The following is a 55,144-nucleotide window of genomic DNA, read 5'->3' on the forward strand; positions in this document are numbered from 1 at the left end:
CTTCTCGGAGGCCGCCCAGAAAGGCGCGCATTTTGTCGAACTGTGTTCGCAACGCCGTATCCCTTTGGTATTTCTGCAAAATATCACCGGCTTCATGGTGGGTCGCAAATATGAAAACGAAGGTATCGCGCGGCACGGTGCCAAGATGGTAACGGCTGTGGCCTCCACCAATGTGCCCAAGATCACCATGCTGGTGGGCGGCTCTTTCGGGGCGGGCAACTATGGTATGGCCGGACGCGCCTACAGCCCGCGCTTTATGTGGACATGGCCCAACAGTCGCATTTCGGTCATGGGCGGCGCGCAGGCGGCAGGGGTGCTGGCCACGGTCAAACGCGACGCCATTGAGCGGGCGGGCGAAGTATGGTCCGTCGAACAAGAGGCCAGATTCAAAAAGCCCACGATTGACATGTTCGAGCGCCAGAGCCACCCGCTCTACGCCTCCGCGCGGCTTTGGGACGACGGGATTATCGACCCGCGCAAGTCACGCGACGTGCTCTTTTTGTCGCTCTCCGCCGCGCTCAACGCCCCGATCGAGGAGACACGCTTTGGCATCTTCCGCATGTAATAAATTGCGTGTCACATCCCGTGCACAACCTGTGCACAGACCGTACACCGCCGCTCTGTCCAGATGCGGCGGGGAGGCATACGCATGATGACACTGGAAGAGGTCCAACGCCGCTATCCCGAGGCCGTCACTTTCACCTTCGGCGACAACGCGGCGCTCTGTGCCGATCTGCTGGGGCTGGTCAGATCGGGTGCCAAGCGTGCGACCTGCGGCGCGCTGCGCGATTTCGGGACCGGCGGGGAGGCGCTGCCGGTTGCCGGACGCCACGATATTGCGCTCAACTGGGATGGTAGCCCCGCGCTCGTCATCCGAACGGTCGAGGTGACGCAAAGACGATTTTGCGAGGTCGATGAAGATTTCGCGCTGGCAGAAGGTGAGAACGAGACGCTGGCAGGCTGGCAGGCAGGGCACCGCGCATATTTCGAGCGCAACGGCGGGTGGGGTGAGAACATGATGTTGGTCTGCGAGCGGTTTGAATTAGTCGAGGATTTCGGAGGCAACATATGAAGGGCATCAAGGCGCTTGGGGACCGGATGGTCGACACCGTCAGCGGGTTGAAACTGCCGACGCTGGGCAGTGAGGTGGAACTGCCTGTCTATGTGATCCACAATGCGCCCGATGCCGAGGACTATTTCTTTATCTTCGATTTCGAAGAGTTTGTGGAACAGTCCCGACAAGGGTGGTTCGTGCGGCCCAAACTGCGCCTTTGGGCGGGGCGCTCGGATTTCAACCGGCGCGCCTTTGCCCGGGCTTTCCGTGAAAGCTTTGCGCGGGAGTTCGAACTGGCGCGGGTTCAGCTTGCAACGCAAAAGGACGCCAAGCGTGGCTGGTTCGGCGGCTTGCCGGGGTTTCTTCGCGATATTGCCTCCCCCTCTTTGCCCGGGGTTCTGGCCAACCTTGTCCTGCTGGTGGCGCTGTCGGCGGGCGGCAAGATTTTGACGCAGGTCCTGCCTGCGGGCTGGATGCGCCAAAAGAGCGATGCACAAAAACTCGAAGAGGGCATCAACGAGACCAAGACCAAGGTGGATGAGGCGCTGGGCCAAATCGAGATCACGCTGCATATGGACCTTTACCGCCATGCTTACCGGGGTCAGCCACCCGGACGGCTGACGGGGGTTGATTACGACGCATGGCCCTTGCCGGACTACGTGAAACAACATCTGATGGATGGAACATCGGGCTCATGGTGGTGAAATATGTTTGACACAATCCTGATTGCGAACCGGGGCGAGATTGCTGTCCGGGTCATTGAAACCGCCCGCGCGATGGGCGTGCGCTGCGTCGCCGTTTATTCGGACGCCGATGCGGGGGCCAAACATGTGGCACTGGCGGATGCGGCGGTGCATATCGGCGGGGCGGCCCCGGCGGAGAGTTACCTGCGCGGCGATGTGATCATTCAGGCCGCATTGGATACGGGGTGCCGCGCGATCCATCCGGGCTACGGGTTTCTGAGCGAAAACCCCGAATTCGTTGATGCGGTGGAGGCTGCGGGACTGACATTTATCGGGCCCTCCGCCACGGCGATCCGCGCGATGGGGCTGAAGGATGCGGCCAAGGCGCTGATGGTGGAGGCGGGCGTGCCGGTGGTGCCGGGCTATCACGGGGCGGATCAGGATGACGATCTGCTGGCGGCGGAGGCCGAGAAGATCGGCTATCCGGTGCTGATCAAGGCGGTGGCGGGCGGCGGTGGCAAGGGCATGCGTCTGGTGGAGACGGCGGAGGGCTTTGCCACAGCGCTCGCCTCGGCCCGTTCCGAGGCGCAGACGGCCTTTGGTAACCGGGACGTGCTGGTGGAGAAATTCGTCACCCAGCCGCGCCACATCGAAGTGCAGGTCTTTGGCGATGGCCGCCGGGCGGTGCATCTTTTCGAACGGGACTGTTCGTTGCAACGCCGTCATCAGAAGGTGATCGAAGAGGCCCCGGCACCGGGCATGACCGAAGAGATGCGCGCGGCCATGGGGGCGGCGGCGGTGCGCGCGGCGGAGGCCATTGGCTACAGCGGTGCGGGCACGGTGGAATTCATCGTCGACGGCTCTGACGGGCTGAAGGAGGATGGCTTCTTCTTCATGGAGATGAACACGCGGTTGCAGGTGGAACACCCCGTGACCGAGGCCATCACCGGCGTTGATCTGGTCGCCTGGCAGTTGCGTGTGGCCGCAGGCGAGCCCTTGCCCGCCCGGCAGGAAGACCTGTCCATCACCGGCCATGCATTCGAGGCGCGGCTCTATGCGGAGGACGTTCCCGCCGGGTTCCTGCCCGCCACCGGCACCCTCAGCCACCTGAGCTTTCCCGGTGACGTGCGCGCGGACAGTGGCGTGCGGGCGGGCGATACCATCAGCCCCTATTACGACCCGATGATCGCCAAGCTGATCGTGCACGGGGAAAACCGCGCCGTGGCCCTGTCGAAGCTGCGCCGGGGACTGGCCGGCACGCAGGTGGGTGGCACTATGACCAACCTGGCCTTTCTGGGCGCGCTGGCGGGGCATGAAGACTTTGGTCGCGGTGAAGTTGATACCGGGCTGATCGGACGCGAGCTGGACGATCTGATCGCGGCCCCCGCCCCGCTGGCCCGGCACAAGGTGGCCGCAGGCATGGCGGCGCTGGGGCTTTTTGAGCCGCCCGCGCAGGCCGGTTTCAGCCTCTGGCAGCCCATGCGGCGGTCGGTGCAGTTGAACTGGCAGGGTGACGTGGTTGATCTGGCGGTTGAGGTTTTGGATGCGGCGCATCAGCGTTGGCATCTGGATGATGAGGTGGTCGAGGCCCGCAGGCGCGGTGCTGTCTGGCACATCGGCGGGCATCCCGCGCCTCAGGTGGGTCTTGCGGGTGGGGTTGCGACGGTCTTTGACCACTACGGGCTGCCCTTTGAAGTGGTGGACCCGCTGGCGCGCGCCAGCGGCAGCAGCGGGGACGGCAATCTGATCGAAGCGCCGATGCCGGGGCTGGTGAAATCCATCGACGCATCGGTGGGCCAATCGGTGCGCAAGGGCGACCGTCTGGCCGTTCTGGAAGCGATGAAGATGGAGCACGCCCTGCTGGCCGCGCGTGATGGTGTCGTAGCCGAGGTGATGGCGCAAAATGGCGATCAGGTCGAAGCCGGGGCCGCCCTCATCCAGCTTGAACCGGAGGCGGAGGCGTGATCACGCTGCACCATTGCCCGCAGACACGATCCATGCGCAGCCTGTGGGTGCTCAATGAGCTGGACGTGCCGTTTCAGGTCCGCAGCTACCCGTTTGACCGGACGTTGCGCCGTGCCGACTTCCTCAGTCTTTCGCCTGCGGGGCGGGTGCCGGCGCTGGAGATCGACGATGCGCATATGTTCGAGACCGGGGCCATTACCGAATACCTTTGCGAGCGTTTCAGCCCGGAGGGTCTGGGCCGGATGCCCGGCAACCCCGAGCGCATGGACTGGCTGGTCTGGCTGCATTTTGCCGAAACCCTGAGCCAGCACACCGCAGCCCTGACCCAGCAGCATGTGGCGCTTTACGAGGATCACATGCGCAGCCCGATTGTCATGAAGCTCGAAGCGGCGCGGATCAAGAAATGCTATGGGGCTATCGAGGCGCGGCTGAGTGCAGCGCCGCAGACCCGCGAGCATCTGCTGATCACCGGGTTTTCCGCCGCCGATATTTCGGTGGGGCAGGCGGTCTATATGGCGCAGCATTTCGCGACGCTGGAGGAATTTCCCGCGACCGCCGACTGGTATGCGCGGATCACCGCGCGCAAGAGCTTCATCGCGGCTCTGCCGGAGGGTGACGGCATTTATGATCGGGACTTTTACGCGCCCTGGCCGTTAGAGTGATCGCAAAGCACATCAAAGGGGGAGGGTGTTCATGAGTCTGGGACCATGCGAGATATTCGAAGTGGGGCCACGCGACGGGCTACAGAATGAGGCGCGGGACATACCGGTGGCGGAAAAGATCGCGCTGGTCGACAAGCTCAGCCGCGCGGGCTTTGGTCGCATCGAAGTGGCGAGTTTCGTCTCGCCCAAATGGGTGCCGCAGATGGCAGGCTCCTCTGAGGTGCTGGGCGGGATCACCCGCACACCCGGCCTGCGCTATGCGGCCCTGACCCCCAACATGCGCGGGTTTGAGGACGCGCGGGCGGCAGGGGCCGATGAAATCGCGATCTTCGCCTCCGCCTCCGAAGGGTTTTCCAAGGCCAATATCAACGCCTCTATCGCCGAAAGCATCGAACGGTTCGCGCCCATTCTGGAAGAGGCGCGCCATATCGACCTGCCGGTGCGCGGCTATGTGTCCTGCGTGGTGGAATGCCCTTATGACGGGGCGGTGGCACCTGCTGCGGTGGCGGCGGTGGCGGACCGGCTCTTTGCCATGGGGTGCTATGAAATCAGCCTCGGCGACACCATCGGTGCCGGTACGCCCGACAGTATTGCGCGGATGCTGCTGGCGGTGCGTGACGTGGTGCCGGTCGGGCGGCTGGCGGGGCATTATCATGACACCAAAGATCGCGCGATGGAGAACATCGACACCTCGCTCAGCCTCGGCGTGCGGGTGTTCGACGCCGCTGTGGGCGGATTGGGCGGCTGTCCTTATGCCCCTGGGGCCGCAGGCAATGTGGCCACGGAGGCGGTGGCCCGTCATCTGGCCGCATTGGGTTACGAGACCAGCCTCGACATCGACGTGGTCGAAGAGGCCGCAGAGATGGCACGCGCCATGCGCACAGGCTGAAGGGCAGGCCCGCGATGGATTTCTTCAAAAGCACGGAACAGGCGATGGCCATGGATGACCATGTCTGGCTGCGCCACGCCAACCCATGGTCGGGCTGGACGCGGATGCTCACCTGCCTGCCGTTGCTGGTGCTGGCGCTCTGGAGCCGGGTTTGGCTCGGTGTCTGGGCGCTGATCCCGGTGGGTCTTGCGATCTTCTGGATCTGGTGGAACCCGCGCGCCTTCCCACCCCCCCGAACGCTCGACAACTGGATGAGCAAGGGCGTTCTGGGCGAACGTGTGTTCCTGAACCATCGTGGCGAAATTGACGCCCATCACCGCAGGGCTGCCGTCGTGCTGAGTGCCCTGAGCCTGCCCGGCGCGCTGATCATGATCTGGGGGTTGTGGTCCCTGTGGTGGGAGGGCGCGGTTTTTGGCATGATCCTGACGGCCCTGCCCAAAATCTGGTTTGTCGACCGGATGGTCTGGGTGCATGACGACTGGCTTCGAGCAGGGCGCACGATTCCGGGTTTGGAGAAAGCGGATGTTTGAAACGATCACAATCGCCACGGACACGCGCGGTGTCGCGACCCTGACACTGGACCGCCCGGACAAGCACAATGCGATGTCAGCGCAGATGCTGTCGGAACTGACCGAGGCTGCTGCGATGCTGGCATCAGACAGCGCGGTGCGTGTGGTGGTGCTGACCGGGGCGGGCAAGTCCTTTTGCGCAGGTGGCGATCTGGGCTGGATGCGCGCGCAGATGGCGATGGATGCCACCACCAGAAGCGCCGAAGCGCGTAAACTGGCCACCATGCTGGGCGCGCTCAATGCCCTGCCCAAACCGCTGATCGGCAGAGTGCAGGGCAATGCCTTTGGCGGCGGTGTGGGCATGGCCTGCGTCTGCGACGTGACCATCGGGGTCGAGACGGCGAAATTCGGGCTGACCGAGACCCGTCTGGGCCTGATCCCGGCCACTATCGGGCCTTATGTGATAGCGCGCATGGGCGAAGGGCGCGCGCGCCGGGTCTTTATGTCGGCGCGGATTTTCGACGCCACCGAAGCGGTCGATCTGGGCATTCTGTCCAGAGCGGTCCCGGCGGAGGAACTGGACCAGGCGGTTGAGCGCGAAGTTGCCCCCTATCTTGCCTGCGCGCCCGGTGCTGTGGCGGCGGCCAAGCAACTGGCCCGTGATCTTGGCCCGCGCATTGACGCGGGTGTTGTGGATCACACAATCGCCGCCCTCGCCGCGCAATGGGAGAGCGATGAGGCCGCAGAAGGCATCGGCGCGTTTTTTGACAAGCGCAAGCCGGATTGGTCGCAGGGCTGATGGCGCAATCAACGCCGCAGCGGGCGCTCTGTTCAGTCGCTGACGGGGATCCAGATTTCCACCTCTCCGCGACCGGTTTCGACATCGAAACGGCGGCCATAGGCCTCGAAGTCCGGTGCAGGCTCAGGTGAAAGCCCGGCGTCGGGCAATGCCTTGTTCCAGATCGTATAGACGGTCTTGGGCAGGTCCGACACATGGCCACGGTGGGTGAAAACCGCATAGCGTTGGCCCGGTATATCGACGTGATCCATGCCATGTGTCCGCCCGCTGGCTTCCATTCCGGCCAGATAACGAAACTGGCCGTTGTCATCCGCGTCACAACACACACCGTAAGCGGCACCGGGCACAGCATTTTCAACCTCGTCTTCACGGGCGTTGAACGCTTGCCAGAGACCGGGGATTTCGGCGATGTTCTCGAAACTGCATCTCTTGCTCAAGCCGACAACCCGAAATTCCGCGCGGTGGCGCATCTCCGGCTCGGCGATGTCGACGATCATTTCCTTTTTCATTTCAAGGGGCTCCATGAGTGAGAGGGTGGACAGGGACCGCGCCTGCCGGACGACGCTTGGCGCGCAGCCGAAGTAGACCGCAAAGGCGCGGGTGAACGCAGCGTGAGAGGTGTATCCGGCCTCAAGGGCCGCGGCGAGGATATCCATGTCATCCAATGCAATCCGTCTGGCCGCCCGCGACAGACGCCGTGCGCGGATGTAGGACATGATGGAGAGCCCGTTGACCTGCCGGAAGACACGGCACATGTGGTGCTGGCTGACCGTGCAGCGCTCGGACAAGACCGCGAGCGACGGGGTTTCGTCGAGGTGGACCTCGATCTGCCAGACCAGCCTGTCGAGCAATGCCATGTTCCGCTCCTTTCGTTCACATGGTCCATCCTGCACCGATCTCGCACCCCGCGCTTGATCCTGCGTGATGTCTTTGCGCAAGGATCATGAATTGCCGCCCCGGAGCCAGCGCAACAAAAAAGCCCGCCAGATTGCTCTGACGGGCGTAAAGGGCAGCAAGTGCTGCCGTCGGGGTGATTAGGGCAGCAGAACCTTGTCGATCACATGGATGATCCCGTTTGTCGCCAGAATATCTGCGGAGGTGACATTGGCATCGTTGACCTTCACGGCGGGTCCAAGCTTGCTGCCGGTGCCATCGACGCGAACGGTTTTGCCGTTCACGGTTTCAGCGTTGACCACCTGACCCAGAACATCCGATGAGGCGACCGACCCTGGCAGCACATGATATGTCAGGATGCTGACAAGCTGATCCTTGTTCTCAGGCAGCAGCAGACTGTCGACGGTGCCTGCCGGAAGGGCCGCAAAAGCGGCATCTGTCGGGGCGAAGACCGTGAAGGGCCCCGGGCTGCGCAGGGTTTCTTCAAGTCCGGCGGCCTGCACGGCGGCAACGAGCGTGTTGAAATTGCCATTCGAGGCCGCAATATCCACGATATCGCTCCCCTGTTCGGCCGGAGCGCAGGCAGTGAGGGCCGCAAGTGCTGTGGCGGCGATTGTGGCTTTGAGCGCAAAACGTCTATTCATGGTCTGTCCTTTTCCCTGATTTTATGGCCACCGTGGTCGGCAGAAACCTATTCTGGTGGCAGGTACAATCGGTTACGCGGATGCGCAGGAATTGGATCAATCTTGTTTTACCAGCCTTGTGATCCGGCGAAGTTGCGCCGGTTTTGCATGATTTGCGCCCTAAATTTTCCATGCAGTTGACGGGGTTTTCCGGGGCCGCATCTGTTGACCCTGCCAAGCCACACGCGTAAACCCAATGCAGCCCCCTTCGCGGCGGGCCGCGTGAGCTGTTGCACGCCTGAGCAGACAAAAGGAGCCAAGCCTTGGACGAGATGCTGCGGGAATACCTTCCCATCCTCATGTTTCTGGCTGTCGCCATAGGGTTAGGGTTGGTTCTGATCCTTGCCGCCGTGATCCTCGCCGTACGCAATCCGGACCCCGAAAAAGTCTCTGCTTACGAATGTGGTTTCAATGCTTTTGACGATGCGCGCATGAAATTCGACGTGCGTTTCTACCTCGTCTCGATCCTCTTCATCATCTTCGATCTGGAGATCGCCTTTCTCTTCCCCTGGGCCGTGGCCTTTCAGGATGTGAGCATGGTGGGTTTCTGGTCGATGATGGTGTTCCTGGCCGTGCTGACGATCGGGTTTGCCTATGAATGGAAAAAGGGAGCGCTGGAATGGCAGTAGCCACCGGAGCCAACGTCGCGGGCGCTGACCGCGAGGTCGCCACGCAGGAGCTGAACCGGGAGTTGCAGGACAAGGGTTTCCTGCTGACATCGACCGAAGACATCATCAACTGGGCCCGCACGGGCTCGCTGCACTGGATGACATTCGGTCTGGCCTGCTGTGCGGTCGAGATGATGCATGTGGCCATGCCGCGCTATGATGCCGAACGCTTCGGCTTTGCCCCGCGCGCCAGCCCGCGCCAGTCGGATGTGATGATCGTGGCGGGCACCCTGACCAACAAGATGGCCCCCGCCCTGCGCAAGGTCTACGACCAGATGCCGGAGCCGCGCTACGTGATCTCCATGGGGTCCTGCGCCAATGGCGGCGGGTATTATCACTACAGCTATTCGGTGGTGCGGGGTTGCGACCGCATCGTGCCCGTGGACATCTATGTGCCGGGCTGCCCGCCCACGGCCGAAGCACTGCTCTACGGTATCCTGCAACTGCAACGCAGAATTCGCCGTACTGGCACAATCGTCCGATGACCGGGCGTCACCAAAAACCGTCCGATGACCGGGCGTGAGCAAGAAATCGTCCGCTAGGGGAGGCCGATCATGTCCGATGCCTTGAACGAACTGGGATCCTACATCGAAGCCAAACGCACCGATTGCGTGCTGGGGTGGGATGTCACAACTGGGGAGTTGAACCTCGATGTGACGCCCTCGAATATCACCGGGCTGGTTGAGTTTCTGAAAACCGATATGACTTGCCGGTTCTCGACCCTGGTGGACATCACGGCCGTTGATTACGCCGGTCGCGCCAAACGCTACGACGTGGTCTATCATCTGCTGTCGATGTATCAGAACCACCGCATCCGCCTGCGCGTCAGCATCCGCGAAGATCAGATGGTGCCCTCGGTCATCGGGGTACACCCCTGCGCCAATTGGTTCGAGCGCGAGGTGTTCGACATGTTCGGCATCCTGTTTTCGGGCCACCCGGACCTGCGCCGCATCCTCACCGACTACGGCTTTCGCGGCCACCCGCTGCGCAAGGATTTCCCCACCACGGGCTATACCGAAGTGCGTTATGACGAGGCGCAGAAACGCGTCGTCTATGAGCCTGTCAGCCTCGTTCAGGAATATCGCCAGTTTGACTTCATGTCCCCCTGGGAAGGGGCGGAATACATCCTGCCGGGAGACGACAAGGCGGAGGCCAAGTAATGGGTGGCATCTGGTGGCTGATCCTCTCGGCGCTGACGGCCATTCCGATGGTCAAGCTGCTGCCGTTCTTCGGCATCAACAAATACTGGGCGGCGGTCTGCCTCGTGCCGCTGGGCACCATCGCCCTGCTGTGGTGGATGGGGTTGAAGCTGCAAGAGTTGGAGAAGCTGTGATGATCCCGTTGTTGACTGAAGTGCTGGAATTGGTTGGAGCAGGTCTGTTGCTTGCAGGTGTTTCACCTCTTTTTAAAAAAGCCGAAGGGTTCGAGTCTCCAAAACCGCACCGGTTTAGAATTATAAATCAAGAACTTGCATGTGGTGTGCGTAAAGAATCTGCAATAAATTACACACGAAATGGAGGGCTATCCTGATGGACGGCACCAAAGGTTTCGACGACGCCCTCACGGGTGAGCAGAAAATCCGCAATTTCAACATCAACTTCGGGCCACAGCACCCAGCGGCGCATGGTGTGCTGCGGCTGGTGCTGGAGCTTGACGGCGAGATCGTCGAGCGCTGCGACCCGCATATCGGGCTGCTGCACCGTGGCACCGAAAAGCTGATGGAAAGCCGGACCTATCTGCAAAACCTGCCCTATTTCGACCGGCTCGACTATGTGGCGCCGATGAATCAGGAGCACGCCTGGTGTCTGGCCATCGAAAAGCTGACAGGCGTCGAGGTGCCACGCCGCGCCTCGCTGATCCGCGTGCTTTTCTGCGAGATTGGCCGGGTGCTCAATCACCTGCTGAACATCACCACGCAGGCCATGGATGTGGGCGCACTGACGCCGCCGCTCTGGGGTTTTGAGGAACGCGAAAAGCTGATGGTGTTTTACGAGCGCGCCTGCGGGGCGCGTCTGCACGCGGCCTATTTCCGCCCCGGTGGCGTGCATCAGGACCTGCCCGACGCGCTGATCGACGACATTGAAACATGGGCCAATGAATTCCCGCGCGTCATGGCCGACATCGACGGGCTGCTCACGGAAAATCGCATCTTCAAGCAGCGCAACGCCGATATCGGTGTGGTGACCGAAGAGGACATCCTCGAATACGGGTTCTCCGGCGTGATGGTGCGCGGCTCCGGCCTTGCCTGGGATCTGCGCCGCGCGCAGCCTTATGAGTGCTATGATGAGTTCGATTTCCAGATCCCCGTGGGCAAGAACGGCGATTGCTATGACCGCTATCTGGTGCGCATGGAAGAAATGCGCCAGTCGGTCAGCATCATCCATCAGGCGATTGCCAAACTGCGCGCGCCCGAAGGTCAGGGCGATGTGCTGGCGCGCGGCAAGATCACCCCGCCGTCACGGTCGGATATGAAAACCTCGATGGAAAGCCTGATCCACCACTTCAAGCTTTACACCGAAGGGTTCCACGTGCCCGAAGGCGAGGTTTATGCGGCTGTTGAAGCGCCCAAGGGCGAGTTCGGCGTCTACCTCGTGGCGGACGGCACCAACAAACCCTACCGCGCCAAGATCCGCGCGCCGGGGTTCCTGCATTTGCAGGCGATGGATCATATGTCGCGCGGCCACCAACTGGCCGATGTGGCCGCGATCATCGGCACCATGGATGTGGTCTTCGGAGAGATTGATCGGTGAGTGACCGCCATGCCCTCGTCCAGACATTAATTTTCGCAAGGGGCGTTGCGTGCCCCCGCAATTTCTGAGGTTCGACTGAATGCTCCGCCGACTACACCCTGAACAACCCGACAGCTTTGCCTTCACGCCCGACAATCAGGCCTGGGCTGAGGGGCAGATCACGAAATACCCGGAGGGCCGTCAGGCCAGCGCCATCATACCGATCCTGTGGCGCGCGCAGGAGCAGGAGGGCTGGTTGAGCAAACCGGCGATCGAACATGTGGCGGACATGCTCGGTCTGAGCTATATCCGGGCGCTGGAAGTGGCCACGTTCTACTTTATGTTCCAGTTGCAACCTGTTGGTTCCGTTGCACATATTCAGGTATGCGGCACCACGTCCTGCATGATCTGCGGGGCCGAAGACCTCGTGGCCGTCTGCAAGGAAAAAATCGCGCCGGAACCGCATGCGCTTTCCGCCGATGGCAAGTTTTCATGGGAAGAAGTGGAGTGTCTCGGGGCCTGTTCCAACGCCCCCATGGCGCAGATCGGCAAGGATTATTACGAGGATCTGACCGCCGATCGCATGGGCCAGATCATTGACGAGATGGCGGCAGGCAAAGTGCCTGTGCCCGGCCCGCAGAACGGTCGCTATGCGGCGGAACCGCTCAAGGGGCTGACATCGCTGACCGAACATGACAGCGGCAAGACCCAATATAATGCTTCGGCACAACTAGCAGTGGATATTGGCGACAGCATCAAGCGGATCGACGGGACCGAGGTGCCGCTGGTCATGCCCTGGCAAGGTAAGGCCGCGAATAAAGCGGCCAAACCAGCCAAACCCAAGGCCAAGCCAGCCGCAAAAAAGCCCGCACCGAAGGCACCTGCGGCTGAACCGGCTGCAGTAGATGCGCGGCCGGCGCAATTGTCGGATGCGCCACGGGACGGCGGCGCGGATGACCTCAAACGGATCAGCGGCGTGGGGCCGAAGCTGGAGGAGACGCTCAACAGTCTCGGCATCTGGCATTTCGATCAGGTTGCAAGCTTTACCAAGGCAGATATCGCCTGGGTTGACGCGCGGTTGCGGTTCAAGGGCCGGATCGAGCGCGACGACTGGATTGGTCAGGCCAAGGCGCTGGCCGATGAGAAAGATAGTTGAATTTCCAAATAACGGTAAGAAACGGTAAAAACTGAGCGTCTGACGCGAGAAACCGGAAAGAGAGACTGGGATGGACAACAAACAGGGAATGATCAGCATGGCGCTGGGGAGCTGGCTGGTGGCTTTGGCGGCCGGCGCGGTGGCAGCCATTATGCTATGGGTCTTGGGCGGCTGGAGCTTCATGCAGGGTGCTTTTGCGGGATTTGTGGTCTTCGTCGTTGTCGGTGGCGTGATCAGTTGGATCATGACCCGCCCGTTGCCTGCGCCGAACACGGTGGAGCTGAAGCCATCAGAACCGGCAGAGACGCCTAAACCTGCCGCCGCTGCTACACCGCAGGCTGAAAAACCCGCCGAGGCCGACACAGCAGAGAAATCCGCGGCAGCTGAAGCATCTGCGGCACCGGTTGCCAAGAAGGCAGCCGCGCCCAAGGCGGCAGCCAAGAAACCTGCGAAAAAGCCCGCTGCCAAGAAAGCCGCTGCCCCGAAGGCCGCAGCAGCAGACGCGCGCCCGGCAGCGTTTTCCGACGCGCCACGGGACGGCGGTGCGGATGATCTTAAACAGATCAGCGGCGTTGGGCCGAAGCTGGAAGAGACGCTCAACAGCCTCGGCATCTGGCATTTCGATCAGGTGGCCAAGCTGAAAAAGAAAGACATTGAATGGGTGGATGCCCGTCTGCGGTTCAAGGGCCGGATCGAACGCGACGACTGGGTCGGTCAGGCCAAGGCGCTGGCCAAGGGCGACTAGGACACCTGTGCAGCAGGAAACAAACTGAAGAGAAGGGCGGGCAACCGCAATGAGTGCGCAACATCAGGACAGACAATCACAGCAAGCCGCCCTGGCCGCCAAGGGGCGGCTGGTGAGCATTGTGATCGTGGTGACCATGGGTCTGTGGTTGCTGGCGCTCTGGCTCGGGCCAAAGCTGGGCCTGCCCGGGCGCTATGCGTTTCTATTTGATTTCGCAGCACTGGCCGGGCTTTTCTGGGCGCTGATCGTGTCATTACAAATACGGCGCGCGCGCAAGGCGCAGCGCGGCAACGAGTAGAAGGGGAGCAATATGCTCACGGACAAGGACCGGATCTTTACCAATATCTACGGCATGCATGACCGCACGCTGAAGGGTGCGCAGGCGCGTGGCCATTGGGACGGCACGGCCGGGATCATCAAGAAGGGGCGCGACTGGATCGTCGATCAGATGAAAGCCTCCGGTCTGCGCGGGCGGGGTGGCGCGGGTTTTCCGACCGGTCTGAAATGGTCCTTCATGCCCAAGGAAAGCGACGGGCGGCCTGCCTATCTGGTGGTCAATGCGGACGAATCCGAGCCGGGCACCTGCAAGGACCGCGAGATCATGCGCCATGACCCGCATACGCTGGTGGAGGGCTGTCTGATCGCCAGCTTCGCGATGAATGCGCATGCCTGTTACATCTACATTCGCGGTGAATACATCCGCGAGAAAGAGGCGCTGCAACGCGCTATTGATGAGGCCTATGACGCGGGGCTGATTGGCAAGAACGCCGCCGGGTCGGGCTGGGATTTCGACCTTTATCTGCATCACGGCGCGGGGGCCTATATCTGCGGCGAGGAAACGGCGCTGCTCGAAAGCCTGGAGGGCAAAAAGGGCATGCCGCGCATGAAACCGCCCTTCCCGGCGGGGGCGGGTCTTTATGGCTGTCCGACCACGGTGAATAACGTGGAGAGCATTGCCGTTGTGCCGACCATCCTGCGGCGCGGGCCGGAATGGTTTGCGGGTTTCGGGCGGGCCAACAACGCAGGCACCAAGCTTTTTGCGATCAGCGGTCACGTGAACAACCCCTGTGTGGTTGAGGAGGCGATGTCGATTACCTTTGAGGAGTTGATCGAGACCCATTGCGGCGGCATTCGCGGCGGCTGGGACAATCTCAAGGCGGTGATCCCCGGCGGCTCATCCGTGCCGATGATCCCCGGCGCACAGATGAAAGACGCGATCATGGATTTCGATTATCTGCGCGAACAACGCTCCGGCCTCGGCACGGCGGCGGTGATCGTGATGGATAACTCGACGGATGTGATCAAGGCGATCTGGCGGCTGTCAAAATTCTACAAGCACGAAAGCTGCGGCCAATGCACGCCCTGCCGCGAAGGCACCGGCTGGATGATGCGCGTGATGGACCGTCTGGTCACCGGCGAAGCGGAACCCGAAGAGATCGACATGCTGCTGGATGTGACCAAACAGGTCGAGGGCCACACGATCTGCGCGCTTGGCGATGCGGCCGCCTGGCCCATTCAGGGGTTGATCCGGCACTTCCGCGACGAGATCGAGGACCGGATCAAACACAAACGGACAGGGCGCGTGAGCGCTGTGGCGGCGGAGTGATGGGGGCTATGATGAAATTATCTGGCGTCTTTCTTTCGCTTTTTGTCGCAATAGGTGTCGGAACAATCGTGACTGCTGCCGGCAACGATCCCTATGGCACGGCAGTTGGACAGGTGGCTGCAGCTTATGAAATGCAACAAGAATGTAACGGTGTTGGTTCTTTTGGCCCCGAAGATTATCAAGGATTTGTGTTGTCCGCAACGGAGGTCTTGAAGAAGCAAGGGTTGCGAAAAAACAAAATGCGAAAGCTATTGTTTTACGGGCAAACAGTTTGGATTCAGCAGGAGAAAGCAAGAATACTAGATGAACGCGGGGTAAACGATAATAACAGCTCTGCGGTTTGCTCATTCGCTCGAAACGTTGCTGGAAAGAACGATACTATCGGCCAGTTTTTGGTCCGGGAGTAAAATTGATGGTCAATAGATACCACCTCGCCGAACTCAACGTTGGCCGCCTGATCGCGCCGACGGATGATCCGCGCGTGGCGGAGTTCATGGCAAACCTTGATCGGATCAACGGGCTGGGTAAGCGTATGCCCGGTTTCGTGTGGATGATGGAAGGCTCAGGAGAGCCAGGCACGGGCAACACCGATGCCAAGATCGATGGTGATCCGCAATATGTCGCTAACCTTACGGTCTGGGAGAGCGTGGAGACGCTGGAGAAATTCGTCTGGGGCACCATCCACAAGCAGTTTTACGAGCGCCGCCAGGAATGGTTCGAAGTGCTGGGAGAGATGCATTTCGTGATGTGGTGGGTGCCTGAAGGCCATGAACCGACGCTTGCAGAAGCGCTGGACCGGCTGGTGCATCTCAAAACCCATGGTGACTGCGATCATGCTTTTGGCTGGTCGCATCTGAAAGAAGCAAGCCAGTGGCGCGCGGGCAGATGCGCGCCGGTGGCCGCGGAGTGAATGGTATGAAGAAACTTGTTTGTCTGATGTTGGCCGCCGGATTTGTTGCCGGGTGCGGCAGTGATGCCGACGAGATTCGGTTTGATGGCCAGTTTTATCGCACGCGTTTGAGCGATCTGGATGAACGTCACAAGTTTCAGGTGACAGCACGTCCGGTTTCGGCCTCGCTGCTGGGGGCCAAGGAGGCGGCGCGCTACGAGGCGACCGTCTATTGTGTGAATGAATACGGCAGTTCGGCCATTCAATGGGTCGTGGGGCCGGATGATGCGGACGAAACCCTGCCGATTTCCGACGACACCCTGACACTGCAGGGGGCCTGCCCTCTGTGAGTGTCGTGCAGGCATATCCGGCGAAAGCCCCATCGTGGCGGCGGCTGATATTGAATAGCAGCTCGCGCGCCCCCCAGATCGGAGGGCAGATAAGGCATGCTGCCTTTGGTGGGAGAATGGATATGCGGAAGATGATTATGACCATGGTCACGGCGGGCGCTGTTTTTGTGACCGGTGTTGCAGCGGCCAACCCGCCCCTGCGGGAGGTCAAATCCATTGATGACGGGCTTTTTGCGATTGGGCTGGCGGATCAGATCCGCAAAAACTGCCCGGTGATCTCCGCACGGATATTCCGGGCGCTGGGGGCCTTGCAGGATCTGAATGCACAGGCCGAAGCCTTGGGGTATACCAAGAAGGAAATTGACGCCCATGTGGACTCGGACGTTGAAAAGGACCGCTTGCGGACCCGGGCGGCTGATTACATGGCAGCGCAGGGGCTGAAAGTGGATGAGGCCGGGTATTGTGCGCTCGGCAAAGCGGAAATTGCACGCAACAGCACCATTGGCGTGCTGTTGCGTGAGAAATGACAGGGCGCGGCACCGCGCCGCGAGGAACCGATGCGCAACTGCGCAGTGATGGGTAAAGGCAAATGATATGAGCGACTTACGCAAAGTCATTATTGATGGGCAGGAAATCGAGGTGGAGGGCGCGATGACGCTGATCCAGGCCTGCGAAGTGGCAGGTATCGAAGTGCCGCGCTTTTGTTACCACGAGCGTCTGACCATCGCTGGCAACTGCCGCATGTGTTTGGTCGAGGTCGTCGGTGGCCCGCCCAAACCGGCGGCAAGCTGTGCCATGCAGGTGCGCGATCTGCGCCCCGGTCCCGAAGGCCAGCCGCCGGTGGTGAAGACCAACTCCCCCATGGTCAAGAAGGCGCGCGAAGGGGTGATGGAATTTCTGCTCATCAACCACCCGCTGGATTGCCCGATCTGCGATCAGGGCGGGGAATGCGACCTACAGGACCAGGCGATGGCCTACGGTGTCGATTTCAGCCGCTACCGCGAACCGAAACGCGCGACCGAAGACCTCGATCTGGGGCCGCTGGTGGAAACCCATATGACGCGTTGCATTTCCTGCACACGCTGTGTGCGCTTCACCACCGAAGTGGCGGGCATTCACCAGATGGGCCAAACCGGGCGCGGCGAGGATGCAGAGATCACCTCCTATCTGGGCCAGACATTGGATTCGAATTTGCAGGGCAATATCATTGACCTCTGCCCGGTGGGCGCTTTGGTTTCAAAGCCTTACGCCTTTACGGCGCGGCCCTGGGAGCTGACGAAAACCGAGAGCATCGACGTGATGGACGCGCTTGGTGCCAGCATCCGCGTGGACACCAAGGGCCGCGAAGTCATGCGCTTCCTGCCGCGCAACCATGACGGCGTGAACGAGGAATGGATTTCGGACAAGACGCGTTTTGTCTGGGATGGGTTGCGCCGCCAGAGGCTCGATAAACCCTACATCCGCGAAAACGGCAAGCTGCGGCCTGCCTCCTGGCCCGAAGCGCTGGCGGCCGCGGCAAAGGCGATGGAAGGCAAATCCGTCGCTGGCATCGTGGGCGATCTCGCTCCGGTGGAGGCGGTGTTTGCGCTCAAGCAATTGATCGAGGGGCGCGGTGGCGTGGTTGAATGCCGCACCGATGGGGCGCGATTGCCCGCCTGGAACCGGTCCGCCTATGCGGGGACGGCACGGATCGACGATCTTGATGCGGCGCAGGCCATCATGTTGATCGGCTCGAACCCGGCGGTTGAGGCACCGGTGCTCAACGCCCGCATTCGCAAAGCCTGGACAAAGGGCGCGAATGTCGGCGTGGTCGGGGAAGCAGTCGACCTTACCTATGAATACAACCATCTGGGCACGGGCCCTGATACGCTGACCGAGCTTTTGGGCCGTGATCATTCAAATGTTGCCGAAAAGCCTTCGGTGATTGTGATCGGGCAGGGCGCGTTGCAGCGCGAGGATGGTGAAGCGGTGCTGGCCGCCGCCATGGCACTGGCGGAATCGACGAAATCGACCTTCATGGTGCTGCACACGGCGGCGTCGCGGGTCGGCGCGCTGGATGTGGGCGCGACAAACGAAGGCGGCATGGCGGCGGTGTCCAAGGCAGATGTGATCTACAACCTCGGCGCCGATGAGATCGAGATCGAAGCCGGGCCTTTCGTCATTTATCAGGGCAGCCACGGCGACCGGGGGGCGCATCGGGCTGACATCATCCTGCCCGGAGCGGCCTATACCGAAGAGCCGGGGCTTTTTGTGAATACCGAAGGGCGGCCGCAGCTTGCCTTGCGCGCGGGGTTTGCCCCGGGCGAGGCCAAGGAAAACTGGGCCATTCTGCGGGCACTTTCGGCGGAGACCGGGGCGCAATTGCCCTATGACAGTATTGCCCAGTTGCGTCAGGCGCTGGTGGATCATGCGCCGCATCTGGGCAAGATCGACGAGGTGCAGGAATATGCGCTCGACCCGCTGGAGCCGGGCAAGATGGCCAGCACCGCGTTCAAACAGGCCATTGTTGATTTCTATCTGACCAATCCCATCGCACGCGCCAGTCAACTGATGGCGGAGTTGTCGGCCAATGCAAAAGCACGCCGCGACGGGGCACTTGCGGCGGAATGAAGCCCATCGCGCTCATATCCCCTCTGGCCCTTGCGGCCTGCGCACCGCCCGTGCCGGTGGCCGAGGATTTCATTCCCGAATACCTGGGGGCGGAGAGCAAATTGCTGGGTGAGGATCTGGTGCAGGTTAATGTGGCCATGACCAAAGCGCGCGTGCCTGCCAATGTGCAGCGCTACGCAACATGCGCGGTTGCGCAATTCGCTTTGACCCAGGGCTACGGATTTGCCCGACATTTGCGTACAAATGTGACCGAAGAGGGTGGCGTGTGGGCCGCAGATGCTGTTTACACGATCTCGCCAACCCTACCTGACGGGCTAGCTACAATTGACGCAGAAGTCACCGTGGCGGCCTGTAAGGAAACTGGAATACCGACGGTGTGAGGACCTATGGCTGACTTCTTTACCACCCCCGGCGGCATCGCCGTCCTGATCCTGGCACAGGTGCTGGCGGTCGTGGCCTTCGTGATGATTTCGCTGTTGTTTCTGGTCTATGGCGACCGCAAGATCTGGGCCGCCGTCCAGATGCGCCGCGGACCCAACGTGGTGGGGGCCTTCGGGCTTTTGCAAACCGTGGCCGATGCGCTGAAATATGTAGTCAAGGAAGTGGTGGTTCCGGCGGGGGCCGACAAGACCGTCTTCATGCTGGCACCGATGACCAGTTTCGTGCTGGCGATGATCGCCTGGGCGGTGATCCCGTTCAACGACGGCTGGGTGCTCAGCGACATCAACGTCGCCATCCTCTTCGTCCTGGCGATTTCCTCACTGGAGGTCTACGGCGTGATCATGGGCGGCTGGGCGTCGAATTCCAAATACCCGTTTCTGGGCTCCTTGCGCTCGGCCGCGCAGATGATTTCCTATGAGGTGTCACTGGGCCTGATCATCATCGGGGTGATCATCTCCACGGGGTCGATGAATTTCGGCAGCATCGTGGCCGCACAGGACGGCAACTACGCGTTCTTCTCGTGGTACTGGCTGCCGCATCTGCCCATGGTGTTCCTGTTCTTCATCTCCTGCCTGGCAGAGACCAACCGCCCGCCTTTCGATCTGCCCGAAGCGGAGAGCGAACTGGTTGCAGGCTATCAGGTGGAATATTCCTCGACACCGTTCCTGCTGTTTATGGCGGGCGAATATATCGCCATCTTCCTGATGTGCGCGCTGACTTCGCTGCTGTTCTTCGGCGGCTGGCTGTCGCCGATCCCCGGCCTGCCAGACGGTGTGCTGTGGATGATTGCAAAGATGGCGTTCTTCTTCTTCCTCTTTGCGATGGTCAAGGCCATCACCCCGCGCTACCGCTATGACCAGTTGATGCGACTGGGCTGGAAAGTCTTCCTGCCGTTCTCGCTCGCCTGGGTGGTCTTTGTGGCCTTTGCGGCGAAATTTGACTGGTTCTGGGGCGCATACGCGCGCTGGGGAATGGGAGGCTGACATGACACAGATCGACTACACCCGCGCCGCGAAATACTTCCTGTTGCAGGATTTCTGGGTCGGCATGAAACTGGGGTTGAAGTATTTCTTTGCCCCAAAGGCGACGGTGAACTACCCGCATGAGAAGGGGCCGCTCAGCCCGCGCTTTCGGGGGGAGCATGCGCTCAGACGCTATCCCAATGGCGAAGAACGCTGCATTGCCTGCAAGCTTTGCGAAGCGATCTGCCCGGCACAGGCCATCACCATTGATGCGGAGCCCCGCGACGACGGCAGCCGCCGCACCACGCGCTACGACATCGATATGACCAAATGCATCTACTGCGGTTTCTGTCAGGAAGCCTGCCCGGTGGACGCGATTGTCGAAGGACCAAATTTCGAGTTTTCCACCGAGACCCGCGAAGAGCTGTTCTATGACAAGGACAAGCTTCTGGCCAATGGCGAGCGCTGGGAAGCCGAGATCGCCCGCAACCTTGAACTGGACGCGCCCTACCGATGAGTGATCCCAAGAACCCGTTTGAAGGGGCCAACCCCTTTGCCGCGATGATGGAACAGGCGCAGGAAATGGCGAAGAGCTTTCCGGCGATGGAGGCGTTTTCGCCCAAGGGTTTTGAGAAGATGATGGGCACAATGCCCAAGGACATGATGGAAATGATGTTCGGGAACGCGCTGAACGAAGGCTCGCTGGACGCGCGCACCCGGATGCTGCTGACGCTGGCGGGGCTGACCATGCAGGGCGCTCAGAACGACGTGGCCTTCCGGCAGGCGGTGCGTCACGCGCTGGAGGCCGGGGCCACAGAGCAGCATATTGTCGAGACGATCGGGCAGATGTCGATGTTTGCAGGGCTGCCTGCCATGACCCGCGCGCTGGAATTGGCGCAGCAGGTATTGGACGAAGAGAAGGACAAGGAATGACGGTTTTTGCCTTTTACCTGTTTGCCCTCAGCGTGATCGCCGGGGGGCTTTTCACAGTGGTCAGCCGCAACCCGGTGCATTCCGTGCTCTGGCTGATCCTTGCGTTTTTGTCCTCGGCGGGGCTTTTTGTGCTGTTGGGCGCGGAATTCGTCGCCATGCTCCTGATCATCGTCTACGTGGGCGCCGTGGCCGTGCTGTTTTTGTTTGTAGTGATGATGCTGGACGTGGATTTCGCCGAACTCAAGGCGGAGATGGCGAAATACATGCCGCTGGCGCTGCTGATCGGGCTGGTGATCCTGATGCAGTTCGTCATGGCCTTTGGGGCCTGGGAAAGCAACGCTGCCGCTGAAGGGCTGCGCGCGCAGGTGGTGCCCGTGGACCGGCACAATACCGAAGCGCTGGGGCTGATCCTTTATGACCAGTATTTCCTGCTCTTCCAGCTTGCGGGCCTGATCCTGCTGGTGGCGATGATCGGCGCGATTGTGCTGACCCTGCGGCACCGCTCTGATGTCAAACGCCAGGATGTGGTCGCCCAGATGATGCGTGACCCGGCTGTTGCAATGGAGCTTAAGGACGTAAAACCGGGGCAGGGGCTTTGACGTCAGGCACAGATCATCAACAAAACCGCTTGTTCGGGATTGAGTACTTGCGCTTCCTTCTGGCTGGTTGCGTCGTGGTCTACCATTACTTCTATGTTGGTCCGGCGGTTGGTGTCGTTCCGGGGGAGCTCTTCTGGACAAGCCATCTGGTGTACGGCGGCTATGCCGTTGCTGCGTTTTTCATTATCAGCGGTTACGTGATTTCGCTCTCTTCTGTCGGTAAAACCGCCAGTCAGTTTTTCGCGTCACGTGTCAGCAGATTATATCCGGCGTTGTTCTGCTGCACCCTTATGACCGGCTTTATCTTTTTTGCCTCCGGCGGCATGAACAATAGTCTGTTGATCATGACCAGCCTGAAATCGCTGGCATTTCTGCCCATGCTTGGGGGCGGCAAGATGATCGACCCTGCTTACTGGTCGATCGTCTATGAGTTGCGGTTTTACAGCTTCGTGATGTTGTTGATTTTGGCAGGCAGCATTGACCGGGTTCTGGAAATGCTGACGCTCTTTGTTTTTTTGGGCGCTGGTCTGGTACTCTTGGGGCTGGACACGGAATTTGCCGCTTATGTGCTCTTTCCCTATGCACCCTTCTTCGCATTGGGGGTGATCCTGTTTCGCAGACGTGATGAAGGATGGACCACCTATCTGAAGGGCATGTTGGCGCTGCATTTTGTTGCTGCCGTGCATGGCGGCTACTTCGATTTCGGCCGATATGACATGCTGGATGTATCGCAGGTTGCGATATGGGGCATGACGATTGTCGTGGCAGTATCCCTGGCGCTGGTCATTTTTGCAGAGAACGTCACGGTTCCCGAACACTTCGGCCCGTTTGCGATCCTGCTGGGGGGGATGAGCTATCCATTGTACCTGCTGCATCAGGCGGTAGGCTACATCTGTATCGATTTCATGAGCCGCTACATTGGCGCGCCGGCAGCCTCCGCAACGATGCTGGTCGCAGTATTGGTGGCTTCGTTCTTTGTATATCGCTTCATTGAACGGTCCTTCGGCAAAAGCCTCAAGCGGGGCATCTTGTCGATGTTGCCTCCGCGCGGTGCGGCACTTCCGACCGGCCAGGTAGGACAACCCGCAACCATAAAGATACCCACGCCTCGAAATACCAAAGGTGAACAGAAATGATCGGACTTGAACATTACCTGACAGTGGCGGCGACGCTTTTTGTCATTGGCATCTTCGGGCTGTTTCTCAACCGCAAGAACATCATCATCCTGCTGATGAGCATCGAATTGATGCTGCTGGCGGTGAACATCAATCTGGTGGCTTTCTCCAGCTTCCTCGGTGATCTGGTAGGGCAGGTGTTCACGCTCTTCGTGCTGACCGTGGCGGCGGCAGAGGCGGCGATTGGTCTGGCCATTCTGGTCTGTTTCTTCCGCAACCGCGGCACCATCGCCGTGGAAGACGTCAACGTGATGAAGGGCTAAGCAATCATGGAAACCATCATCCTCTTTGCCCCTCTGGTTGGCGCGCTGCTCTGTGGATTCGGCTGGCGTCTGTTTGGTGAAACGGCGGCCATGTGGATCGCTACCTCGTTGCTCTTTGTCTCGGCGATCCTGAGCTGGCTGGTCTTTCTGACCTTTGACGGCACCACCGAGCAGATCCAGATCCTGCGGTTTATCGAAAGCGGCACGCTCAGCACGGATTGGTCGATCCGACTGGACCGTTTGACGGCGATCATGCTGATCGTGATCACAACCGTTTCGAGCCTCGTGCACCTCTATTCCTTTGGCTACATGGATCATGATCCGCAGTGGAAAGAGGGTGAAAGCTACAAGCCGCGCTTCTTTGCTTATCTGTCGTTCTTTACCTTTGCGATGCTGATGCTGGTGACAGCCGATAACCTCGTGCAGATGTTCTTTGGCTGGGAAGGTGTGGGCGTCGCCTCCTACCTGCTGATCGGGTTCTATTACCGCAAACCCTCCGCCAACGCCGCCGCCATCAAGGCCTTTGTGGTCAACCGGGTGGGTGATTTCGGCTTTGCGCTGGGGATTTTCGCGCTGTTCTTCCTGACCGACAGTATCCGTTTCGACGACATATTCGCGGCCGCCCCCGATCTTGCAGAAACGCAGCTGACCTTCCTGTGGTCGGAGTGGAACGCGGCCAATCTGGTGGCGATGCTGCTCTTTATCGGCGCGATGGGCAAATCGGCGCAGCTGATCCTGCACACCTGGTTGCCGGACGCGATGGAAGGCCCAACACCGGTGTCCGCGTTGATCCATGCGGCGACCATGGTGACAGCGGGCGTTTTCCTGGTGTGCCGCATGTCCCCGCTGATGGAATTCGCACCTGAGGCGACCGCCTTCATCACCTTCCTCGGGGCCACCACGGCCTTCTTTGCCGCTACCGTGGGGCTGGTGCAGACTGACATCAAACGCGTGATCGCCTATTCGACCTGCTCGCAGCTTGGTTATATGTTCGTGGCTGCGGGTGTGGGCATGTATTCAGCCGCGATGTTCCATCTCTTCACCCATGCGTTCTTCAAGGCCATGCTTTTCCTTGGCGCCGGTTCGGTGATCCACGCGATGCATCACGAGCAGGACATGACCAACTATGGCGGGTTGCGCAAGAAAATCCCCTATACCTTTGCGGCGATGATGATCGGGACGCTGGCCATCACCGGCGTCGGCATTCCGCTGACCCATATCGGCTTTGCAGGGTTCCTCAGCAAGGATGCGATCATCGAAAGCGCCTTTGCAGGGGGCACCGGTTATGCGTTCTGGCTGCTGGTTGCGGCCGCCGCGATGACGTCCTTCTATAGCTGGCGGCTGATTTTTCTGACCTTCTACGGGACGCCGCGTGGGGACAAACATACCCATGATCATGCCCATGAAAGCCCGATGACCATGCTGATCCCGCTGGGTGTTCTCGCGGTTGGCTCCGTTTTTGCCGGGATGGTCTGGTATGGCAGCTTCTTTGGTCACACTGACAAAGTGGCGAAATTCTATGGTGTGCCTTATGCGGAAGCGGGTGCCCATGGCGACGCGCACGGGGAGGATCATGCCGCCAAGTCCGAAGACGACGGCCACGGCGATGACGCCGCCCATGGCGATGACAAGGCCAAGGGCGGTGAGAAGGAACACCACTATGTCTTCTCCGGCGCACCCGGCGAAGGGGCCATTTACATGGGGCCGGACAATACTGTGCTGGATGATGCCCACGCCGCCCCGAAATGGGTGAAAGTGTCGCCTTTCGTGGCCATGCTGGGCGGTTTCCTGATGGCCATGTGGTTCTACATCTGGAACCCGACTCTGCCGGCGCGTCTGGCCGAAAACCAGCGGCCCCTATACCTGTTCCTCAAGAACAAATGGTATTTTGACGAGCTTTACAACGTGGTCTTTGTGGGCCCGGCCAAATGGATCGGCAGCTTCCTGTGGAAACGAGGCGATGGCGACGTGATCGATGGGGGCCTCAACGGCGTGGCGATGGGGATCATTCCCTTCTTCACCCGGCTCGCGGGGCGCGCGCAATCGGGCTACATCTTTACCTATGCCTTTGCCATGGTGATCGGCATTGCGGTGCTGGTGACGTGGATGTCAATCGGCGGAGGAGCGCACTGATGGATAATCTTCTGTCGATTGTAACCTTCATCCCGGCGGGTGCGGCGTTGATCCTCGCGGTATTCCTGCGCGGTGACGACGAGGCGGCAAACCGGAACGCCAAGTGGCTGGCCATCGCGGCCACAACCATGACCTTCCTGGTGTCGCTGTTTATCCTCGCGGAGTTCGATCCCAACGACACCGGCTTTCAGTTCGTTGAGCAAGCGCCATGGTTGCTGGGGCTGCAATACAAAATGGGCGTCGATGGCATTTCGGTGCTTTTCGTGATGCTGACCACTTTCATGATGCCGCTGGTGATTGCCGCGTCCTGGAATGTGACCGAGCGCGTCAAGGAATATATGATCGCCTTCCTGATGCTGGAAACGCTGATGCTGGGCGTCTTCATGGCGCTGGATTTGGTGCTCTTTTACCTCTTCTTTGAGGCGGGGCTGATCCCGATGTTCCTGATCATCGGCATCTGGGGCGGGGCCAACCGCATCTACGCCAGCTTCAAGTTCTTCCTCTACACCTTCCTCGGCTCGGTGCTGATGCTGGTGGCGATGGTGGGCATGTTCGCGGATGCGGGTACGACGGACATCGAGGTGCTGCTGAAACACCAGTTCGCGTATGAGACCTTCTCGGTCGCGGGCGTCACGGTTGTGGGCGGTCTGCAAACCCTGCTGTTTCTGGCCTTCTTCGCCAGCTTTGCCGTCAAGATGCCGATGTGGCCGGTGCACACATGGTTGCCCGATGCCCACGTTCAGGCCCCCACAGCCGGATCGGTCGTTCTGGCGGCGATCCTGCTCAAAATGGGCGGCTATGGCTTCCTGCGGTTCTCCTTGCCGATGTTCCCTGTGGGCTCCGAAGTGATGACGCCGCTGGTCTTGTGGATGTCGGCCATTGCGATTGTCTACACCTCGCTGGTCGCTCTGGTGCAGGAAGACATGAAAAAGCTCATTGCCTATTCTTCGGTCGCGCATATGGGTTTTGTTACCATGGGGATTTTCGCGGCCAATCAGCAGGGCGTGGATGGGGCGATTTTCCAGATGATCAGCCACGGCTTTATCTCCGGCGCGCTCTTTCTCTGCGTTGGCGTGATTTACGACCGCATGCATACCCGCGACATCGACGCCTATGGCGGGCTGGTGAACCGGATGCCGGCTTATGCGCTGATCTTCATGCTGTTTACGATGGCGAACGTTGGGCTGCCGGGCACTTCCGGCTTTGTCGGTGAATTCCTGACGCTGATGGCGGTTTTCCAGGTCAATACATGGGTTGCGGCAGTGGCCACCACCGGTGTGATCCTCTCGGCGGCCTATGCGCTCTGGCTCTACCGCCGCGTGGTCATGGGTGATCTGATCAAGGAAAGCCTGCGCTCGATCTCGGACATGACCTCGCGGGAACGCTGGATATTTGCACCGCTGGTGGCGATGACGCTGCTTTTGGGCGTCTACCCCGCGCTGGTGCTGGACATCACCGGCCCGGCGGTTGCGGCTCTGGTTGGCAATTACGACACGGCATTGACGGCGGCTGAGGCTGCGTCACAGCTCGCGTCAAACTAAAGGACGGACAACATGGTATCCGCTGATTTGACACTTGTTCTGCCGGAAATCTTGCTGGCGCTATATGCCATGGGCATGCTGATCGTGGCGGTCTACACCAGCAAGGACGGGCTGGCGCCGACGCTGATCTGGATGACGGCTGCCGTGATGGCCGCATTGGGTCTGTGGATCGCAACCACCGGCGAGGGGACGGCCACAGCCTTCAACGGCATGCTGGTGCTCGACGGGTTTGCGCGTTTTGCCAAGGTGACGATCCTGCTGTCGGCTGCTGCCGTGCTGATCATGTCAGAGGCCTATATGAAATCGCGCGATCTGTTGCGGTTCGAATACCCTCTGCTGGTGGCGCTGAGCGCGGTTGGCATGATGGTGATGGTCTCCGCCGGGGATCTGATGGCGCTTTATATGGGGTTGGAACTGCAATCGCTGGCGCTTTACGTGGTGGCCTCGCTGCGCCGCGACTCTGTGAAATCAACGGAAGCGGGTCTGAAATACTTCGTGCTGGGCGCGCTGTCTTCTGGCCTACTGCTTTATGGCGCGTCGCTGGTTTATGGCTACGCGGGCACAACACTCTTCTCGGGCATCATTGAAACCGCCCAGCATGGCGAGGTTTCGGTCGGATTGCTCTTTGGTCTGGTCTTCCTGATCTCGGGCATGGCGTTCAAGGTCTCCGCCGTGCCGTTCCACATGTGGACGCCCGATGTCTATGAAGGCTCGCCCACGCCGGTTACCGCCTTTTTCGCTACCGCGCCCAAAGTGGCGGCCATGGGGCTGTTTGCGCGGGTGCTGCATGACGCCTTCGGCAATGCGGTCAGCGACTGGAGCCAGATCGTCGCACTGCTGTCGGTGCTGTCGATGTTCCTCGGTGCCGTGGCGGCGATTGGCCAGAGCAACATCAAACGCCTGATGGCCTTTTCCTCGATTGCCCATATGGGCTATGCGCTGATGGGTCTGGCGGCAGGCACCGTTCTCGGTGTGCAGGCGATGCTGATCTATATGGCGATCTATGTGACCATGAACATCGGCACCTTTGCCTTCATCCTGATGATGGAGAAAGACGGCCAGCCGGTCACCGATATCGCCTCGCTGAACATGTATGCCAAGCGTGAACCGGGCAAGGCGCTGGCCATGTTGGTACTGCTTTTCAGCCTTGCCGGCGTGCCGCCGATGCTGGGCTTTTTCGGCAAGTTCTACGTGCTGCGTGCCGCCTATGAGGCCGGTCTGGCCTGGCTGGCCATCGCGGGGGTCGTGGCCTCGGTGATCGGTGCTTACTATTATCTGCGCATCGTCTTTTTCATGTATTTCGGCGATGAGAGCAAAGAGGGGCTCGACAGCGGCGGGTCGAACACCGTGCTCTGGGGGTTCCTGATGGCCTCTGCTGCCATCATGGTTCTGGGCATTGCCAATATGTTCGGGGTCGAGACCGCCGCTGCCGCCGCAGCCGAGACCCTGCTCAACTGAGCAGGGGCGTGACGGGTCCTGCCAAGCGCCCCACCGGGCCAGTGCCTCAGCGGGTCACCGCATCATGAGCACCTGGCCTGAGGGATATGGGCGCATTGTGCTGCCCAGCGTCGGGTCCACGCTGGACGAAGCCGTGCGGCGCGCGCGCGACACGCCCGGTGCTTTCTGGGTGCTGGCCCATGCACAGACGGCGGCACGGGGACGGCGCGGGCGAGCATGGAGCATGCCCGCTGGAAATTTTGCCGCAACCCTGCTGCTACGCCCGCAGGAACCCCCCGGCGTCGCGGTGCTGCGGTCCTTCGTGATGTCATTGGCGCTCTATCGGGCGCTTGTGGATGTGACGGCGAACCCGGATGATTTTGCGCTGAAATGGCCCAATGATGTGTTGTTGCGGGGCGGTAAACTGGCCGGTATCCTGCTGGAAAGCGTCGGTCAGGGCGGGCAGATGGGGCCTCTGGCCATCGGGGTGGGCGTGAACCTGCGCCATGCGCCCGGTGCCGATGAGGTCGAGCAGGGCGCGTTGCGCCCGGTGTCCTTACGCGGTGAGACCGGCCATGACATCACACCGGAGTCTTTTCTTGACATCCTCGCCACGCATTACGCAGCGCTGGAGACGCAGTTTGTCACCTACGGGTTTGCGCCAATCCGAACCGCCTGGCTTGCCCATGCGGCACGGCTTGGCCAACGGGTCCTGGCGCGAACCGGGCGCGAAGAGATTTCCGGCACCTTTGAGGACATCGACCGCGATGGTAACCTGATGCTGCGCACCGCGCGCGGTTTGCGCGCCATCGCGGCGGCGGATGTGTTTTTTCAAAGCCCATGAGGGAGGCAAGCCATGCTATTGGCAATTGATTGCGGGAACACGAACACGGTCTTTGCGATCTGGGACGGGCAGCAGTTTCTGGCCTCCTGGCGGACCTCGACCGAATGGCAGCGCACGGCGGATCAGTATTACGTCTGGCTGAGCACGCTGATGCGCCTGCAGGGCATCGAGGCGCAGATCACCGATATGATCATCTCCTCCACCGTGCCGCGCGTGGTCTTCAACCTGCGGGTTCTGGCGGACAGATATTTCAGCACGCGCCCGCTTGTGGTGGGCAAACCCGACTGTCTGTTACCCGTCGATGTGCGCGTCGATCAGGGCACGCAAGTGGGCCCCGACCGGCTGGTCAACACCGTCGCAGGGCATGATCTATACGGCGGCGATCTGATCATGGTCGATTTCGGCACCGCCACCACATTCGACGTGGTCGATAGCGATGGGGCGTACATCGGCGGGGTCATCGCGCCTGGTGTGAACCTCAGCCTTGAGGCGCTGCATCAAGCCGCTGCCGCCCTGCCGCACGTCGATATTTCCAAACCGCAGGCGGTGATCGGCACAAACACGGTCACTTGCATGCAGTCGGGCGTTTTTTGGGGTTATGTCGGGCTGGTGCGTGAGATATGTGCCCGGATCAAGGCAGAGCGTGATCGAGAGATGCGCGTAATATCAACGGGGGGGCTGGCCCCATTATTCCAGCAGTCCGAAGCGCTTTTTGACGCTTTCGAGGACGATCTGACAACGCACGGTCTGACCGTGATCCACAAGTTTAACAAGGACAACGCTTAACCACATGAGCAATGAAAGACTGATCTACCTGCCTCTCGGAGGGGCGGGCGAAATAGGCATGAACGCCTATGTTTACGGCTATGGACGCCCCGGCAAGGAACGCCTGATCGTGGTTGATTTGGGCATCGCCTTCCCCGATATGGACACCAGCCCCGGTGTCGATGTGATCATGCCGGACATTGCCTGGCTGGTGGAGCGGCGTGACCGGATCGAGGCGGTGTTCATCACCCACGCCCATGAAGATCACGTGGGCGCCATCGCCCACACATATGATAAGCTCAAGGCACCGATCTATGCGCGCGCCTTCACGTCGAATATCGCGCGGCGCAAGATGGAGGAACATGGCCACCCCGAGGATGCCGTGACAACGGTTTCCGCCTGGCCGGAGAAGGTTGCAGCCGGGCCGTTCTCAGTCGGCTTCCTGCCGATTTCGCATTCGATCCCGGAAAGCTCTTCGCTGATCATCGACACGCCAGAGGGCCGGGTGATCCACTCAGGGGATTTCAAGCTGGATGAGACACCGTTGGTCGGTGAGCCCTTTGACCCGGATCTCTGGGCCGAGGTCAGCAAGGGCGGCGTCAAGGCGCTGATCTGTGACAGTACCAATGTGTTTTCACCAAAACCGGGCCGCTCCGAGGCGAGCCTGGGTCCGGAAATCACCAAGCTGGTGCAAAAGGCCAAAGGCATGGTGGTGGCCACGACCTTTGCCTCCAACGTCGCGCGGGTCAAAACGCTTGCAGAGGCCGGAGAGCGCGCAGGTCGCTCCATCGTGCTGATGGGGCGCGCGATGAAACGCATGATCGAAGCGGCGGTGGAAACCGGCGTTCTGACTGATTTTCCGCCAACCGTCGCCCCCGAAGATGCCAAATCCATCCCGCGCGAAAACCTGATGCTGCTGGTCACCGGTTCGCAGGGCGAGCGACGCGCAGCCTCGGCGCAATTGTCACGCGGCAAATATCAGGGAATGGAGATGAAAGAGGGCGATCTCTTTCTCTTCTCCTCCAAGACGATCCCCGGCAATGAAAAGGGTGTCATCCGCATCATGAACGCCTTTTCTGAGCAGGGTGTCGATGTGGTTGATGACAGCGACGGGCTGTATCACGTATCGGGCCACGCCAATGGTCCTGATCTGGAACGGCTGACCTCAATTGTGAAACCGCAGGTGCTGATCCCGATGCACGGCGAGCACCGGCATCTGCGTGAGCACGTTAAGATTGCCAACCGCAATGGGATGACAGGTGTTCTGGCGGTGAACGGTATGATGGTGGATTTGTCCGGCAATCAGCCGACGATTGCGGAATATATCGACACCGGGCGCACCTATCTCGACGGCTCGGTGCAGATCGGGCAAATGGATGGCGTGGTGCGGGACCGTATCCGGATGGCGTTGAACGGCCATGTGGTCGTCACGGTCATTCTGGATGACGAGGACGAACCTCTGGGGGAACCCTGGTGCGAAATCAAAGGGTTGCCGGAGATCGGATCCAGCAAGGCATCGCTTGTCGATGTGCTCGAAGCCGATCTGGGTCAGTGGCTGGCGCGGGCCGGCGCAAAAACCCTGCGGGATGATGATAAGCTTCACGAGGGTTTGAAACGCACCGTGCGCAATTCCGCTCTGGAAGAAATCGGGCGCAAGCCGGAAGTGACAATCGTGGTGAGCAGGCTCAGTTGAGCCTGCTTATCCGGCGCTGCGTTCCTTGAAGCTCAGCCCAATAAATTCCGGCGTGTGATCGCCTAGGCCGACAACCTTGTTGCCACCGCGGTCATTGCTCTGCTTGCCGCGTCCCGATGTGCGGCTGCGGGCGCTGCGTTTAGGCTCTTGAGCAGCCTGCACGTCCGCTGTTTCACTCGTGCTTTGCGCTGCCGGAGCCTCGTCAGGTGATTTCTGGGCGGCGTCGTCTTTCTTGCGGCTGCGCGTTCGGCTGCGCTTGGGCTTGTCCTCTTTCTCCGCATCCGCTGGTTTGTCGGCAGCTTTTTCCGCCGCGAGCGGGTTGTCGAGCCTGGGAATTTCGCGCTGCACAAGCCGTTCGATATCCGCAAGGTTTCTCTCGTCACGCGGCACGCAGATCATGATCGCCTTGCCGTCGCGCCCGGCACGTCCGGTGCGGCCAATGCGGTGCACGTAATCTTCGGCATGGCTCGGCACATCGAAGTTGAATACATGACTGACCGACGGCACATCGAGCCCACGGGCGGCCACGTCCGACGCCACCAGAAACCGCAGCGTCCCGTCGCGAAAGCCGTCAAGCGTGCGGGTGCGCTGGCTCTGGTCCAGATCGCCGTGAATGGGGGCGGCGTCATAGCCGTATTTTTTCAGCGATTTTGCAACGATATCCACGTCGACCTTACGGTTGCAGAAGACAATCGCATTGGTGCATGTGTCGCCTTCGGCATCAATCATGCGGCGCAGCACTTTGCGCTTTTCCGACGGTTCGCGGTCCTTGCGTGAGCCTTTGAACATGACAACGCCCTGCGTGATGTTTTCGCCGGTCGTCGCCTGGCGCGCCACCTCGATCCGTTCAGGTGCTGAAAGAAACGTATTGGTGATCCGCTCGATTTCAGGTGCCATGGTGGCGGAGAAAAACAGTGTCTGCCGGGTGAAGGGCGTGAGGCCGAAAATGCGTTCGATATCCGGGATAAAGCCCATGTCGAGCATGCGGTCGGCCTCATCCACCACCATGACCTTGACGTCCGACAGGATCAGTTTGCCGCGCTCGAAATGGTCCAGCAACCGGCCCGGCGTCGCGATCAGAACGTCCACACCCTTGTCGATCAGCGTGTCCTGTTCCTTGAACGACACGCCCCCGATCAGCAGCGCCTTGGTCAGCTTGAGGTGCTTGGAATAGGTGTCGAAATTCTCCGCGACCTGTGCGGCCAATTCGCGGGTGGGGCACAGCACAAGGCTGCGCGGCATGCGTGCCCGGGCGCGTCCGCGCGCAAGGGCCGTGATCATCGGCAGCACGAAGCTGGCGGTTTTCCCGGTGCCGGTCTGGGCGATGCCCAACACGTCCTTGCCTTCCAGAGCAGGCGGGATCGCACCCGCCTGAATGGGCGTGGGTGTTTCATAGCCTGCTTCTTGAACAGCTTTCAGAACCTTGGGGTTCAGATTCAAATCAGTAAATTTGGTCATATATGTCCGGTTTTGGCGGACACTATTTTGGCCCGCAGCAGCGTTCATGTCGGCCCGAATGGCCCAAGTGGCGACCTTTGTCGCGACATGCTCCGCGTCCATATCAACAAGTGTTACCAGCGTCAAATAATTGCGCTATCCGCCCGTGAAATCAGGGAAATGCTGGTTAACAAGCGTATCGAGGTCAAGCCGGTACTCTGCCAGCAGGTCATGGGCTTGAAGGCGGGCACGATGATCGGGTGTATCGGCGCAGACTTCGTCAAAGAAATGACGCAGCCCCGAATCGTCCCGGGATTGCACAAGCTGAGCGAGAAAGTCGTGCAACGTCACGCCGCCTGATTCTGCTGGGGCGAGGTCGGCTCGGTAGGCGCCTTTGATATGGCGGTAGTCATAGGCGGCGCGCCAGCTTTCCCAGGTGGCGGCATGTACATGGGCCAAGGCCACATCAGTTAACGCGGCCTCCGCGGGGTTCATTGTGTCCGACTGAAAGATGTTATGAATCCGCACCTCGACATCGTTTCGTCCGGTGCGCACAAAGAGTTTGCCGGCAACATGGCTCAGAAACCCGCCTTTCACATACTGCCCGTAGGTCGGGTAGAGCGCCTTGACGGTGGCCAGGCGGTCGGGGCCGTTGGGAACAAACCGTTTGAAGGCCATGGTTTCCCCGATGGGCTGCAATTGAGCCAAGGCTTCCATCGGGCGGATGCGCGCGCTCACGCATGTCTCGGGCAGTTGGGACAGATGCTGCCAAAGCGGTTTTTCTGCGATCAGAAATTCATCGACATCCATGTGGATCAACCAATCCAGATCACCCGCGCGCTGATAGCAATGCGTCGCGTTGCGCGACTGTCTGACCTGATGTTTGACGGGTGGTTTGCCGCCACGCCTGCGCCAATAGGTATCATCGCAAAGGGTGACGCGGCATTTCGGGTGCGCCTTGAGGTGGGTAAAAGCATCTGGATTTGGCGCATCGAGAAAGATGTGAACCCGGTGCGCCCCAGCGCTCAGATGAAAGGCGGCAAAGCGAAGGACGTCAGTGGCCGAGGCTTTGGCCGTGGCGCAAAGCCCCCATTTGACCTCGCGGGTCACGTATCGTCCTTTGGTTTGAATTTCTGCACGCGGCCCAGAATGCTGCGATGATCGGTCATGGCCATCCAGAGCATGCGCATGCCCAACGGGCGGATGGTTGCATCGCGTTCGCACAATTGCCAGAGCCGCGACAGCAGAACACGGTCCAGATCGCCGCCCTTGAGCGAATAGGGCTGCATCTGAAATGCCAGCGCCGGGCGCCTGATGCCGGGTTTGCGGCGGAAAGGCGTGCTGTTTGCAAGACCTGTGACGCGGCGTTCGCTGTCATGCAGCTTGATCATGTCAAACAGCGTCGACAATCCCATGCCAAGCGCGCGTTGATCGCCGTTCTGGCCAACATCTGCAAACGTTGTTGCTGCAGAGATCAACCAGCGCGTGGGCAATTCGCGCGCCATGGCATTGCCGTGCTCGGCCCAGATGCGAAAAAACAGGTCCAGCGCGCGTTGAGGAGGATCGCGTCGCCGCGTCACCGCGATCAGCATGGCATGCAGGTGATGCAGCGCGCTTTCGCCTTCAAACTGCGCCTGAAGCTCAACCCATTTACGCCCTGCCGAAAACCGCGCCGCGTCGCGAAAATCCACCTCCGGTGCCACAACCTTGCGGGTGTGTACCGCCTCAAGGTCGACATCTTCGGGAGGTAAAATCTCGTCGAGCTCTTCGAAAGGCCGCTGACGCCGCTCCAGCTCGCGCATCAGCTTGAAGTAGCCACCCCGATGAATTTCGTCCTTATTGTTCATGGCGAGGCCGTCAGACCATCATTTCCTTTGTTGCCGTCAGTTTGACGTCCGGATAGTCGCGGGCGACCCGGTCGATATCCCACTGTAGGCGCGTCAGGTAGACGATGTCACCATCGTGATCATGGGCGATATGCTGCTTGTTGCTGTCCGAGAAACGCTCGACGGCCTGCTTGTCACCGCTGACCCAGCGGGCAGAGGTGAATTGCGAGGCGTCAAAACGCACCGGCAACCCGTATTCCAGCTCGATCCGGCTGGCCAGCACCTCAAACTGCAACTGCCCCACAACGCCCACGACGAAGCCTGCACCAATCGACGGTTTGAAAACTTTCGCCGCACCTTCCTCGGCAAATTGCATCAGCGCCTTCTCAAGGTGCTTGGCCTTGAGCGGGTCACCCGCCCGCACGCCTTGCAAAAGCTCAGGCGCAAAAGAGGGGATGCCGGTCACGCGGATGGCTTCGCCTTCGGTCAATGTATCGCCGATGCGCAATTGACCATGGTTGGGAATGCCGATGATGTCGCCCGCCCATGCTTCCTCGGCCAACTCCCGATCTGAGGCAAGGAACATGACCGGGTTGCTGATGGTCATGGGTTTCTTGGTGCGCACATGGGTCAGTTTCATGCCGCGCTGAAAATGGCCTGAAGCCAGACGTACAAAAGCCACGCGGTCGCGGTGCTTGGGGTCCATATTGGCCTGAACCTTGAAGACGAAACCCGCCACCTTCTTCTCCTCGGGCAGCACCTGGCGCGGCTCCGCGGACTGGATTTGGGGTTCTGGTCCGTAGCTGGCAATGCCCTCCATCAACTCCTTGACGCCAAAGGAGTTAATCGCGGACCCGAACCAGATGGGTGTCAGCGAGCCTTCATGCATCGCGGCCAGATCAAGGGGCGGCAACAATTCACGCGCCATTTCGACATCTTCGCGCAGCTTGTCCAGCAGTGCGGCGGGCACGTGTTCGGCGAGTTTCGGGTCTTCGAGCCCGTCAATCTCGATGGTCTCGGCCACGCGATTGCGATCCGCGCGGTCCATCAGCTCAAGACGGTCGCGCAGGATATCATAACACCCCAGGAAATCGCGCCCGACGCCGATGGGCCAGCTGGCCGGTGTCACGTCGATGGCCAGGTTTTCCTGAATTTCATCAATGATTTCAAAAACGTCGCGGCTTTCGCGGTCCATCTTGTTACAGAAGGTCAGGATCGGCAGATCGCGCATGCGGCACACTTCAAAGAGCTTCTGCGTCTGGCTTTCCACGCCTTTTGCACCGTCGATGACCATAACGGCGGCATCCACGGCTGTTAGCGTCCGGTAGGTGTCCTCGGAGAAATCGGAGTGACCGGGTGTGTCCACCAGATTGAACCGGAACTCTTTGAAATCAAAAGACATGGCCGAGGCGGAAACCGAAATGCCACGATCCTTTTCCATGGCCATGAAATCCGAACGGGTCCGGCGTGCTTCACCTTTGGCGCGTACCTGTCCGGCCATTTGGATGGCCCCGCCAAACAGCAAGAATTTCTCCGTCAGCGTGGTCTTGCCCGCATCGGGGTGGCTGATGATGGCAAAGGTGCGACGCCGTGCAATTTCAGGCGGCAACTCGGGGCGATTGTGAGATGAATCCAGCATGGGTGCGCGTATAGCGAGGCGGGCAGGGCGCGGCAAGCGATGAGCGGGCTGCCAGGTCTTGCAAATGCGATGACCCCTGGTCCTGATCTAGCTCAGCGTGGCATTGCGCAGATGGTCCATGATATCTGCATCCACCGCCACATGACCGCAAGCCGCAGTGCCGTGGGTCAGTATGGGGGCGTTAGACGTTCGCCGTATATTGAAATCGTTTAATATTTCGGACGGCATCAGCGGTGCTGTGCGCCCGTCAATTGGCAGGGTTTCGATTGCAATGCCATGCGCGTAGATGACCTCGCGGGTGTCGAAGACTAGTTGATAGTAGTCTACAAACCCCCCTGACAACGCCCGTATGGAGTGGCCATCTACAAGATCGGCCGCTTTGACGTGCAATTCGGAATGTCCCACCCCTGTTTGGTGAGGGTGCCGGGAGATCAAAAATCTTTGGTTGGCACTGACAATCAGGTCGTACGAATTTTGCAGCGCTCCGGCGAGAATGCGAACCGGGGCAAAGGCGCCAAGAGCGCGTTGCGTGCTGTGCCCAATCCAACGCAAGCGCTGGATGCCATTGTCACGGGTCAGAACCGGATCGCCGATTTTCAGGTCCTCGATACATTTCTGACGGCCTTTGCCGGTGGTGATCACAGTCCCGCGCGTGAGCGAACCGCAGGAAGCCTGCGCCAGTCTCAATGCAGCCTTATGTGTGTCGACACCAATCAACTGGTAGTTCATCTGCGCCTTTAGCGCGCCCAACGGCAGGGCGAAAACCTCATCTGTTGCACCGTCCCTGTCCAACTGTACCAAAATGACGACTTCGGTCAGGGGCGCATCATCGGACATCAGCGTCACAACACAGTCAAGGCGGACCTCTGCACCGATCACACCGGCCTCGCTGGCAGGTGCGATGTGATACTGCCCACGGTCGTTGCAGAGCAGCATTAGCCGGTGCAAAAGCGGCGGATTCACCAGAGAATAAATATCGTCCAGTACCAGATCATCTGCGTCGCCCAACCCGTCGCCATCATTGGCGCCGGAAATTACGGTCATTTCAGATGCCAGAAAGGTTGCGAAGGACTGATCCGGGGTATCTGTGTGTTTCAGGAGCATGTTCCTTTGCTGTTTGGCATCGTTTGACTTTCAAGGTGTTAACGCAGGTTTGTCGCAACGCGAAAAGATGGTGCAGTCTTTTGCTGGTCTCTTCTGTCGTCACGGTGTTAGGCATAGTCTGAAACGAAGGGGAGCATGTTATGGATTTGGGCATCAAGGGGAAACGCGCGGTAATTTGCGCATCTTCGAAAGGGTTGGGTTTTGGTTGTGCACAGGCCTTGGCCGCGGCGGGTTGCGATTTGGTCATGAATGCGCGCGGTCAGGAGGCCCTGGAAGCAGCGGCTGAAAAGATCCGTTCGGAACACGGCGTATCGGTCGAGGCGGTTGCTGCCGATATCACCACGGATTCGGGTCGCGCGGATGTTCTTTCGGTGGTTGGCAGCGCTGATATTCTGGTCAATAACGCGGGCGGGCCGCCACCGGGCATGTGGCATGACTGGGATCGCGATGACTTTATCGCGGCGCTTGATGCCAATATGCTGTCGCCCATTGCCATGATCAAAGCGCTTGTCCCCGGCATGATGGAACGCGGCTGGGGCAGGGTGGTCAATATTACCTCGCAATCGGTCAAAGCGCCCATACCGCAGTTGGGATTGAGCAATGCCGCGCGCACCGGGTTGACGGGCTATGTGGCAGGCACCAGCCGTCAGGTGGCAGGCTCCGGCGTGACGATCAACAACCTGTTGCCCGGCATTCACGCAACCGACCGCGCGCAAGCCCTGGATGGCCCGGTGGCCGAGCGAGAAGGGATCACGTTGGAGGAAGCGCGGGCGCGTCGTTCCGCGACGATTCCCGTCGGTCGATACGGGACGCTGGAAGAATTCGGTTCTGTTTGTGCGTTTTTATGCTCGCAACATGCAGGGTTCATGGTGGGGCAGAACATTCTTCTGGATGGTGGTGCCACCAACGCCACGATCTGACCCATGGCTGATAAGTTTTCGCTGAAGGATCATCTGTTCAACCCGCAGACCGTGGATCAGCTTGCGCAGGAATATGCTGCGGGCGTACCACATTTTGATCCGCAGAAATTTGCCCGCGCGGCGCTTGGCGGCTTCGACACGCGCGAACTGATGGCCCGTCTGGAATGGCTTGCCGACTGCATTGAGGCGCAGTTGGCAGAGGGTTTTGACGCCATGGCAGATCAACTCGAAGCGGCCATGCCTGCGCCGCTGGATCCCGCTTTGCAGGACGATGATTTCGGTCATTTCATCCATGCGGTGCCGGGTATTCTGGCCGTGCGCCACGGGCTGGAGGCGCACCGCCCCCGGGCAATGGACCTGCTTTATCGGGCCACGCAGCGGTTCTCGATGGAATTCTACATCCGCGCTTTTCTGAACCGTTGGCCGCAGGAAACCCTCGCCATGTTGCAAAAATGGGTGCAAGACGACAATTACCACGTACGCCGCCTTGTCAGCGAAGGGACGCGCCCCAAGCTGCCTTGGGCCAAATCCGTGGATCTGACCCCGGATCAAACCTTGCCGCTTCTGGATATCCTGCATGCCGACCCCACACGCTATGTCACACGGTCGGTGGCTAACCATCTGAATGATCTGTCCAAAATCCGTTCCGATCTGGTGCTGGAGCATCTGGCATCTTGGAAAGCGGCAGGAAAGCAGACCGCCAAGGAGCTTGACTGGATGACCCGTCATGCGCTGCGCAGCCTGATAAAAGAAGGTCACCCCGGCGCTATGATGGCTCTGGGCTATGACCCGGATGTACCGGTCACGGTCGATCTGGACATCCTGACTCCAACGCTCGCCGTGGGTGAGACCCTGAAGTTTAACTGCCAAGTCGCGGCGGCGACGGATTTGCCGGTGCTTGTGGATTACCGCATTACCTTTGCACGCCCGGAGGGCAAGCAGGGTAGCAAGGTCTTCAAGCTTAAACAGGGCAAGGCCACGCCGTCAAAACCCTTTGGGGTCAGCAAAGCGCATAAGCTCAAAGGGGATGCGACAACCTTTCGTCTCTATCCGGGCAGGCACATGGTGACCGTTCAGGTCAATGGCGTTGACCGCGCGCAGGCCTGTTTTGAGCTGACCGACTGATCGTTATTCAAACGTCTGTTCACGTTTTTGACAGCTTGTCGTCGCCCGTCTGGCATCACGTCTGACGGTCGGGTACCGGTTGGGGTCAAACAGAAAAGGCCCATCCGCAATGCAAACCACTCTTCTTGTTGTCATTTTCGGTGTGATCATCGTCGCCAGCCTGCTGGCAGCGCCCCGGCGTGTCAGCGTTGACGGCTTTTTCAGCGGCAAATCCGACAGCGGTGTCGCACCGGGCCTCTGGGTTCTGGTGCTCAGTCAGGTGACCACGTGGATTTTTGCGCGTTCCCTGATGAATGCGGCCATTTTGGGATATTACTACGGGATCGCCGGAACCCTTGCCTATGCGGCCTACTACGGGTCGTTTCTGACCGGCGGTTTCATTGTGGGCCATCTGCGCGCCAAAGGTGCGGGATCGCTTCAGGACTGGCTGGGCGTGCAGTTCGGCACCCTCGGGCAGGGGACCTATAATCTGGTGATCGGCTTGCGCCTGCTCTCCGAGGTCTTTGCCAACCTGCTGGTGGTCGGGCTGATTTTCGACGCGCTGGCAGGCGGCAGCGGCACGATTGCCATTCTCATCGTCTCCGTTCTGGGGCTGGCCTATTCCGCCTGGGGTGGGCTCAGCGCCGCGCTGCGGACGGATGTGGTGCAAATGCTGCTTTTTCTGGTGGCGCTGACGCTGGCTTTTGGCGCACTGGTTCTGACCCCGGGGTTTTCGCTGACAGCCGTTTTGACCGCGCCGGGGGCATCAGGCCCTTACAACGGGTGGATCCTGCTTGTGGTCGCGGCCCTTCAGGTCTTTTCCTACCCCGCCCATGATCCGGTGATGATGGACCGCGGGTTTCTTGCCGACAAAGATACCACGCGCCGGTCCTTCCTGCATGCTTTCTGGATTTCGACCCTGTGCATTCTGGCCTTCGGGTTCTTCGGCATTCAGGCCAGCCTCGTTGGCGCGCCCTACGAAGGGCAGTTGATCGGCACATGGGCCGGAATGTTCCCGCCCTGGGTCTTTGCCCTGCTGGTCATCTCACTGCTGGTCTCGGCCATGAGCACATTGGATTCCGCGCTGGCCTCCTCTGCGCGACTGGCTGTGGAAGAGCTGGGTCTTGCCACCCGCAGCCTCATGGGCGGGCGCATCGTCATGGTCGTCGTCATGGCGCTGGGGGCGGCGCTGACACTCTGGGGCAACGCCACGCTTTTTGACGCGGTGGCGGTCAGCGGAACGGCCTCGATGTTCCTCACCCCGGTTCTGCTGATCGGACTAGTGGGTGCGCGGCGCATCCCGCTGTGGTCTTACCTCACGGCCTTCGGGGCGGCGGTGACGGGTGCCTTTGTCTATTTTGCCCGTGGTTGGGACGGCGTGGCTGCCTTTTTGCCCGAAGGTCACAAATACGAACAGCTGCTGGTGATCTGCTGCGTCGTTTTATGCATCGGCTTCGTGGCAGTGCTTGCGGGCGCGCGGAAGGGCTGATAGCTCATCACCTGATTATTTCAGTCGGATTTGATGAGCGCCGCGTGACACCTGCACCTCCAAGGTTGGAAATCAAGAACCTGATGCGGTCGTTTGACGGGCGCGCCGTGGTCAATGATGTCAGCTTTTCGATCCAGCCCGGGCAGGTCACCTGCCTGCTGGGTCCGTCTGGATGCGGCAAATCCACCACCCTGCGCATGATTGCGGGTGTTGAAATGCAGGATAGCGGTGAAATCTACGTCGACGGATCGCTGGTCTGTGACACGATTTTCCGCCTGCCGCCCGAGCGTCGCGAGATTGGCCTGATGTTTCAGGATTTCGCCCTGTTTCCCCACCTCAGCGTGGCCGAAAACGTGGCCTTTGGCCTGAAATCCGGCAGCAAGGCAGACAAGCGCAAACGGGTGGAGGAACTGCTGGAACGCGTCGATCTGATGCGGTTCATCGACGGATATCCTCATCAGTTGTCGGGCGGTGAGCAACAGCGTGTGGCGCTGGCCCGTGCGCTGGCCCCGAAACCCAAGATCATGCTGATGGATGAGCCGTTTTCAGGCCTTGATAACCGCCTGCGCGACGGCATCCGGGACGAGACGTTGAACATCCTCAAGGAGCAGGACACCGCCGTGCTGCTTGTCACCCACGAGCCCGAAGAAGCCATGCGCATGGCAGATGAGATCGCCTTGATGCGTGACGGCCGCATTGTGCAGCATGGCGCGCCCTACAATGTCTACACACGGCCGGTCGATCGTGCGGCTGTGTCGTTCTTTTCAGATGCCAACGTTTTGCGCGCTCAGGTAACAGGCGCGCTGGCGCAAACACCTTTCGGGCAGTTTCTGGCACCCGGGTATCCCGATGGGTCGCCTGTGGATATCGTCTTTCGCCCGCAACACGTTCGCATTGATTTTGATCGCAACGGGACCGGACCGAAACCAACCGCTACCGATGGGACGGCGGCCCGCGGCGTCGTGCAGCGGGCGCGTTTCATGGGCAATGAAAGCCTTGTGGAATTTGCGATGGATTATGATGGTTCGGTTCTGCGCGCCACTGTCCCGAATGTATTCCTGCCAAAATCCGGCACTGTGATGTGGCTGACGATCCGGCGCGACAAGTGTTTTGTTTTTGATGCCTGAGGGCAGATAGGAGACCGCAATGGAAAAACTACTGGTGGAATTCGGGATGGGCACATCGCTAAGGCGTGGTGATTACACCGAAGCGGCGGTGCGCGGCGTCAAAGATGCGCTCTGGCACAATTCGATCAACCTCGCGGAGCTTTTCGGCTTTGAGAAAACCGACATGCAGATCATCGTCGAAATCGGGGTTCAGCACCCCGAGAAGGTGGATGTTGACAAGGTTCTGGCGGTTTTCCCTTACGGCCAGGCAGATGTGCGCGTGCACCACGGCGGGCTGGACGCACCGCGACCCGATGGTGACGGCAACCCCACGATCATGGCCAATGTGGCGCTGACGGTCGGTTTCGACATGGAGCGCAAGGATGGCTGAGCAACGTGTGATCATCGAGATGGGCATGGGCAACGATCTGCATGGCCAGAATTATACCAAGGCGGCAAAACGGGCGATTGAGGATGCTTTTCGGCACTCATCGCTACCGCTTTTCGGGGCAATCGGGCTCGATCATTCCGAAATGCGCGTGCAGGTGACGGTCGGCGTGCAGGACCCGGATGCGGTTGATGCGGACCATCTGGTTGCAACCTTGCCGCGCGGGCGCGCCGAGGTGCGGATTGTAAAGGGTGGGCTGAACGTCACAACGGTTTCCGGCGATCCGATTGTGATTGCTCAAGCCAGTGTTGAGGCCTTTCTGCCACCCCAAACGGGCTGGCGACTGAAACCCTGAGGTCGGCGCTTTTTCGCCGGAAACGGCGGCGCCAATCCGCCATACGGAACCCGATCCACCTTGCTGCGTTTTTATGCTGCACTTATACCGCAAAATGCTGGAGTTGATCCGGCTTGCCTTCAAAAGGGAATGAGCAATGAAGAAAACTGGTATCTTAGTAACATTTGTCGCAATGGGGCTTCTTCAGGCCTGCGCAACCACACCTCAGCAGCAAAGACAAGTTGGCTGTGTGGGCGCTGGCGTCGCTGGTGCATTGGCCGGTGCTGCTGTGGGCAACCAGCTTGGCGGAGGGTCCGGCAGGGACATCCTGACAGCCGGTGGTGCCGTTGCAGGCGGCGTTGCGGCAAACAATGCGGCTGGGTGCTAACCCACGCATAAAATTGCGATTTTTACGATTATGATGTGAAATGGTGCTGTTTCGGCCCGAAACGAAATGGCACCCTTCAAACCTAAACTTCTTCACATAAATCCATATTTTGCCGCGCCGCGAGGCGGTGTGTTGCTAGGGCACGTAATCGGCAATGGTCTTGCCGGGCTCATCAACGAAAAGCTCAGGCAGCGCTTCTGCCGTCTGGATCAGGTCGACTCGAAAAACGCGGAACGCTCCGCGCATTTCACACCACGACGTCAAGGTCCAGATCCGGCCCCAGTATTCCATGTGCAGCGGGCGGATCGTCCGTGTCGTGATCTGGTTGTCCTTGGACGTATAGACTATCCGCAGCTTTTGTTTCGCCCGGATGGCGGCCCGCAAAACCGGCATATGCGTAAACCCGCGCGCGGCATCCGCAAAGGGATAGACAGCAAATTTCCACGCGTCCGCTTCGGAAACGGTTTGGGTCGGCAGCACCGCATCAACCTTGTCAGCGAGGCTCAACGCCGCCGCCTTGAGGTCCGGGTCAGCGGCTTCGCCAACAATGGCCATGCCAAGGTTCAGCGCTTCCAGTTCCTCGACGGTGAGCGTGAGCGGGGGCAGGGTGATGGCTTGCGTAATCATGTAGCCCACACCGCGCTCGCCTTCCACAGGGATGCCCGATGCGGTGAGCGTGTCCATGTCGCGGTAGATTGTGCGGGTTGAAACCTCCAGTTTTTCGGCAATGTCCTGCGCGCGGTGTAATTTCCCGTCGCGCAGGATCTGGATAATGTCGAAAAGGCGGTCTGTGCGGCGCATGGTGCCGTTGTGCCAGCCTGCTCCTGTTTAGTCCATTGTCAGCACGATAGACGCGTGGCGCATGCTGGCGCTGCCTTCCTCGATGGCTTGCATCATCGGCATCGCTTCCGGATGAGCCATCAACTCTTCGGCCGTCTGTTTTGCGGCACTCATGGACGTCCAGACAATGTGATCGGTCCAAAGGCCGTCTTCATCGACGCTGAGCGTTCGCGAAATTACCGCGCCCGATGCCCGCAGAAACGGTTCGATATCGCCGGCGGCCTTTAAAAAGACGTCGCGTTCGACGCCTTCGGCCAGCCGAAAGGTGACAACTTCTGCAACGGTCACGGATCTGGCAGCGCCTCGCGCCGCATCTGCCGCGCCGAAAGCGATACCGGTTGTCGAATAGGGAAATAAGCGCATGATCTGTCCTTTCATTGTCTTGCGTCGAGGATAGACATGACAGCAGGCAACTGACATAAACCTGTCAGTTGAGTTTGGTCATTCTCAATTTTCCGAGATTCAGCCGTGCTGCGGGTTCTGAAAACCGCTTTGGTTCTTTTCGGCCAATTGGGAATTCCCTAGAACTGAAGGCGACTGAGGCTGCCCCGCTGGCGGTGGCTTACGAAATGGGAGATTTGAAATGTTGAACAATATTGGCCTGCCGGGCCTTTTGCTGATCGCGGTTGTTGTGCTGGTGCTTTTCGGGCGTGGCAAGATTTCCAGCCTGATGGGTGAAGTGGGCAAAGGCATCACGTCATTCAAGAAGGGCATCAACGAGGGCCAGGATGAGATCGCAAATGCGTCCGAGGAAGCCAAGGACGTGACCCCTGAGGCTGAGAAAGACAAGGTCTAAGCCATGTTCGATATTGGCTGGACGGAGATGCTGGTCATCGGCATCGTCGCGCTGATTGTTGTGGGTCCCAAGGATTTGCCGGTGCTGTTCCGAAAGGTCGGGCAGGCCGTGGGCAAGGCCAAGGGCATGGCGCGCGAGTTCAGCCGGGCCATGAATGACGCCGCTGATGAGACTGGCATGCGAGACGTGGCCAAAGGGTTGAAGACGGCGACGAACCCGATCAACTCCGCCATGGATGGCGTGAAAAACGCGGCATCAGACCTTGGCAAGTTCGATCCCGATAGCGAAACCGGCAAGCTGGCCGCTGAGCGGGCGGAGCAGACCAAGAAAATACAGGCTGCCACGGCGCGCGCTGCGGCAGACCGTAAGATGAAAGAGGCGCAGGAAGCGCAGGCCAAAGCTGCCGAACTAGAAGCCGCGCGGGACGCGGAGCCCCCCGCAAAGAGTGAAACATGAGCGCATCTGACGACATTGACGACAGCGCCGCGCCGTTGATCGAACATCTGGCGGAGCTGCGCACAAGGCTGATCCGCTCCGTGATTGCCTTTCTGATCGGAATTGTGCTCGCCTTTACCGTGGCAGAGCCGATATTGCAGTTTCTGTTGGAGCCGATCGAGGAAACCCTGCGCGAGTTGGGTGATCCTTCGCCCACCATGCAATATACCTCGCCACAGGAATACCTGTTCACGCTGTTTCGGATCTCGATGGTCTTCGGGTTTGCCCTGGCCTTTCCGGTCATCGGGTTGCAGCTATGGCGTTTCGTGGCTCCGGGGCTCTACCGTACGGAAAAGAACGCCTTTTTGCCGTTCCTGATCGCCTCACCGGTCATGTTCCTGCTGGGCGCGTCCTTTGCGCATTTTGTCGTGACACCGCTGGCGATGGCATTTTTCCTCGGATTTGCAGATGTACCTTCCATCATTGCCGATCTGATGGGGTCGATTACAGGTGCCGATCAGGTCGCTGCGACCGCCGGTGCGACGCAGGAGGGTATCCGTATTACCTTCTTCGGCAAGGTAAACGAATCCCTTGATATTACTTTGAAATTCATCATGGCCTTCGGGCTTTGCTTTCAGCTGCCAGTGCTGTTGACGCTGATGGGCAAGGCGGGCCTGGTCAATGCCGAAGGGCTTGGCAACGTTCGCAAATACGCCGTGGTGGCCATCCTTGTGCTCGCGGCACTGGTCACACCGCCTGACGTGATCACGCAGGGTATTCTCTTTACCGTGGTCTATGGGCTCTATGAGGTGTCCATCTTCCTTGTGAAGCGCGTGGAAACCAAACGCGAAACCAAATTGCGCGAAGAAGGCCTGTGGTTTGAGGACGACGAAGATGAAACCGATGACAGTGCTGAGGATCATCTGAAGTGATTGACGACCCGATGGACCGCATCGCGGCGGCACTGGAGCGGATGGCGCCGGCGCCACAGGCCGCGCCGGACTTCTCGACCGCTTCCGCATTTGTCTGGCACGTAGAGCCGGATCGGCTGGAACCTGTACCTGTGGTCGCGCGCATTGATCTGTCGCTACTTGTAGGTCTGGATCGCTCCCGCGACACGCTATTGGCAAATACCGACCAGTTTGCCCGGGGATTGCCCGCTAACAACGCGCTTCTCTGGGGTGCGCGCGGCATGGGAAAATCGAGTCTTGTCAAATCGATACACGGCGAAGTTCACGCAAAATATGATGGCTTGCGGATCGTGGAGCTGCAGCGGGAGGATTTGCCGTCTGTCGGGCGGCTTCTGAACCTTTTGCGCGGTGCGCCCTACCGGTTCATCCTGTTTTGTGACGATCTTTCCTTTGGTCACGATGATGCGCATTACAAAAGCCTCAAAGCCGTTCTGGACGGTGGTATCGAAGGCCGTCCAGAAAACGTTGTGCTCTATGCCACATCGAACCGGCGTCATTTGATGCCCCGCGACATGATCGAAAACGAACGCGGCAGCGCGATCAACCCGTCAGAGGCGGTTGAGGAAAAGGTTTCCTTGTCAGATCGCTTCGGGTTGTGGCTTGGTTTCCACCCCTGCGATCAGGACCAATACCTGGAGATGATCCGCCGGTACTGTGACGCCTATGGCGTGAAGATCAGCGATGACGATCTGCGCGCCGAAGCCATCGAATGGCAGGCCACACGCGGCGCGCGTTCAGGGCGCGTAGCCTGGCAGTACTTCACCGATTTGGCGGGGCGCAAGGGCGTGACGCTGGGCGGTTGACGGGCTGTATCAGGTGGATGACCTGTGCCCCCGATGGTCTGAGCGCTTTGCGCCAGCTGCTTTTGTTCAATGAAATCCTGAGGCGCGTGCCGCCACCAATGTGCCTGTTTCCAAGGCTGAAGGATGCCAGCACGGAGGGTTGGAGCTTCATATCGTGCGTCCTCTGCTCAAAGACACGTCGCTTCGTAGTGGCGCAGACAGCGGGCCACTTTGGGTCCGTAGGCGTGGAGGTTCGGAAAGAGCGCCGCTATCTCAGCACGCGCTTCGGGGCTCATGGCTTCCATCGCCATTTCAGCCGGATAGAGGCTCTCAGACCAAAGATCAGACACCCGCACGAGGTGGTGGCTGTCAAACAGAATATGGCAGTAGGTCACCAGACCGCCGGAACGACGATAAACGCCGTCATGTGAAAGCAGATCAATGGCGCGTACAAGCACGTCAGACGCTCCGTAGAGCAATTCGGCCCGCCAATCCTCTACCAGGATAGCATGTTGCGGAGAGACGATCAGATCGGTTGTATTGCCCAGTACCCCTGCGGAAATGACGATCGGGGCAAGATCGCCGAGGGCGGCAACGGTTGTGTGACCGGACCAGCGCAGCGGCTGAAAGCCACCCTCCCGCGTAAGAACCATGTCACCGGTTTGCAGGTCTTGAACCGGACGGGGCCCGGACGCGGTTTTGATCATCATGCCAGCCGCAAAGCAGACAACTGTGCCTCCCAGACCTGCGTGTGACGTTCCACTGTCATTCTCAACGATGGCACCTGATGTCAGATCGACACCCTCCGGCGGAAGACCATCGGGAAACACCAGGAAGTAACCGTTTTCAGATCCGGCTTCGATCACATCACTGTTGTCCAGATCGACGTCGATGACACCTACCCGCCATGTGTTGGTCCCATCGGTCACGTTGAACGTGTAGTCCCAGATCACCTGCCGGTCGGTCCCGTCAATCTCTACCGTCTGGGCACGGCTGCCCCCGATTTGCAAGTTGTCGCTGACGAATTCATTGGTCGGATCGCCGTTGAAGACCGTGTTACTTTCGAACGCTTCCTCGACCACAAAGGACGTGGTAGTTCCTTCCCAACGCCAGGTGCCGGTTGGCGCAAACCGGTAGTTGACCGCCGCGCCGCCATCGGTCGTGGTCTGAGAGCCAAAAATTGCGTTCGTGTACCCGAAGAAACTCGGCATGGGTCGATCCAACTGGTTGCTTCCAACTGGGTCTTATGTAGCTGGCAAACACGGCAGTAGCGTGTCTCAAGGCCTGACAATGCGGCAGGCCTTGGGCGATTTCAGGGTGATTGCGGGCTGTTTTCCCCGCAAAGTTGCAATTTCAGCGCGCTTCTACTGCAAGTAGGGAAGTGGATCCACGCTGTCGAAACCTTTGCGCACTTCGAAATGGACATAGGCGTCCTTTCCCGGGCGGAGCTTGGCAATCGGTTCGCCACGTTTGACCTTTGTGCCCTTTTTCACCGAAACATCTGTTACATTGGCGTAGACCGTCAGCAACTCAGGATCGTGGCGCACCACGATGATCGGGATACCATCGGCGCTTTTTGTGATGGCAGCGACAGTGCCCGCATCGGCTGATTTCACTGCAGAGCCCGGATCAGACTTGATGTTGATGCCTTCGTTCTTGCCTTTTGCGTATTCGCGAATGATCGAGCCGCTGACCGGGAAGACCATGCGTGCAGAGGAAGATGCCGTTGTCTGAGGCCCAAGATCAGCGGCAGGTTCCGTGGGCACGGCGACGGTTTTTTCCGGTTCCGGCAAGGGTTTGGTCGCACTGGGGGGCGTCGGCGTTGGTGATCCTGCACCCGGTTGCGTGACGGCGGATGCTGCCGCCGCAGGAGGGGCCTGTTTTGCCACCGGGATGAGCAGGAACTGCCCTTCGCGGATGGCGAAATCAGCGCCTAGCCCGTTCCATTCGGCCAGTGTTTTCACGGGCACTTGGTAAAGCCGTGCAATTGTATAGGCGGTCTCGCCGCGCTCCACCTTGTGGCGGATGGGTTCCTGACCGGTTTGTGGGGTCGGGGTGCTGGTCGCGGCAGGCGGCAGTGCGGCAGTCTGCACGCCGGTTGATTCCGGTGCGCGGTTGATGGCGTCGCCCGCCAGTGTTCCAATGTCGACGCCCCCGGGTTGGATCGGTCCTGTTCCAATCGCGCCGGTGGCCGGGGAGGGTTCAGCAACCCGCTTGGGCAGGGCAATCACCTCACCTTTGCGCAAAGGTACATCCGCCTCGATGCCATTGAAACGGGCCAATTCGGCTGTGCTCACACCCAAACGCGTCGCGACCGAAGAAATCGTGTCGCCCCTGTCGGCGATGGCAACCTGATAGTTCGGATAGGAGATCACGCCGCGATCATCGGGGCTGGGGCGGCTGCCGGGGATGACTTGCGTTGCGGCATCTGCGGTGCTGAAACCGCCAACCCCGCCGCGCAGGTCAAAATCAAGCGGTTGATCACAGGCGGCCAGCACAACCAGCGCGCTGGCTGACATCAGCGAAAGGCGCAGACGGCTGCGCGAAATAAAGTGGGTCATCTGCTTGTCCTCAATCTGACCATCGTCGCATTGGTTGCTCCAACGCTTTATGCGCCCTTTATAGCAGCTTATGTGTCCTTTCCCAAGCCTTCCAGCAAGGGGACGAAGCGAACCTGCCGCAGTTCGTCATATTCGAATCCATCGGGGGTCTTATGAGCGACGATCAGATGCTGCACAGCGTCTGACTGACCAACCGGAATGACCATCACCCCCCCCATCTTGAGCTGTTCCATCAAGGTGCTGGGTGGGTCTTCGGCGGCGGCAGTGACGATGATGCGGTCAAACGGCGCCTGATCCGGCAGACCGTAGCTGCCATCGCCGGTGATTGCGGTGATATTGGTCAGATCCAGCAGGTCAAAGAGCTCGCGAGCTTCGCGTACCAGTCGGCTGTGACGGTCGATGGTATAGACGCGCCGCGCCAGCTTGCTCAGGATCGCCGCCTGATACCCCGACCCGGTGCCGATCTCGAGTACCTTGTCACGGGGGCTGATCCGCAGGGCCTGCGTCATCAGACCAACCACCGAAGGCTGACTGATCGTCTGGCCGCAGGCAATCGGCAAAGGCATATCTTCATAGGCGCGTTCAGCAAATATACCGCGAATGAAAGGGCCACGATCAATGGCCTCCATCGCCGACAGCACACGTTTGTCGGTAACGCCCTTGGAACGCAGCGCATATAGAAACTGCATCTTGCGCGTGGCGTCGTCACTCATGTGGCAATGCCCGACAAAGCGCCCAACATGTCATGGGCCGTCAGGTCTGCCCGCATGGGCGTGACCGACACATAGCCCTCCAGATTGTCGGCAGCATCGGTGCCCGGATCTGTCGAGACCTGCTGATTGCCGCCCTTGATCCACAAAAACCGCCGCCCGGAAGGCGACAGATGCGGTTCCGTGCTGAACCCCGTGCCTGGGCGCATACCTTGCCTGGAAAGACGAATGCCCTTGACGCCCTGACCCGGAACAGGCGGAAAATTGACATTGTAAAAAAGCCGGTAGCCGCCGTTTTCTTCGGGCGTATGGGCAAGAATGCGCCGAACAACCTCGGCACCATGCTGTCCGGAGGCTTCGAAAGGGTCCGCGGTCTTGGCGTTTTGGGGGCCGAAATACTGTGAAAGCGCAATCGCTGGGAGCCCTTGGAGCGCGGCTTCCATCGCCCCCCCGATGGTCCCTGAATAGAGGGTGTTTTCGGCTGAATTGTTGCCCCTGTTGACGCCTGACAGCACAAGATCAGGGGGCGCATCTTTCATCACCTCGTGTAGCCCCGCCAGAACGCAATCTGCGGGCGATCCTTCGGCTGCGAACCGCTTGTCGCCAAATTCATTGATCATCATCGGATGGGTATAGCTGATGCAATGCCCGACACCGGACTGTTCAAAGGCGGGGGCGACCGTCCAGACCTCGCCAGTATCCCCGACCAGTTCGGTGGCGATGGCATGCAGCACTTTCAGGCCGGGAGCGTTGATGCCGTCGTCGTTGGTAATGAGAATGCGCATGAAATGGCCCCTTTTTGCCTTGATAGGCGAGGGTCGGTCAGGCGGCAAGGCCACCTGGCCTCATGGCGGGTGATTTGCCGCGCGGCACCTCAGAGCTGTTGCAGAACAGCCAAGGCAGCATCCGACGGTTGGGTCAGGGTGGTGCGGTTTTCACCGGGGTAGAACCGCGCTCTTGTCGCGGTTGGCATGGCCGGGGGTGTCACGACATGGACCTTGGGGCCGGTTTTTTGCGTTTCAGCCTGCCAGCTCCGGGCAAGCGAAATCTGCGCCGCCTTGGTCGCCCCGTAACTGCCGTAAAACTTCTGACCGGCATTTGGATCATCGAAAAAGACGGCTTGTCCCGCATCGCCCAGCAGCGGCGCAACAAAGGTGATCAGCGTTGCGGTTGCGGTGACATTGCAGGCCACGGATTTGGCGAAATCCTTGGCGTCAATGTGATCTGCAGGTGCCAGCGGGGCTGCATGGATGGCCGCGTGCAGCCACATATCGAGGGTGCCCCACCGTTCAAATATGCCGCGACAGAGGGTTGCCATCGCATCCTGATTGGTAACATCCATCGGTGCCAGCGTGGCGCTGCCGCCTTTCGCCTGAATGCGGTCGTCCAGTTCTTCAAGGGCACCGGTGGTTTTTGCCACGGCGACGATGTGATGGGTGGGGGCCAGCGCTTCGGCCAATGCGGCACCCAGGCCGCGCGATGCACCGGTGATAAGAGCAGTCTTTGTCATAGGCGCGGTTTGAGGGGGATCGGTAGGCGCGTCAAGTATTCTTGCGATGATAGGTCAGCGTCAGAAAGGCGCAGTGGTCGATGGCGTCCATGGGCAAGGGTTCATCCAGGGCGAGTTTCAAGGCGCGTGTGCCTTCGAACGTGAAGGATTTGGGGTATAGCGTTCGCAGGGTTTCGATCAAACTGGTCTGGCAGTGCACAAACAATGCAAGGCGATCAGGCTCATGCGCTTGCCAGTCACACCGGAGTGTCGTGCCAATGCGGGGGCGTTTTGGTAGCCATGATGGCTGGCCCCATTTCAGGGTTTCCACCAGCGTTCCGATTTGCGCGCGTTGCGCGACCTGATGCACGGTCTCGCGGATATCGGCAAAGCGTGACTGCGCAGGGTCCGGCCATTGCCGGATGACGTCTTCCATATTTTTCGGCAGCGTTGTCATGAGATCTATGTGCTGGTTGATCCTGACAGAAACCGGCAGCAGTGTGTTATTCGGCCGCTTTCATCTCAAATCCGCTCTCTATCTGATCGGCGGGTTCGACCGGGTACTCCCCGGAAAAACAGGCGTCGCAATATTGTGGCTGCTTGGTATCGCGGCCTTTGGTCTCTCCGACCGCGCGATAAAGTCCATCAAGGGAGATAAAGCGCAGGCTGTCCACTTGCAGGTGCGCGCGCATTTCTTCTTCTGACATGGTGGCGGCCAGAAGTTTTTCGCGCTGCGGTGTGTCGACCCCATAAAAGCAGGGCCAGGCTGTGGGTGGAGAGGCGATGCGGAAATGAACTTCCGCCGCCCCGGCGTCGAGAATCATTTCCTTGATTTTGCGAGAGGTGGTGCCGCGCACCACGGAATCATCCACCAGGATCACACGCTTGCCCTGGATAAGCGCGCGATTGACGTTCAGTTTCAGCCGCACGCCCATGTTGCGGATCTGCTCCGTCGGCTCGATGAAGGTCCGGCCCATGTACTGATTGCGGATGATGCCCATGGCGTAGGGAATACCCGATTCCAAGGAATAACCGATGGCCGCAGGTGTGCCGCTGTCCGGGACCGGGCAGACGAGATCGGCCTCTACCGGGGCTTCCTTGGCCAGTTCACGCCCAATGGCTTCGCGCGTCTCATAGACGGATCGGCCGCCCAAAATGCTGTCAGGGCGGCTGAAGTAGACATGTTCAAAGATGCAGAAACGGGGTTTTTGCGGGCGGAACGGGAAATGCGATTCCACGCCCTTGTCCGTGATGACAACCATTTCACCGGGCTCGATTTCGCGGATGAACTCGCCGCCGATGATGTCCAGTGCGCAGGTCTCTGAACTCAACGCCCAGCCCTCACCCACACGGCCCAAAACCAGCGGGCGTACACCCAATGGGTCGCGCACACCGATCAGTTTGGTGCGGGTCATCGCCACAATCGAAAAAGCCCCTTCGACACGGCGCAAGGCGTCTTCCATGCGTTCAGGGATCGTGCGTTGCAGGCTGCGCGCCATCAGATGAATGATGCATTCGCTGTCTGAAGAGGACTGGAAAATCGACCCCCGTTCGATCAGTTCACGGCGCAGCGAATTGGCATTGGTGATATTGCCGTTGTGAGCAATTGCAGCGCCCCCCATGGCAAATTCACCAAAAAAGGGCTGGACATCCCGGATCGCCGTTTGCCCTTTGGAACCTGCCGTTGAATAGCGCACATGTCCAATTGCCAAGGGCCCCGGCAGCGTCTCCATAATCTTTTGCGAGGTAAAGTTGTCCCGGACATAGCCAAACCGCCGGGCGGATTGAAACCCCTGTTCCGAATGGTGGCTGACGATACCGCCTGCTTCCTGGCCGCGGTGTTGCAGCGCATGCAAGCCCAGAGCGACAAAATTCGCGGCATCGACAACTCCGATGACGCCGAAAATCCCGCATTCCTCTTTGAGTTTGTCGTCATCATCGCCGTCGCGCAGGTAGGACGTGTCAAAGGGGTGAGCGGGGGGCATGATCTTGGACAACGGGGCAGCTCCGAATCCGGTTTGTGGGTTATCTCGTATGTAGGGACTATGGCCGTAAGTGTCACGAAACTATCATGCTCAAGGACACGATTGTCGCCTCTGAGACACGGTTAGGACACGCTTAACGCGTAGCGCGGCGCCTGAGGGGGTGCAGTTGGGCAACGGTGCCAGTATCATCAGCGGCTTCGGCTATGATGCCCGGCAGTGAAAATGTAACCGCACCGGACACTCCAGAGGCTGTTTTTTCGACAGCGATATGGCCGCCACGTGCCGTTAAAAGACGACGAACACCCAGCAGACCGTACCCGCTATCGGGTCGGAAGGTGCCGGTGTTGAAAAGATCCATGCCGGGATTGTCGAAGCCGACGCCGTCGTCCTGAACGCTGACGCTGATCATATTGGCGGACGACTGGCGCGCCGAAATATCAATCCTCATGTTGGGCTTGCCGCCATGCTTGATGGCGTTGTCCAGCAGGTTCCTGAGCACAATCTTAAAGGCTGTCTTGTCACCCTGCAGAACAATATTCGGCCAGTTGACTTCATGAAGCCCCTGCGGGTCCAGCACGTCCCGAATAGACTGGCACAGCAGTCCGAAGTCGAAGGGTATCTGCTCAGGCAGTACATTGGCTTCATGTGCGTGGGTCAGCACGTCCGAGATCAAGCCGCCGGACTTGATGGCCACTTCTTCGAGCAGATTGATCAGATCAACCTTACCGTCGCCATGATCCTCGAAATCCTCGCGCAGCATTTCGATGAGGATCTTGATGTTGCGCATGGGCGTGCGCAGATCGTGGGCTGCAATCGCAATGAATTGTTCCGTTTCCGACGCAGCGGTCGCAAGCGAGGCTCTCAGCCTGCTGGCCTCCTGCTCCGGGGAGATGTCGATGCTGGTCCCGACGATGCGGCAGACCTCACCGGCGTCGTTTTTCTGAGGATTGAGGGTTGTGCGGACCCAGATCTGCTGATCGTTGATCGGTAGCTCTATCTCATATGTGGCGGATTGCCCGGTTTCGATGGCCAGCATATGGCGTTCAAACGCCGTTTGACCCATGCGTCCTGCGTAGACTTCCCGGGCGGTTTTGCCGATGACCTGCTCGCGCGCCAACCCGCTTTTCAATTCAGCAAAGGTATTCCAGCCGGTATAGCGAGGC

At 59.7% G+C, this 55,144-nt stretch carries 64 protein-coding genes (2 of these 64 only partly in view); 47 read left to right on the top strand and 17 right to left on the bottom strand.

Going from position 1 to position 55,144, the window contains the following annotated elements; all coding sequences use genetic code 11:
• The 8 genes from ACOTTU_RS02215 to ACOTTU_RS02250 all read left to right on the top strand — a co-directional run.
• Positions 1-565 carry the 3' end of a carboxyl transferase domain-containing protein gene (locus ACOTTU_RS02215; RefSeq protein ID WP_425655906.1) on the top strand. 1,040 nt of this gene lie to the left of the window's left edge, so 565 of the gene's 1,605 nt are visible here — the last part of the coding sequence; the start codon falls outside the window, past its left edge; the stop codon is at positions 563-565.
• An 84-nt stretch (positions 566-649) separates the two neighbouring features.
• A complete protein-coding gene (locus ACOTTU_RS02220; protein WP_425655907.1) occupies positions 650-1,072 on the top strand; it encodes an ASCH domain-containing protein in 423 nt (140 codons plus the stop codon).
• Positions 1,069-1,758, top strand: a complete 690-nt coding sequence (locus ACOTTU_RS02225) for a hypothetical protein (protein ID WP_425655908.1) — start codon at positions 1,069-1,071, stop codon at positions 1,756-1,758. The genes ACOTTU_RS02220 and ACOTTU_RS02225 overlap by 4 nt, the downstream gene beginning before the upstream one ends.
• 3 nt (positions 1,759-1,761) lie before the next feature.
• Entirely contained in the window at positions 1,762-3,702 is a 1,941-nt protein-coding gene (locus ACOTTU_RS02230; protein ID WP_425655909.1) for a biotin carboxylase N-terminal domain-containing protein, read from the top strand.
• On the top strand, positions 3,699-4,364 hold the full coding sequence (locus ACOTTU_RS02235; protein WP_425655910.1) for a glutathione S-transferase family protein: 666 nt from the start codon (positions 3,699-3,701) through the stop codon (positions 4,362-4,364). Before ACOTTU_RS02230 ends, ACOTTU_RS02235 begins: the two co-directional genes overlap by 4 nt.
• A gap of 31 nt (positions 4,365-4,395) precedes the next feature.
• Positions 4,396-5,253: a hydroxymethylglutaryl-CoA lyase gene (locus tag ACOTTU_RS02240; protein WP_425655911.1), complete on the top strand. Its 858-nt coding sequence runs from the start codon at positions 4,396-4,398 to the stop codon at positions 5,251-5,253.
• Between the two features lie 14 nt (positions 5,254-5,267).
• Positions 5,268-5,783, top strand: a complete 516-nt coding sequence (locus tag ACOTTU_RS02245; protein WP_425655912.1) for a DUF6653 family protein — start codon at positions 5,268-5,270, stop codon at positions 5,781-5,783.
• Entirely contained in the window at positions 5,776-6,561 is a 786-nt protein-coding gene (locus tag ACOTTU_RS02250; RefSeq protein WP_425655913.1) for a crotonase/enoyl-CoA hydratase family protein, read from the top strand. The genes ACOTTU_RS02245 and ACOTTU_RS02250 overlap by 8 nt, the downstream gene beginning before the upstream one ends.
• A 32-nt stretch (positions 6,562-6,593) precedes the next feature.
• Here ACOTTU_RS02250 and ACOTTU_RS02255 read toward each other — a convergent pair whose 3' ends face one another.
• Complete coding sequence (locus tag ACOTTU_RS02255) at positions 6,594-7,418, bottom strand: GyrI-like domain-containing protein (RefSeq protein WP_425655914.1); 825 nt, start codon at positions 7,416-7,418, stop codon at positions 6,594-6,596.
• A 177-nt stretch (positions 7,419-7,595) separates the two neighbouring features.
• Positions 7,596-8,099: a fasciclin domain-containing protein gene (locus ACOTTU_RS02260; RefSeq protein ID WP_298912857.1), complete on the bottom strand. Its 504-nt coding sequence runs from the start codon at positions 8,097-8,099 to the stop codon at positions 7,596-7,598.
• A gap of 302 nt (positions 8,100-8,401) precedes the next feature.
• Here ACOTTU_RS02260 and ACOTTU_RS02265 point away from each other — a divergent pair, with 302 nt between their 5' ends.
• From ACOTTU_RS02265 to ACOTTU_RS02400, 28 genes are all read left to right on the top strand, one after another.
• Positions 8,402-8,767 carry an NADH-quinone oxidoreductase subunit A gene (locus ACOTTU_RS02265; protein ID WP_298912854.1) on the top strand — a complete coding sequence of 122 codons (366 nt, stop codon included), beginning with the start codon at positions 8,402-8,404 and terminating at the stop codon, positions 8,765-8,767.
• On the top strand, positions 8,758-9,291 hold the full coding sequence (locus ACOTTU_RS02270; protein WP_298912851.1) for a NuoB/complex I 20 kDa subunit family protein: 534 nt from the start codon (positions 8,758-8,760) through the stop codon (positions 9,289-9,291). Before ACOTTU_RS02265 ends, ACOTTU_RS02270 begins: the two co-directional genes overlap by 10 nt.
• Positions 9,292-9,360: 69 nt before the next feature.
• A complete protein-coding gene (locus tag ACOTTU_RS02275; protein ID WP_425655915.1) occupies positions 9,361-9,966 on the top strand; it encodes an NADH-quinone oxidoreductase subunit C in 606 nt (201 codons plus the stop codon).
• On the top strand, positions 9,966-10,139 hold the full coding sequence (locus ACOTTU_RS02280; protein ID WP_025048937.1) for a hypothetical protein: 174 nt from the start codon (positions 9,966-9,968) through the stop codon (positions 10,137-10,139). Before ACOTTU_RS02275 ends, ACOTTU_RS02280 begins: the two co-directional genes overlap by 1 nt.
• Entirely contained in the window at positions 10,139-10,336 is a 198-nt protein-coding gene (locus ACOTTU_RS02285) for a hypothetical protein (protein WP_425655916.1), read from the top strand. Before ACOTTU_RS02280 ends, ACOTTU_RS02285 begins: the two co-directional genes overlap by 1 nt.
• Positions 10,336-11,556 (top strand): NADH-quinone oxidoreductase subunit D, encoded by a 1,221-nt coding sequence (locus ACOTTU_RS02290; protein WP_425655917.1) that lies wholly within the window; start codon positions 10,336-10,338, stop codon positions 11,554-11,556. The genes ACOTTU_RS02285 and ACOTTU_RS02290 overlap by 1 nt, the downstream gene beginning before the upstream one ends.
• 79 nt (positions 11,557-11,635) lie before the next feature.
• The gene (nuoE, locus tag ACOTTU_RS02295) at positions 11,636-12,691 is read left to right on the top strand and encodes an NADH-quinone oxidoreductase subunit NuoE (protein WP_425655918.1); all 1,056 of its coding nucleotides are present in this window, start codon (positions 11,636-11,638) and stop codon (positions 12,689-12,691) included.
• A gap of 70 nt (positions 12,692-12,761) precedes the next feature.
• Positions 12,762-13,436 (top strand): hypothetical protein, encoded by a 675-nt coding sequence (locus ACOTTU_RS02300; protein ID WP_425655919.1) that lies wholly within the window; start codon positions 12,762-12,764, stop codon positions 13,434-13,436.
• A gap of 49 nt (positions 13,437-13,485) precedes the next feature.
• Positions 13,486-13,734 carry a DUF5337 domain-containing protein gene (locus ACOTTU_RS02305; protein WP_425655920.1) on the top strand — a complete coding sequence of 83 codons (249 nt, stop codon included), beginning with the start codon at positions 13,486-13,488 and terminating at the stop codon, positions 13,732-13,734.
• A 12-nt stretch (positions 13,735-13,746) separates the two neighbouring features.
• On the top strand, positions 13,747-15,042 hold the full coding sequence (nuoF, locus tag ACOTTU_RS02310) for an NADH-quinone oxidoreductase subunit NuoF (protein ID WP_298912807.1): 1,296 nt from the start codon (positions 13,747-13,749) through the stop codon (positions 15,040-15,042).
• Between the two features lie 11 nt (positions 15,043-15,053).
• Positions 15,054-15,449: a hypothetical protein gene (locus tag ACOTTU_RS02315; RefSeq protein WP_425655921.1), complete on the top strand. Its 396-nt coding sequence runs from the start codon at positions 15,054-15,056 to the stop codon at positions 15,447-15,449.
• Between the two features lie 5 nt (positions 15,450-15,454).
• Entirely contained in the window at positions 15,455-15,952 is a 498-nt protein-coding gene (locus tag ACOTTU_RS02320; RefSeq protein WP_425655922.1) for a DUF3291 domain-containing protein, read from the top strand.
• Between the two features lie 5 nt (positions 15,953-15,957).
• On the top strand, positions 15,958-16,281 hold the full coding sequence (locus tag ACOTTU_RS02325) for a hypothetical protein (protein WP_425655923.1): 324 nt from the start codon (positions 15,958-15,960) through the stop codon (positions 16,279-16,281).
• 122 nt (positions 16,282-16,403) lie between these two features.
• Positions 16,404-16,808 (top strand): DUF5333 domain-containing protein, encoded by a 405-nt coding sequence (locus ACOTTU_RS02330; protein ID WP_425655924.1) that lies wholly within the window; start codon positions 16,404-16,406, stop codon positions 16,806-16,808.
• Positions 16,809-16,875: 67 nt separating this feature from the next.
• On the top strand, positions 16,876-18,891 hold the full coding sequence (gene nuoG, locus ACOTTU_RS02335) for an NADH-quinone oxidoreductase subunit NuoG (RefSeq protein WP_425655925.1): 2,016 nt from the start codon (positions 16,876-16,878) through the stop codon (positions 18,889-18,891).
• On the top strand, positions 18,888-19,271 hold the full coding sequence (locus tag ACOTTU_RS02340) for a hypothetical protein (protein ID WP_298912792.1): 384 nt from the start codon (positions 18,888-18,890) through the stop codon (positions 19,269-19,271). The genes nuoG and ACOTTU_RS02340 overlap by 4 nt, the downstream gene beginning before the upstream one ends.
• A 6-nt stretch (positions 19,272-19,277) precedes the next feature.
• Positions 19,278-20,315 (top strand): NADH-quinone oxidoreductase subunit NuoH, encoded by a 1,038-nt coding sequence (gene nuoH, locus ACOTTU_RS02345; protein WP_298912790.1) that lies wholly within the window; start codon positions 19,278-19,280, stop codon positions 20,313-20,315.
• Between the two features lies 1 nt (position 20,316).
• Positions 20,317-20,811, top strand: coding sequence for an NADH-quinone oxidoreductase subunit NuoI (gene nuoI, locus ACOTTU_RS02350; protein WP_298912784.1), 495 nt, complete (start codon positions 20,317-20,319; stop codon positions 20,809-20,811).
• Positions 20,808-21,227: a carboxymuconolactone decarboxylase family protein gene (locus tag ACOTTU_RS02355; RefSeq protein ID WP_298912781.1), complete on the top strand. Its 420-nt coding sequence runs from the start codon at positions 20,808-20,810 to the stop codon at positions 21,225-21,227. The genes nuoI and ACOTTU_RS02355 overlap by 4 nt, the downstream gene beginning before the upstream one ends.
• Positions 21,224-21,826, top strand: a complete 603-nt coding sequence (locus ACOTTU_RS02360) for an NADH-quinone oxidoreductase subunit J (RefSeq protein WP_425655926.1) — start codon at positions 21,224-21,226, stop codon at positions 21,824-21,826. Before ACOTTU_RS02355 ends, ACOTTU_RS02360 begins: the two co-directional genes overlap by 4 nt.
• A 47-nt stretch (positions 21,827-21,873) precedes the next feature.
• Positions 21,874-22,962 (top strand): acyltransferase family protein, encoded by a 1,089-nt coding sequence (locus ACOTTU_RS02365; protein WP_425655927.1) that lies wholly within the window; start codon positions 21,874-21,876, stop codon positions 22,960-22,962.
• Positions 22,959-23,264 (top strand): NADH-quinone oxidoreductase subunit NuoK, encoded by a 306-nt coding sequence (gene nuoK / locus ACOTTU_RS02370; RefSeq protein ID WP_187428658.1) that lies wholly within the window; start codon positions 22,959-22,961, stop codon positions 23,262-23,264. The genes ACOTTU_RS02365 and nuoK overlap by 4 nt, the downstream gene beginning before the upstream one ends.
• 6 nt (positions 23,265-23,270) lie before the next feature.
• Entirely contained in the window at positions 23,271-25,397 is a 2,127-nt protein-coding gene (gene nuoL / locus ACOTTU_RS02375) for an NADH-quinone oxidoreductase subunit L (RefSeq protein WP_425655928.1), read from the top strand.
• Positions 25,397-26,938 carry an NADH-quinone oxidoreductase subunit M gene (locus tag ACOTTU_RS02380; protein WP_425655929.1) on the top strand — a complete coding sequence of 514 codons (1,542 nt, stop codon included), beginning with the start codon at positions 25,397-25,399 and terminating at the stop codon, positions 26,936-26,938. The genes nuoL and ACOTTU_RS02380 overlap by 1 nt, the downstream gene beginning before the upstream one ends.
• A gap of 12 nt (positions 26,939-26,950) precedes the next feature.
• Positions 26,951-28,396, top strand: a complete 1,446-nt coding sequence (gene nuoN, locus ACOTTU_RS02385) for an NADH-quinone oxidoreductase subunit NuoN (protein ID WP_425655930.1) — start codon at positions 26,951-26,953, stop codon at positions 28,394-28,396.
• Positions 28,397-28,460: 64 nt separating this feature from the next.
• On the top strand, positions 28,461-29,219 hold the full coding sequence (locus tag ACOTTU_RS02390) for a biotin--[acetyl-CoA-carboxylase] ligase (protein ID WP_425655931.1): 759 nt from the start codon (positions 28,461-28,463) through the stop codon (positions 29,217-29,219).
• 12 nt (positions 29,220-29,231) lie between these two features.
• Positions 29,232-30,005, top strand: a complete 774-nt coding sequence (locus ACOTTU_RS02395) for a type III pantothenate kinase (RefSeq protein WP_298912762.1) — start codon at positions 29,232-29,234, stop codon at positions 30,003-30,005.
• Positions 30,006-30,009: 4 nt separating this feature from the next.
• The gene (locus tag ACOTTU_RS02400) at positions 30,010-31,677 is read left to right on the top strand and encodes a ribonuclease J (RefSeq protein ID WP_425655932.1); all 1,668 of its coding nucleotides are present in this window, start codon (positions 30,010-30,012) and stop codon (positions 31,675-31,677) included.
• A 6-nt stretch (positions 31,678-31,683) separates the two neighbouring features.
• Here ACOTTU_RS02400 and ACOTTU_RS02405 read toward each other — a convergent pair whose 3' ends face one another.
• The 5 genes from ACOTTU_RS02405 to ACOTTU_RS02425 all read right to left on the bottom strand — a co-directional run bounded on the left by ACOTTU_RS02405 (position 31,684) and on the right by ACOTTU_RS02425 (position 37,683).
• Positions 31,684-33,135, bottom strand: coding sequence for a DEAD/DEAH box helicase (locus ACOTTU_RS02405; protein ID WP_425655933.1), 1,452 nt, complete (start codon positions 33,133-33,135; stop codon positions 31,684-31,686).
• Between the two features lie 135 nt (positions 33,136-33,270).
• Complete coding sequence (locus ACOTTU_RS02410; protein ID WP_425655934.1) at positions 33,271-34,224, bottom strand: glycosyltransferase family 2 protein; 954 nt, start codon at positions 34,222-34,224, stop codon at positions 33,271-33,273.
• On the bottom strand, positions 34,221-34,961 hold the full coding sequence (locus ACOTTU_RS02415) for a hypothetical protein (protein ID WP_425655935.1): 741 nt from the start codon (positions 34,959-34,961) through the stop codon (positions 34,221-34,223). The genes ACOTTU_RS02410 and ACOTTU_RS02415 overlap by 4 nt, the downstream gene beginning before the upstream one ends.
• Positions 34,962-34,971: 10 nt before the next feature.
• Positions 34,972-36,579: a peptide chain release factor 3 gene (locus ACOTTU_RS02420; RefSeq protein WP_425655936.1), complete on the bottom strand. Its 1,608-nt coding sequence runs from the start codon at positions 36,577-36,579 to the stop codon at positions 34,972-34,974.
• A gap of 87 nt (positions 36,580-36,666) precedes the next feature.
• On the bottom strand, positions 36,667-37,683 hold the full coding sequence (locus ACOTTU_RS02425; protein WP_425655937.1) for a Hint domain-containing protein: 1,017 nt from the start codon (positions 37,681-37,683) through the stop codon (positions 36,667-36,669).
• Positions 37,684-37,823: 140 nt separating this feature from the next.
• On the opposite strand from ACOTTU_RS02425, the gene ACOTTU_RS02430 reads away from it, so the two are divergent.
• From ACOTTU_RS02430 to ACOTTU_RS02460, 7 genes are all read left to right on the top strand, one after another.
• The gene (locus ACOTTU_RS02430; RefSeq protein ID WP_425655938.1) at positions 37,824-38,603 is read left to right on the top strand and encodes an SDR family oxidoreductase; all 780 of its coding nucleotides are present in this window, start codon (positions 37,824-37,826) and stop codon (positions 38,601-38,603) included.
• A 3-nt stretch (positions 38,604-38,606) separates the two neighbouring features.
• Positions 38,607-39,728, top strand: a complete 1,122-nt coding sequence (locus ACOTTU_RS02435; protein WP_425655939.1) for a DNA alkylation repair protein — start codon at positions 38,607-38,609, stop codon at positions 39,726-39,728.
• Between the two features lie 109 nt (positions 39,729-39,837).
• Positions 39,838-41,196: a sodium:proline symporter gene (locus tag ACOTTU_RS02440; protein WP_425655940.1), complete on the top strand. Its 1,359-nt coding sequence runs from the start codon at positions 39,838-39,840 to the stop codon at positions 41,194-41,196.
• 83 nt (positions 41,197-41,279) lie between these two features.
• Positions 41,280-42,323, top strand: coding sequence for an ABC transporter ATP-binding protein (locus ACOTTU_RS02445; protein WP_425656449.1), 1,044 nt, complete (start codon positions 41,280-41,282; stop codon positions 42,321-42,323).
• A 19-nt stretch (positions 42,324-42,342) separates the two neighbouring features.
• Positions 42,343-42,693, top strand: a complete 351-nt coding sequence (locus ACOTTU_RS02450) for a Lin0512 family protein (RefSeq protein WP_425655941.1) — start codon at positions 42,343-42,345, stop codon at positions 42,691-42,693.
• A complete protein-coding gene (locus ACOTTU_RS02455) occupies positions 42,686-43,045 on the top strand; it encodes a Lin0512 family protein (RefSeq protein WP_298912734.1) in 360 nt (119 codons plus the stop codon). The genes ACOTTU_RS02450 and ACOTTU_RS02455 overlap by 8 nt, the downstream gene beginning before the upstream one ends.
• 136 nt (positions 43,046-43,181) lie before the next feature.
• Positions 43,182-43,412 carry a hypothetical protein gene (locus ACOTTU_RS02460; protein WP_298912732.1) on the top strand — a complete coding sequence of 77 codons (231 nt, stop codon included), beginning with the start codon at positions 43,182-43,184 and terminating at the stop codon, positions 43,410-43,412.
• 135 nt (positions 43,413-43,547) lie between these two features.
• Here ACOTTU_RS02460 and ACOTTU_RS02465 read toward each other — a convergent pair whose 3' ends face one another.
• Together ACOTTU_RS02465 and ACOTTU_RS02470 are read right to left on the bottom strand one after the other, a co-directional pair.
• Positions 43,548-44,213 carry a helix-turn-helix transcriptional regulator gene (locus ACOTTU_RS02465; protein WP_298912731.1) on the bottom strand — a complete coding sequence of 222 codons (666 nt, stop codon included), beginning with the start codon at positions 44,211-44,213 and terminating at the stop codon, positions 43,548-43,550.
• Positions 44,214-44,240: 27 nt separating this feature from the next.
• Entirely contained in the window at positions 44,241-44,615 is a 375-nt protein-coding gene (locus ACOTTU_RS02470) for a hypothetical protein (RefSeq protein ID WP_425655942.1), read from the bottom strand.
• 220 nt (positions 44,616-44,835) lie between these two features.
• Between ACOTTU_RS02470 and tatA the strand changes: the two genes are divergently transcribed.
• The 4 genes from tatA to ACOTTU_RS02490 are packed head-to-tail and all read left to right on the top strand — an operon-like array spanning position 44,836 to position 47,257.
• Positions 44,836-45,048: a twin-arginine translocase TatA/TatE family subunit gene (gene tatA, locus ACOTTU_RS02475; protein WP_298912727.1), complete on the top strand. Its 213-nt coding sequence runs from the start codon at positions 44,836-44,838 to the stop codon at positions 45,046-45,048.
• Positions 45,049-45,051: 3 nt separating this feature from the next.
• Complete coding sequence (tatB, locus tag ACOTTU_RS02480; protein ID WP_298912725.1) at positions 45,052-45,504, top strand: Sec-independent protein translocase protein TatB; 453 nt, start codon at positions 45,052-45,054, stop codon at positions 45,502-45,504.
• Positions 45,501-46,415 carry a twin-arginine translocase subunit TatC gene (tatC, locus tag ACOTTU_RS02485; protein ID WP_298912723.1) on the top strand — a complete coding sequence of 305 codons (915 nt, stop codon included), beginning with the start codon at positions 45,501-45,503 and terminating at the stop codon, positions 46,413-46,415. The genes tatB and tatC overlap by 4 nt, the downstream gene beginning before the upstream one ends.
• Positions 46,412-47,257, top strand: coding sequence for an ATP-binding protein (locus ACOTTU_RS02490; protein ID WP_425655943.1), 846 nt, complete (start codon positions 46,412-46,414; stop codon positions 47,255-47,257). Before tatC ends, ACOTTU_RS02490 begins: the two co-directional genes overlap by 4 nt.
• Before the next feature lie 167 nt (positions 47,258-47,424).
• Here ACOTTU_RS02490 and ACOTTU_RS02495 read toward each other — a convergent pair whose 3' ends face one another.
• The 8 genes from ACOTTU_RS02495 to ACOTTU_RS02530 all read right to left on the bottom strand — a co-directional run.
• Entirely contained in the window at positions 47,425-48,447 is a 1,023-nt protein-coding gene (locus ACOTTU_RS02495) for a Hint domain-containing protein (protein WP_425655944.1), read from the bottom strand.
• Between the two features lie 153 nt (positions 48,448-48,600).
• Positions 48,601-49,797 carry a LysM peptidoglycan-binding domain-containing protein gene (locus ACOTTU_RS02500; protein ID WP_298912715.1) on the bottom strand — a complete coding sequence of 399 codons (1,197 nt, stop codon included), beginning with the start codon at positions 49,795-49,797 and terminating at the stop codon, positions 48,601-48,603.
• A 68-nt stretch (positions 49,798-49,865) separates the two neighbouring features.
• Positions 49,866-50,510 carry a protein-L-isoaspartate(D-aspartate) O-methyltransferase gene (locus ACOTTU_RS02505; RefSeq protein WP_298912712.1) on the bottom strand — a complete coding sequence of 215 codons (645 nt, stop codon included), beginning with the start codon at positions 50,508-50,510 and terminating at the stop codon, positions 49,866-49,868.
• Complete coding sequence (gene surE, locus ACOTTU_RS02510; RefSeq protein WP_425655945.1) at positions 50,507-51,292, bottom strand: 5'/3'-nucleotidase SurE; 786 nt, start codon at positions 51,290-51,292, stop codon at positions 50,507-50,509. The genes ACOTTU_RS02505 and surE overlap by 4 nt, the downstream gene beginning before the upstream one ends.
• 89 nt (positions 51,293-51,381) lie before the next feature.
• Positions 51,382-52,017, bottom strand: a complete 636-nt coding sequence (locus tag ACOTTU_RS02515; RefSeq protein WP_425655946.1) for an SDR family NAD(P)-dependent oxidoreductase — start codon at positions 52,015-52,017, stop codon at positions 51,382-51,384.
• 31 nt (positions 52,018-52,048) lie between these two features.
• Positions 52,049-52,453, bottom strand: coding sequence for a DUF1801 domain-containing protein (locus ACOTTU_RS02520; RefSeq protein WP_425655947.1), 405 nt, complete (start codon positions 52,451-52,453; stop codon positions 52,049-52,051).
• A 46-nt stretch (positions 52,454-52,499) separates the two neighbouring features.
• The gene (purF, locus tag ACOTTU_RS02525) at positions 52,500-53,981 is read right to left on the bottom strand and encodes an amidophosphoribosyltransferase (protein ID WP_425656450.1); all 1,482 of its coding nucleotides are present in this window, start codon (positions 53,979-53,981) and stop codon (positions 52,500-52,502) included.
• 133 nt (positions 53,982-54,114) lie between these two features.
• A protein-coding gene (locus ACOTTU_RS02530) for an ATP-binding protein (RefSeq protein WP_425655948.1) crosses the window boundary here: on the bottom strand, positions 54,115-55,144 show its 3' portion. 77 nt of this gene lie beyond the right edge of the window; only the last 1,030 of its 1,107 coding nucleotides appear in the window; the start codon falls outside the window, past its right edge; the stop codon is at positions 54,115-54,117.

The sequence above is a fragment of the Roseobacter sp. EG26 genome (assembly GCF_049830555.1).
Lineage (GTDB): Bacteria > Pseudomonadota > Alphaproteobacteria > Rhodobacterales > Rhodobacteraceae > Roseobacter.

Coding starts and splice junctions, on each gene's coding strand:
- ACOTTU_RS02355 (WP_298912781.1), top strand. CDS start 20,808: ATGAGTGATCCCAAGAACCCGTTTGAAGGGGCCAACCCCTTTGCCGCG.
- ACOTTU_RS02500 (WP_298912715.1), bottom strand. CDS start 49,797: ATGACCCACTTTATTTCGCGCAGCCGTCTGCGCCTTTCGCTGATGTCA.
- ACOTTU_RS02405 (WP_425655933.1), bottom strand. CDS start 33,135: ATGACCAAATTTACTGATTTGAATCTGAACCCCAAGGTTCTGAAAGCT.
- nuoE (WP_425655918.1), top strand. CDS start 11,636: ATGCTCCGCCGACTACACCCTGAACAACCCGACAGCTTTGCCTTCACG.
- ACOTTU_RS02460 (WP_298912732.1), top strand. CDS start 43,182: ATGAAGAAAACTGGTATCTTAGTAACATTTGTCGCAATGGGGCTTCTT.
- nuoI (WP_298912784.1), top strand. CDS start 20,317: ATGACACAGATCGACTACACCCGCGCCGCGAAATACTTCCTGTTGCAG.
- ACOTTU_RS02250 (WP_425655913.1), top strand. CDS start 5,776: ATGTTTGAAACGATCACAATCGCCACGGACACGCGCGGTGTCGCGACC.
- tatC (WP_298912723.1), top strand. CDS start 45,501: ATGAGCGCATCTGACGACATTGACGACAGCGCCGCGCCGTTGATCGAA.
- ACOTTU_RS02275 (WP_425655915.1), top strand. CDS start 9,361: ATGTCCGATGCCTTGAACGAACTGGGATCCTACATCGAAGCCAAACGC.
- ACOTTU_RS02450 (WP_425655941.1), top strand. CDS start 42,343: ATGGAAAAACTACTGGTGGAATTCGGGATGGGCACATCGCTAAGGCGT.
- tatA (WP_298912727.1), top strand. CDS start 44,836: ATGTTGAACAATATTGGCCTGCCGGGCCTTTTGCTGATCGCGGTTGTT.
- surE (WP_425655945.1), bottom strand. CDS start 51,292: ATGCGCATTCTCATTACCAACGACGACGGCATCAACGCTCCCGGCCTG.
- ACOTTU_RS02260 (WP_298912857.1), bottom strand. CDS start 8,099: ATGAATAGACGTTTTGCGCTCAAAGCCACAATCGCCGCCACAGCACTT.
- ACOTTU_RS02230 (WP_425655909.1), top strand. CDS start 1,762: ATGTTTGACACAATCCTGATTGCGAACCGGGGCGAGATTGCTGTCCGG.
- ACOTTU_RS02340 (WP_298912792.1), top strand. CDS start 18,888: ATGAAGCCCATCGCGCTCATATCCCCTCTGGCCCTTGCGGCCTGCGCA.
- ACOTTU_RS02435 (WP_425655939.1), top strand. CDS start 38,607: ATGGCTGATAAGTTTTCGCTGAAGGATCATCTGTTCAACCCGCAGACC.
- ACOTTU_RS02395 (WP_298912762.1), top strand. CDS start 29,232: ATGCTATTGGCAATTGATTGCGGGAACACGAACACGGTCTTTGCGATC.
- ACOTTU_RS02360 (WP_425655926.1), top strand. CDS start 21,224: ATGACGGTTTTTGCCTTTTACCTGTTTGCCCTCAGCGTGATCGCCGGG.
- ACOTTU_RS02300 (WP_425655919.1), top strand. CDS start 12,762: ATGGACAACAAACAGGGAATGATCAGCATGGCGCTGGGGAGCTGGCTG.
- ACOTTU_RS02430 (WP_425655938.1), top strand. CDS start 37,824: ATGGATTTGGGCATCAAGGGGAAACGCGCGGTAATTTGCGCATCTTCG.
- tatB (WP_298912725.1), top strand. CDS start 45,052: ATGTTCGATATTGGCTGGACGGAGATGCTGGTCATCGGCATCGTCGCG.
- ACOTTU_RS02400 (WP_425655932.1), top strand. CDS start 30,010: ATGAGCAATGAAAGACTGATCTACCTGCCTCTCGGAGGGGCGGGCGAA.
- nuoH (WP_298912790.1), top strand. CDS start 19,278: ATGGCTGACTTCTTTACCACCCCCGGCGGCATCGCCGTCCTGATCCTG.
- nuoG (WP_425655925.1), top strand. CDS start 16,876: ATGAGCGACTTACGCAAAGTCATTATTGATGGGCAGGAAATCGAGGTG.
- ACOTTU_RS02280 (WP_025048937.1), top strand. CDS start 9,966: ATGGGTGGCATCTGGTGGCTGATCCTCTCGGCGCTGACGGCCATTCCG.
- ACOTTU_RS02320 (WP_425655922.1), top strand. CDS start 15,455: ATGGTCAATAGATACCACCTCGCCGAACTCAACGTTGGCCGCCTGATC.
- nuoN (WP_425655930.1), top strand. CDS start 26,951: ATGGTATCCGCTGATTTGACACTTGTTCTGCCGGAAATCTTGCTGGCG.
- ACOTTU_RS02445 (WP_425656449.1), top strand. CDS start 41,280: ATGCGGTCGTTTGACGGGCGCGCCGTGGTCAATGATGTCAGCTTTTCG.
- ACOTTU_RS02245 (WP_425655912.1), top strand. CDS start 5,268: ATGGATTTCTTCAAAAGCACGGAACAGGCGATGGCCATGGATGACCAT.
- ACOTTU_RS02415 (WP_425655935.1), bottom strand. CDS start 34,961: ATGAACAATAAGGACGAAATTCATCGGGGTGGCTACTTCAAGCTGATG.
- ACOTTU_RS02305 (WP_425655920.1), top strand. CDS start 13,486: ATGAGTGCGCAACATCAGGACAGACAATCACAGCAAGCCGCCCTGGCC.
- ACOTTU_RS02505 (WP_298912712.1), bottom strand. CDS start 50,510: ATGAGTGACGACGCCACGCGCAAGATGCAGTTTCTATATGCGCTGCGT.
- ACOTTU_RS02315 (WP_425655921.1), top strand. CDS start 15,054: ATGAAATTATCTGGCGTCTTTCTTTCGCTTTTTGTCGCAATAGGTGTC.
- ACOTTU_RS02425 (WP_425655937.1), bottom strand. CDS start 37,683: ATGCTCCTGAAACACACAGATACCCCGGATCAGTCCTTCGCAACCTTT.
- nuoF (WP_298912807.1), top strand. CDS start 13,747: ATGCTCACGGACAAGGACCGGATCTTTACCAATATCTACGGCATGCAT.
- ACOTTU_RS02330 (WP_425655924.1), top strand. CDS start 16,404: ATGCGGAAGATGATTATGACCATGGTCACGGCGGGCGCTGTTTTTGTG.
- ACOTTU_RS02285 (WP_425655916.1), top strand. CDS start 10,139: ATGATCCCGTTGTTGACTGAAGTGCTGGAATTGGTTGGAGCAGGTCTG.
- ACOTTU_RS02390 (WP_425655931.1), top strand. CDS start 28,461: ATGAGCACCTGGCCTGAGGGATATGGGCGCATTGTGCTGCCCAGCGTC.
- ACOTTU_RS02440 (WP_425655940.1), top strand. CDS start 39,838: ATGCAAACCACTCTTCTTGTTGTCATTTTCGGTGTGATCATCGTCGCC.
- ACOTTU_RS02470 (WP_425655942.1), bottom strand. CDS start 44,615: ATGCGCTTATTTCCCTATTCGACAACCGGTATCGCTTTCGGCGCGGCA.
- ACOTTU_RS02240 (WP_425655911.1), top strand. CDS start 4,396: ATGAGTCTGGGACCATGCGAGATATTCGAAGTGGGGCCACGCGACGGG.
- ACOTTU_RS02420 (WP_425655936.1), bottom strand. CDS start 36,579: ATGCTGGATTCATCTCACAATCGCCCCGAGTTGCCGCCTGAAATTGCA.
- ACOTTU_RS02520 (WP_425655947.1), bottom strand. CDS start 52,453: ATGACAACGCTGCCGAAAAATATGGAAGACGTCATCCGGCAATGGCCG.
- ACOTTU_RS02220 (WP_425655907.1), top strand. CDS start 650: ATGATGACACTGGAAGAGGTCCAACGCCGCTATCCCGAGGCCGTCACT.
- ACOTTU_RS02515 (WP_425655946.1), bottom strand. CDS start 52,017: ATGACAAAGACTGCTCTTATCACCGGTGCATCGCGCGGCCTGGGTGCC.
- nuoL (WP_425655928.1), top strand. CDS start 23,271: ATGGAAACCATCATCCTCTTTGCCCCTCTGGTTGGCGCGCTGCTCTGT.
- ACOTTU_RS02290 (WP_425655917.1), top strand. CDS start 10,336: ATGGACGGCACCAAAGGTTTCGACGACGCCCTCACGGGTGAGCAGAAA.
- nuoK (WP_187428658.1), top strand. CDS start 22,959: ATGATCGGACTTGAACATTACCTGACAGTGGCGGCGACGCTTTTTGTC.
- ACOTTU_RS02255 (WP_425655914.1), bottom strand. CDS start 7,418: ATGGCATTGCTCGACAGGCTGGTCTGGCAGATCGAGGTCCACCTCGAC.
- ACOTTU_RS02225 (WP_425655908.1), top strand. CDS start 1,069: ATGAAGGGCATCAAGGCGCTTGGGGACCGGATGGTCGACACCGTCAGC.
- ACOTTU_RS02270 (WP_298912851.1), top strand. CDS start 8,758: ATGGCAGTAGCCACCGGAGCCAACGTCGCGGGCGCTGACCGCGAGGTC.
- ACOTTU_RS02455 (WP_298912734.1), top strand. CDS start 42,686: ATGGCTGAGCAACGTGTGATCATCGAGATGGGCATGGGCAACGATCTG.
- ACOTTU_RS02380 (WP_425655929.1), top strand. CDS start 25,397: ATGGATAATCTTCTGTCGATTGTAACCTTCATCCCGGCGGGTGCGGCG.
- purF (WP_425656450.1), bottom strand. CDS start 53,981: ATGCCCCCCGCTCACCCCTTTGACACGTCCTACCTGCGCGACGGCGAT.
- ACOTTU_RS02465 (WP_298912731.1), bottom strand. CDS start 44,213: ATGCGCCGCACAGACCGCCTTTTCGACATTATCCAGATCCTGCGCGAC.
- ACOTTU_RS02495 (WP_425655944.1), bottom strand. CDS start 48,447: ATGCCGAGTTTCTTCGGGTACACGAACGCAATTTTTGGCTCTCAGACC.
- ACOTTU_RS02325 (WP_425655923.1), top strand. CDS start 15,958: ATGAAGAAACTTGTTTGTCTGATGTTGGCCGCCGGATTTGTTGCCGGG.